59 protein-coding genes (2 of these 59 running past the window's edge) are annotated in these 57,671 nt (G+C 30.2%); 46 read left to right on the top strand and 13 right to left on the bottom strand.

Features of this window, described 5'->3' with window-relative positions; all coding sequences use genetic code 11:
• The 4 genes from WH52_RS01140 to WH52_RS01155 all read right to left on the bottom strand — a co-directional run.
• On the bottom strand, positions 1-470 hold the 5' portion of the coding sequence (locus tag WH52_RS01140; protein ID WP_086029079.1) for a universal stress protein. 337 nt of this gene lie to the left of the window's left edge; the window shows 470 of its 807 coding nt (coding positions 1-470); its start codon is at positions 468-470; its stop codon lies off the left edge, out of view.
• 11 nt (positions 471-481) lie between these two features.
• Complete coding sequence (locus WH52_RS01145; protein ID WP_086029080.1) at positions 482-1,318, bottom strand: universal stress protein; 837 nt, start codon at positions 1,316-1,318, stop codon at positions 482-484.
• Between the two features lie 70 nt (positions 1,319-1,388).
• Positions 1,389-2,438 carry a response regulator gene (locus WH52_RS01150; protein ID WP_086029081.1) on the bottom strand — a complete coding sequence of 350 codons (1,050 nt, stop codon included), beginning with the start codon at positions 2,436-2,438 and terminating at the stop codon, positions 1,389-1,391.
• Positions 2,438-3,676 (bottom strand): PAS domain-containing sensor histidine kinase, encoded by a 1,239-nt coding sequence (locus tag WH52_RS01155; RefSeq protein WP_086029082.1) that lies wholly within the window; start codon positions 3,674-3,676, stop codon positions 2,438-2,440. The genes WH52_RS01150 and WH52_RS01155 overlap by 1 nt, the downstream gene beginning before the upstream one ends.
• 112 nt (positions 3,677-3,788) lie before the next feature.
• On the opposite strand from WH52_RS01155, the gene WH52_RS01160 reads away from it, so the two are divergent.
• The 9 genes from WH52_RS01160 to WH52_RS01200 all read left to right on the top strand — a co-directional run bounded on the left by WH52_RS01160 (position 3,789) and on the right by WH52_RS01200 (position 10,590).
• Positions 3,789-4,205 carry a hypothetical protein gene (locus WH52_RS01160; RefSeq protein ID WP_086029083.1) on the top strand — a complete coding sequence of 139 codons (417 nt, stop codon included), beginning with the start codon at positions 3,789-3,791 and terminating at the stop codon, positions 4,203-4,205.
• Positions 4,206-4,308: 103 nt separating this feature from the next.
• Positions 4,309-4,887, top strand: coding sequence for a Crp/Fnr family transcriptional regulator (locus WH52_RS01165; RefSeq protein WP_086029084.1), 579 nt, complete (start codon positions 4,309-4,311; stop codon positions 4,885-4,887).
• A gap of 56 nt (positions 4,888-4,943) precedes the next feature.
• On the top strand, positions 4,944-6,161 hold the full coding sequence (locus WH52_RS01170) for an alpha/beta hydrolase family protein (protein ID WP_086029085.1): 1,218 nt from the start codon (positions 4,944-4,946) through the stop codon (positions 6,159-6,161).
• Positions 6,162-6,467: 306 nt separating this feature from the next.
• A complete protein-coding gene (locus WH52_RS01175; RefSeq protein ID WP_086029086.1) occupies positions 6,468-6,842 on the top strand; it encodes a hypothetical protein in 375 nt (124 codons plus the stop codon).
• A gap of 44 nt (positions 6,843-6,886) precedes the next feature.
• Positions 6,887-7,894 carry a sensor histidine kinase gene (locus WH52_RS01180; RefSeq protein WP_086029087.1) on the top strand — a complete coding sequence of 336 codons (1,008 nt, stop codon included), beginning with the start codon at positions 6,887-6,889 and terminating at the stop codon, positions 7,892-7,894.
• On the top strand, positions 7,891-8,649 hold the full coding sequence (locus tag WH52_RS01185) for a LytR/AlgR family response regulator transcription factor (RefSeq protein WP_086029088.1): 759 nt from the start codon (positions 7,891-7,893) through the stop codon (positions 8,647-8,649). The genes WH52_RS01180 and WH52_RS01185 overlap by 4 nt, the downstream gene beginning before the upstream one ends.
• Before the next feature lie 12 nt (positions 8,650-8,661).
• On the top strand, positions 8,662-9,090 hold the full coding sequence (locus WH52_RS01190) for a S1C family serine protease (protein ID WP_086029089.1): 429 nt from the start codon (positions 8,662-8,664) through the stop codon (positions 9,088-9,090).
• Positions 9,086-9,676: a S1C family serine protease gene (locus WH52_RS01195; protein WP_262509537.1), complete on the top strand. Its 591-nt coding sequence runs from the start codon at positions 9,086-9,088 to the stop codon at positions 9,674-9,676. The genes WH52_RS01190 and WH52_RS01195 overlap by 5 nt, the downstream gene beginning before the upstream one ends.
• 125 nt (positions 9,677-9,801) lie before the next feature.
• The gene (locus WH52_RS01200; RefSeq protein WP_086029091.1) at positions 9,802-10,590 is read left to right on the top strand and encodes a sterol desaturase family protein; all 789 of its coding nucleotides are present in this window, start codon (positions 9,802-9,804) and stop codon (positions 10,588-10,590) included.
• Between the two features lie 70 nt (positions 10,591-10,660).
• Here the strand turns inward: WH52_RS01200 and WH52_RS01205 are convergent, their stop codons facing one another.
• Both WH52_RS01205 and WH52_RS01210 read right to left on the bottom strand, forming a co-directional pair.
• On the bottom strand, positions 10,661-11,353 hold the full coding sequence (locus WH52_RS01205) for a LytR/AlgR family response regulator transcription factor (protein ID WP_086029092.1): 693 nt from the start codon (positions 11,351-11,353) through the stop codon (positions 10,661-10,663).
• Positions 11,350-12,138 (bottom strand): sensor histidine kinase, encoded by a 789-nt coding sequence (locus WH52_RS01210; protein WP_086029093.1) that lies wholly within the window; start codon positions 12,136-12,138, stop codon positions 11,350-11,352. Before WH52_RS01210 ends, WH52_RS01205 begins: the two co-directional genes overlap by 4 nt.
• Positions 12,139-12,344: 206 nt before the next feature.
• Here WH52_RS01210 and WH52_RS01215 point away from each other — a divergent pair, with 206 nt between their 5' ends.
• The 9 genes from WH52_RS01215 to WH52_RS01255 all read left to right on the top strand — a co-directional run bounded on the left by WH52_RS01215 (position 12,345) and on the right by WH52_RS01255 (position 26,171).
• Entirely contained in the window at positions 12,345-13,211 is an 867-nt protein-coding gene (locus WH52_RS01215) for an ABC transporter ATP-binding protein (protein ID WP_086029094.1), read from the top strand.
• A gap of 5 nt (positions 13,212-13,216) precedes the next feature.
• A complete protein-coding gene (locus WH52_RS01220) occupies positions 13,217-16,501 on the top strand; it encodes an ABC transporter permease/M1 family aminopeptidase (RefSeq protein WP_086029095.1) in 3,285 nt (1,094 codons plus the stop codon).
• Between the two features lie 57 nt (positions 16,502-16,558).
• On the top strand, positions 16,559-17,251 hold the full coding sequence (locus WH52_RS01225; RefSeq protein WP_143592005.1) for a hypothetical protein: 693 nt from the start codon (positions 16,559-16,561) through the stop codon (positions 17,249-17,251).
• Between the two features lie 556 nt (positions 17,252-17,807).
• Positions 17,808-18,227 carry an HYC_CC_PP family protein gene (locus WH52_RS01230; RefSeq protein WP_086029097.1) on the top strand — a complete coding sequence of 140 codons (420 nt, stop codon included), beginning with the start codon at positions 17,808-17,810 and terminating at the stop codon, positions 18,225-18,227.
• Between the two features lie 100 nt (positions 18,228-18,327).
• On the top strand, positions 18,328-22,044 hold the full coding sequence (locus tag WH52_RS01235) for an efflux RND transporter permease subunit (protein WP_086029098.1): 3,717 nt from the start codon (positions 18,328-18,330) through the stop codon (positions 22,042-22,044).
• Between the two features lie 5 nt (positions 22,045-22,049).
• Entirely contained in the window at positions 22,050-23,285 is a 1,236-nt protein-coding gene (locus tag WH52_RS01240; protein WP_086029099.1) for a TolC family protein, read from the top strand.
• A 4-nt stretch (positions 23,286-23,289) separates the two neighbouring features.
• Positions 23,290-24,015 (top strand): heavy-metal-associated domain-containing protein, encoded by a 726-nt coding sequence (locus WH52_RS01245; RefSeq protein WP_086029100.1) that lies wholly within the window; start codon positions 23,290-23,292, stop codon positions 24,013-24,015.
• 3 nt (positions 24,016-24,018) lie between these two features.
• Positions 24,019-25,722: an efflux RND transporter periplasmic adaptor subunit gene (locus WH52_RS01250; protein ID WP_086029101.1), complete on the top strand. Its 1,704-nt coding sequence runs from the start codon at positions 24,019-24,021 to the stop codon at positions 25,720-25,722.
• A gap of 14 nt (positions 25,723-25,736) precedes the next feature.
• A complete protein-coding gene (locus tag WH52_RS01255; protein WP_086029102.1) occupies positions 25,737-26,171 on the top strand; it encodes a heavy-metal-associated domain-containing protein in 435 nt (144 codons plus the stop codon).
• Between the two features lie 550 nt (positions 26,172-26,721).
• On the opposite strand, the gene WH52_RS01260 is transcribed toward WH52_RS01255, so the two are convergent.
• The 5 genes from WH52_RS01260 to WH52_RS01280 are packed head-to-tail and all read right to left on the bottom strand — an operon-like array spanning position 26,722 to position 33,522.
• Entirely contained in the window at positions 26,722-29,808 is a 3,087-nt protein-coding gene (locus tag WH52_RS01260) for an efflux RND transporter permease subunit (protein WP_086029103.1), read from the bottom strand.
• A gap of 12 nt (positions 29,809-29,820) precedes the next feature.
• Positions 29,821-31,308: an efflux RND transporter periplasmic adaptor subunit gene (locus WH52_RS01265; protein ID WP_086029104.1), complete on the bottom strand. Its 1,488-nt coding sequence runs from the start codon at positions 31,306-31,308 to the stop codon at positions 29,821-29,823.
• Between the two features lie 18 nt (positions 31,309-31,326).
• On the bottom strand, positions 31,327-31,806 hold the full coding sequence (locus WH52_RS01270) for a hypothetical protein (RefSeq protein WP_086029105.1): 480 nt from the start codon (positions 31,804-31,806) through the stop codon (positions 31,327-31,329).
• A gap of 20 nt (positions 31,807-31,826) precedes the next feature.
• Entirely contained in the window at positions 31,827-33,014 is a 1,188-nt protein-coding gene (locus WH52_RS01275) for a TolC family protein (protein ID WP_086029106.1), read from the bottom strand.
• A gap of 58 nt (positions 33,015-33,072) precedes the next feature.
• On the bottom strand, positions 33,073-33,522 hold the full coding sequence (locus WH52_RS01280; RefSeq protein WP_086029107.1) for a hypothetical protein: 450 nt from the start codon (positions 33,520-33,522) through the stop codon (positions 33,073-33,075).
• Positions 33,523-33,668: 146 nt separating this feature from the next.
• On the opposite strand from WH52_RS01280, the gene WH52_RS01285 reads away from it, so the two are divergent.
• From WH52_RS01285 to WH52_RS01300, 4 genes are all read left to right on the top strand, one after another.
• Positions 33,669-34,040 carry a BlaI/MecI/CopY family transcriptional regulator gene (locus WH52_RS01285; RefSeq protein ID WP_086029108.1) on the top strand — a complete coding sequence of 124 codons (372 nt, stop codon included), beginning with the start codon at positions 33,669-33,671 and terminating at the stop codon, positions 34,038-34,040.
• 77 nt (positions 34,041-34,117) lie between these two features.
• Positions 34,118-34,933: a M56 family metallopeptidase gene (locus WH52_RS01290; RefSeq protein WP_158091341.1), complete on the top strand. Its 816-nt coding sequence runs from the start codon at positions 34,118-34,120 to the stop codon at positions 34,931-34,933.
• Positions 34,934-35,110: 177 nt separating this feature from the next.
• Positions 35,111-35,653, top strand: coding sequence for a hypothetical protein (locus tag WH52_RS01295; protein WP_143592006.1), 543 nt, complete (start codon positions 35,111-35,113; stop codon positions 35,651-35,653).
• A gap of 62 nt (positions 35,654-35,715) precedes the next feature.
• Positions 35,716-36,195, top strand: coding sequence for a hypothetical protein (locus WH52_RS01300; protein WP_086029111.1), 480 nt, complete (start codon positions 35,716-35,718; stop codon positions 36,193-36,195).
• Positions 36,196-36,535: 340 nt separating this feature from the next.
• Here WH52_RS01300 and WH52_RS01305 read toward each other — a convergent pair whose 3' ends face one another.
• Positions 36,536-36,856, bottom strand: a complete 321-nt coding sequence (locus WH52_RS01305) for a helix-turn-helix domain-containing protein (protein ID WP_158091342.1) — start codon at positions 36,854-36,856, stop codon at positions 36,536-36,538.
• A gap of 249 nt (positions 36,857-37,105) precedes the next feature.
• Between WH52_RS01305 and WH52_RS01310 the strand changes: the two genes are divergently transcribed.
• Positions 37,106-39,115, top strand: a complete 2,010-nt coding sequence (locus WH52_RS01310) for a Mu transposase C-terminal domain-containing protein (RefSeq protein WP_233131491.1) — start codon at positions 37,106-37,108, stop codon at positions 39,113-39,115.
• Between the two features lies 1 nt (position 39,116).
• On the top strand, positions 39,117-39,815 hold the full coding sequence (locus WH52_RS01315; protein WP_086029114.1) for an ATP-binding protein: 699 nt from the start codon (positions 39,117-39,119) through the stop codon (positions 39,813-39,815).
• A gap of 14 nt (positions 39,816-39,829) precedes the next feature.
• Here the strand turns inward: WH52_RS01315 and WH52_RS01320 are convergent, their stop codons facing one another.
• Complete coding sequence (locus WH52_RS01320) at positions 39,830-40,435, bottom strand: tyrosine-type recombinase/integrase (protein WP_086029115.1); 606 nt, start codon at positions 40,433-40,435, stop codon at positions 39,830-39,832.
• A gap of 486 nt (positions 40,436-40,921) precedes the next feature.
• Between WH52_RS01320 and WH52_RS01325 the strand changes: the two genes are divergently transcribed.
• From WH52_RS01325 to WH52_RS01430, 22 genes are all read left to right on the top strand, one after another.
• Complete coding sequence (locus WH52_RS01325) at positions 40,922-41,497, top strand: Cap15 family cyclic dinucleotide receptor domain-containing protein (protein ID WP_086029116.1); 576 nt, start codon at positions 40,922-40,924, stop codon at positions 41,495-41,497.
• 10 nt (positions 41,498-41,507) lie between these two features.
• Positions 41,508-42,587, top strand: a complete 1,080-nt coding sequence (locus WH52_RS01330) for a CBASS cGAMP synthase (RefSeq protein ID WP_086029117.1) — start codon at positions 41,508-41,510, stop codon at positions 42,585-42,587.
• On the top strand, positions 42,584-44,329 hold the full coding sequence (locus tag WH52_RS01335; protein ID WP_086029118.1) for an E2/UBC family protein: 1,746 nt from the start codon (positions 42,584-42,586) through the stop codon (positions 44,327-44,329). Before WH52_RS01330 ends, WH52_RS01335 begins: the two co-directional genes overlap by 4 nt.
• A complete protein-coding gene (locus tag WH52_RS01340) occupies positions 44,326-44,790 on the top strand; it encodes a Mov34/MPN/PAD-1 family protein (protein WP_086029119.1) in 465 nt (154 codons plus the stop codon). Before WH52_RS01335 ends, WH52_RS01340 begins: the two co-directional genes overlap by 4 nt.
• A gap of 543 nt (positions 44,791-45,333) precedes the next feature.
• Entirely contained in the window at positions 45,334-45,909 is a 576-nt protein-coding gene (locus tag WH52_RS01345) for a hypothetical protein (RefSeq protein WP_086029120.1), read from the top strand.
• A 15-nt stretch (positions 45,910-45,924) separates the two neighbouring features.
• Positions 45,925-46,143 (top strand): hypothetical protein, encoded by a 219-nt coding sequence (locus WH52_RS01350; protein WP_086029121.1) that lies wholly within the window; start codon positions 45,925-45,927, stop codon positions 46,141-46,143.
• Positions 46,144-46,461: 318 nt separating this feature from the next.
• The gene (locus WH52_RS01355) at positions 46,462-46,713 is read left to right on the top strand and encodes a hypothetical protein (protein WP_086029122.1); all 252 of its coding nucleotides are present in this window, start codon (positions 46,462-46,464) and stop codon (positions 46,711-46,713) included.
• 176 nt (positions 46,714-46,889) lie between these two features.
• Positions 46,890-48,047: a rolling circle replication-associated protein gene (locus WH52_RS01360; protein WP_143592008.1), complete on the top strand. Its 1,158-nt coding sequence runs from the start codon at positions 46,890-46,892 to the stop codon at positions 48,045-48,047.
• A 98-nt stretch (positions 48,048-48,145) separates the two neighbouring features.
• Complete coding sequence (locus WH52_RS01365) at positions 48,146-48,925, top strand: hypothetical protein (protein ID WP_086029124.1); 780 nt, start codon at positions 48,146-48,148, stop codon at positions 48,923-48,925.
• A gap of 3 nt (positions 48,926-48,928) precedes the next feature.
• The gene (locus WH52_RS01370) at positions 48,929-49,675 is read left to right on the top strand and encodes a hypothetical protein (RefSeq protein WP_158091343.1); all 747 of its coding nucleotides are present in this window, start codon (positions 48,929-48,931) and stop codon (positions 49,673-49,675) included.
• Positions 49,676-49,838: 163 nt separating this feature from the next.
• Entirely contained in the window at positions 49,839-50,273 is a 435-nt protein-coding gene (locus WH52_RS01375) for a hypothetical protein (RefSeq protein WP_086029126.1), read from the top strand.
• Positions 50,274-50,284: 11 nt separating this feature from the next.
• Positions 50,285-50,470, top strand: coding sequence for a hypothetical protein (locus tag WH52_RS01380; protein WP_233131492.1), 186 nt, complete (start codon positions 50,285-50,287; stop codon positions 50,468-50,470).
• Positions 50,467-51,108 carry a D-Ala-D-Ala carboxypeptidase family metallohydrolase gene (locus tag WH52_RS01385; protein ID WP_086029128.1) on the top strand — a complete coding sequence of 214 codons (642 nt, stop codon included), beginning with the start codon at positions 50,467-50,469 and terminating at the stop codon, positions 51,106-51,108. Before WH52_RS01380 ends, WH52_RS01385 begins: the two co-directional genes overlap by 4 nt.
• Before the next feature lie 2 nt (positions 51,109-51,110).
• Complete coding sequence (locus WH52_RS01390; RefSeq protein WP_086029129.1) at positions 51,111-51,554, top strand: hypothetical protein; 444 nt, start codon at positions 51,111-51,113, stop codon at positions 51,552-51,554.
• A gap of 142 nt (positions 51,555-51,696) precedes the next feature.
• Complete coding sequence (locus WH52_RS14845; protein ID WP_158091344.1) at positions 51,697-51,861, top strand: hypothetical protein; 165 nt, start codon at positions 51,697-51,699, stop codon at positions 51,859-51,861.
• A gap of 177 nt (positions 51,862-52,038) precedes the next feature.
• Positions 52,039-52,488, top strand: a complete 450-nt coding sequence (locus WH52_RS01395) for a hypothetical protein (protein ID WP_143592010.1) — start codon at positions 52,039-52,041, stop codon at positions 52,486-52,488.
• A gap of 1,632 nt (positions 52,489-54,120) precedes the next feature.
• Complete coding sequence (locus tag WH52_RS01405) at positions 54,121-54,543, top strand: hypothetical protein (protein ID WP_086029132.1); 423 nt, start codon at positions 54,121-54,123, stop codon at positions 54,541-54,543.
• Position 54,544: 1 nt separating this feature from the next.
• Positions 54,545-54,940, top strand: coding sequence for a hypothetical protein (locus WH52_RS01410; protein ID WP_086029133.1), 396 nt, complete (start codon positions 54,545-54,547; stop codon positions 54,938-54,940).
• A gap of 146 nt (positions 54,941-55,086) precedes the next feature.
• A complete protein-coding gene (locus WH52_RS01415) occupies positions 55,087-55,431 on the top strand; it encodes a phosphotyrosine protein phosphatase (protein ID WP_086029134.1) in 345 nt (114 codons plus the stop codon).
• Positions 55,432-55,559: 128 nt separating this feature from the next.
• Positions 55,560-56,492, top strand: coding sequence for an alpha/beta hydrolase (locus tag WH52_RS01420; protein WP_086029135.1), 933 nt, complete (start codon positions 55,560-55,562; stop codon positions 56,490-56,492).
• A gap of 64 nt (positions 56,493-56,556) precedes the next feature.
• Positions 56,557-56,865 (top strand): hypothetical protein, encoded by a 309-nt coding sequence (locus tag WH52_RS01425; protein ID WP_086029136.1) that lies wholly within the window; start codon positions 56,557-56,559, stop codon positions 56,863-56,865.
• 180 nt (positions 56,866-57,045) lie between these two features.
• A protein-coding gene (locus WH52_RS01430; protein WP_198938348.1) for an alpha/beta hydrolase crosses the window boundary here: on the top strand, positions 57,046-57,671 show its 5' portion. Its footprint extends 445 nt past the window's final position; only the first 626 of its 1,071 coding nucleotides appear in the window; it begins with the start codon at positions 57,046-57,048; its stop codon lies off the right edge, out of view.

The raw sequence follows: 57,671 nt of genomic DNA on the forward strand, positions 1-57,671 counted from the left end.
TCTAATAAGTATAATACTTTTTTAGGGGCTGTATATGATATATGATCTGGAACTATTAATAGGGGAGTTTTAATATTTCTAATTAATTTAAGTGTATTACTACCAAAAATTGTTTCTTCTGTATTGCTTGTACCGTTAAACCCAGTTACTACCAAATTGATATTGTGCAGCTTAGATATTTGCTTAACAGCTTCAATAAAAGTATCATAATCTACTATAGGAGCATAAGTTTTATGATATCGCTCTTCAAATTGTTTGCATAAATAAATTAGTTTTTGCTTATTACCGCCAATCAAGTTTTGATAAACACTACCTTGACTTGTTATAAGGCTAGACATTGTGTAGTTACTCACCTTATTTACAAATAACACAAAATAATTGGTTTCTTCTTCAGCATACATTGTACTAGTATATTCAATAGCATTTTTAGCGCCATCAGAAAAATCAGTAAGAAAGAGTATATTTTTCATTTGTTGTAATTTTAATGTAGCACCAAAAAAGGTACGTTAGTATGGTAACTTATTTTTTCTACTTTGGTATGAAATAATATTTGTTGAAAGTAATTAAGGTTTTTTGCTACCATAGCAATCATATTAATATCCCGACTTTCAACAAAGCACTGTACTGCATCTTCTACTTTTGAATTGGTTAAATAGTGAAAATTCAAATCGCTTTCAGCAAAAAAATCTTCTAATAAACTCTTATTGTCTTTCTGGCTATCATCTAAATCAACTTCTTTTTTACTAATGTGTAAAACACGTAATGAAGCTTTCGTTTTGTAAATAAGATTTAATAATGGGAGTAGGGTTTCAATGCTATAAAACATTGAAAAGTCAGTAGGGAAAGCTACTTCTTTTATTGGCGTAAAACGTGCATTTTCGGGGACAACAAGTGTAGTACAATGTACCTTTTTAATGACATCTCCTGTATTACTTCCAATGATTACTTCTTTTAATCCTGAAGCACCTTTGGTACCCATTACAACTAAATCGATGCTTTTTTCATTGATATGATGATTAATAGAATCTATTAAATGATTATAATCAACAAGTGAAAAAAACTGATGATGCGCTTTTTTAGTAGGTAACTCATTTACTTTTTTTATTAGCTGTTCTAACTGTAACTTTACAGCTTCTGTATAGTTTTGTTCAATGTTTTGTGTTGATAGAAGGTAAGTTGAATCTCCTGAAATATTAATAACAGGTTTTACATGCAATACATAAAAATTACATGCTTCGTTAGTATAAAAATCGATCGCATATTGAAGGGCATTAAATGCGTTTTCAGAAAAATCAGTAGGTACTAAAATGTTTTTCATCTTGATATTAAAATACTTTTATAACAAAAGTATGCTCAAGATGAATGACTAGAAATGATATTTATCAATCTTACTGAATTTCTTGTAACTTTTCTAAGTCTAAAATCTTTACATTTCTACCTTCAATTTCAATAATACCTTCTTTTTTTAGCTTAGACATACTTCTTATAAGTGTTTCGGTAGCAATACCTGCAACACTTGCTAAATCATGGCGAGAAATTTTGATGGGTTCATTGATATTTCGGTTAATCTTTTTAGCAAATTTTAAAATAGTAGAAGCTGTTTTTTTGTGTACAGAACTGTACGCCATTTCTAATAATTGTTCTTTTAAACCTGTAAGATTATCAGTTAAAAGCTCTATTAAATCTAAAGTTACCTTATGGTTTTTATCTAAAATATTAATAAGTTCTTGCTTGGTAATACCAACTAATTCTGTATTTTTTATTGCTATAGCAGTATCTTGATAAGGGATATTTTGAGTAAATGAAGTATAGCCAAATAAGTCATCTTCTTTATACAAAGCAGTGGTGAGTTCTTTACCTTGTTCATCTAATTTATAACACTTTATAGCACCAGAGAGTACTAAAAAAATATAATTAGAATTGCTGCCTTCTCCATAAACCTTATCACTTTTTTTATACTGAAAAAGCTTCCCGTTGTCGTCAAAAAAGTTTTTAAGTTGAGATAGGTTACGTATCTCATTTTCATCATTCTTTTCTTCGAAGTTTGTTTGTCGTTGTTCTTTTAAAATAGCAGCTTTTGCCAATCGACTTTCAATAGCACTTACCAATTCATCTTCAGTAAAAGGTTTGGTTATATAGTCATCGGCACCTAAATCCATTCCTTTTCTGACATCACTTCGTTCTGTTTTAGCTGATAGAAATATAAATGGAATAAATTGTGTGCTAGTATTTTGAGATAATTCTTGTATTACACCATAACCATCCATTTCTGGCATCATGATATCACAAATAATAATATCGGGTAATTCTATTTGTGCTTTTTCTACGCCAATTTTTCCGTTAGAGGCTGTAACAACTTCGTAATCTGAAAGCTCTAATAATTCCGCAGTATTTTCACGTAAGGTAATGTCGTCTTCTATTAAAAGTATTCTTTTCATTAATTCTTATTAGGTATTAATATCGTGAACATAGAACCTGTGCCTTCTTCACTTTTAAAAGTAATGCTGCCACCTAAGTTTTGTAAATGATTTTTTACAATATTCAAACCAATACCAGTTCCTTTATTGAGTAATGCGTTTTGCGCTCTAAAATATCGTTTAAATATGTTCTTTTGATCGTTTTTCGGAATTCCCATTCCGTTGTCTTTCACAGTAATTGATGTATTTGTATCATCTTGATTAATGATAATATCGATAGTTGCATCATCTGGGGAATACTTAATAGCATTATTTACCAAATTAGAAAGAGACAATTCAATAATTTTCTCATCTTGGTGTAAGGAAATCTCATCAATATTTTCTGGATAATTTATTTGTTGTCCTTGCTTTAAGAGTGTATTTGCGTTATAAACTACTTCATTTACGATTTTACTAATTTTAAAAGTAGAAAATTTATAGTTGATTTTTCCTTTTTCTAATTTCTCAACTGATAAAAAGTCGTTTAAAATATTATTTAAATAATGTACTTTATCATTAATAATTTTTAAGTGCTTATCTCGTTTTTCTTGTTGTTCTGTCAACTTATACTTAGCGAGTAATATTGTCGAGGTTAAAATTCCACTCAAAGGCGTTTTGAATTCGTGAGAAACTAAAGATAAAAACTTAGTTTTAAGTTCACCTAACTCTCGTTCTTTTTGCAAAGCTTCTTTAGCAGATTGTTCAGCCTCTAATCGTTTTTGATTTTCATAATCTAATTGTTGATTAAGGCTTCTTAATACATCTACTTTAAGAGCCAAATCTTTAGTACGTTCTTTTACTTTACGTTCTAACTTGGTATTTAATTCTAAGATTTCTAACTCCTGGTGTTTACGTTTAGAAATATCAACCACTAAAGCCATAACAAACTGTGTGTTATTGACTTGAAAAGGGTTTAAACCAACTTCTAAAGGAAAAACGGTATTGTCTTTTCGTGCTCCATATAAGTCACGACCTTTTCCCATTTGACGTTTTTGCTTTGCTTTTAAAAAAGAGTTAACATGTTTGCTATGATTTGGTTTGTACTGTTTAGGAATTAAGATTTCTAAAGGTTTGTTTAATAATTCATCTTGTGAATAACCAAACATTTTTTCGGTAGATGAATTTACTGAAGTAATAATTTGTTGCTCATTAACTACAATAACAGCCTCAGAAACAGCTTCAAATAAAATATCAAAAACGTCTTGTTCTTTTTTATGCATAGATAAGTTCGCTATAAGTTATAAATGTATGGTATTTTACAAAAATGTGAAACTGATTTTTATCATTTTATATCCTTAGCCTTCAATTTATTTTTGCTAAAAACATTAGAGTTTGAATAGCAAACAATTAAATATAAAGTTTTATCAAAACGTAGCTAAGGTATTTTATGCAATGGCATACGTAGATAATGAGATTAGAGAAACTGAAATAAGAGCACTTAAAAATATTGTAAAAGAAGAGTGGGTGTTATTAGATGAAACTGAAGACGATTTTCATACTGATGGAGCATATCAAATAGAGGTAGTTTTCGATTGGCTACAGAGTAAAGATGCAAATGCAAAAATAAGCTATAAAGAATTTACTGAATATTATGAAGATCATCCATATTTTTTTACTAATAGTATAAAAGAATTGATTTTGAAAACTGCTGAAAAAATTGCTAGTGCTTTTGCAGGTAAAAACAAATCAGAATTAATTTTTCTTGGTAACTTAAGTATTCTTTTTAGAAAAGAGATGGGTTTAGTATAATCCATGTAAATAAGTATTTTAAGTTTAGTCAAATAAATTATTTACTATAAATAATTTAATTTATGAGAATTAGATACTAAATTTATACTTAGCTTAAGTAATTATGGATACTACAATACTATCTTTTTTAGAAACATATTTCGAAGTTGATAAAATTCCTTCTTCGGCATTACAACCACTATTAAATCATATATCAGTAATAGAAAAAAACAAAGGAACATTATTGATCAAACAAGGGTATAGACATTCCTATTCGTATTTTATACTACAAGGATTGGCACGAGTATTTTATCAAAAAGGAGATTCAGAAATCAATTTTTGGTTTGGTTTAGAAAACGAACCTTTAGGGTCTATGGATACGCTTAAGGGTAATGCTTCTAAAGTTAGTATTGAGCTTTTAGAACCTTGTCGTTTAATTCAATTTAATATAGCGTCGCTTCAAAAAGAACTCAAAGATGACCCAGTAACCATAACACTTCTACGTACTGTTATGGAAGAGTATGCCATTTTTCTGGAGGAACGGTTGTTTGGTTTACAAGGATTGTCTGCTAATGAGCGATATAAGTATCTGTTGCAAACTGAACCATCAATTTTTCAACGAGTATCTTCTACATATATAGCATCTTATTTAGGAATGAGTAGAGAAACTTTAAGTAGACTTAGGAGCAAGAGTGTTTTGTGATATATGTCACAGCACAGAAGAAAAAATCAGAATACATTTAGGCAAAACTAAAACCAATGAAAAATTCTTTATTTTTTTTAAGTATTGTCTTATTATTCCTAACTTCTTGTAATAATAATGATGATGTACCAGTAACTCTAACTCGTGGAGAACTTATAAGTTCGACTTTTGTTAAAACTATTTCTGCTTCAGAGATTAATAACCTTTTTCCTGAAAAATCAAATTATGAAGGCGATATTACCAATCTTCCTAACTATGATATAAGTTTATATTCGGTAGTATATCGCTCAATACATGCAGGTGAGCCTATTGATTTATCAGGATTAATAATTGTGCCTAGTAAAAAAGGTGAACTATCACAAGTACAGTATCATCATGGTACGATGCTTCCATATCCAGCACCAAATGGCGAAGGTTCATTAGACGCTCCTTCTTTGTATAATGGATTAACACCTACAACAGCAGATGCGCAATTTGAAACACGTTTATTTGGTAACTATTTAGCTTCTCATGGCTACGTGGTGAGTATGCCAGATTATTCAGGATACGCAATTTCAGATAATGTTGAGCATCCATATTCTGTAAATAACATGTTAGCAGAGCAATCGGTAGATTTAATTTTAGCAACTAAAGAGTTTTGTCAACAGCAAAACATTCAGTTAAACAATAAAACCTTTCTTTCTGGGTGGAGTGAAGGAGGTGCAGTAACCTTAGCTACTCAAAAGTTAATTGAAGCGCAATATTCTAATCAAATATCAGTAACTGCTAGTGCTCCTTTGGCAGGATTTTATAATACAACACCATTTGCAAGCAACTTTTTAGATGTTTTTCCTTTTACAACAGATGATTTAGGTGAAGGTTTAGACGTATTTATTTGGACATTATATTCATTAAATGCTTTTTCAGAAAATCCTGTTCCTTTTGATGATATATTTAAATATACTGTTGATGATGCTTTAGATGTTCTAGCTAATAGACCTTCTAGTGTACCCGCTGAACTATTCAAAGAACTTTCACAAACAACTAAAGCAGCTTTATTAGCAAATATAGAAGCCCATAGTTTGATAACTGGATGGACACCAGTAGCCCCAATTTATATGTATCATGGAACTTTTGATGACATTGTATTTTATGAAGGAAATGCAGATGCAACTGCACAAAGTTTAAATACCAATGGAGGTACAGTTGAACTAATTACTTATCAAGGTTATGACCATTATACTCCTGCATTGTTATTCTTATTAGATATGGTGACTAAATTTGACCAATTATAGTGCTTGTGCAGGTAAAAATGAAAACTAACCACAGCTTATTGGGGTAATAGTTCCACTAGATAACAAAGTTTTTCACAGAAGAATCCTATTCTACCATGCATAGTATCATTTTATATTTTACAAAGCAATTATTTTAGGTAATAATACAACAATAAACTATTTCAAAAATTGAAATAACTTTAAAGTCGTTTCACCTTAGATTTAGGTCAGTTCACTTAAAAACAATACTTTAAAAGAAGTGTTCAGTTTACATTTGCAGTAACATTTTAAATAAATTTATTAACTTTAAGTGAAAATTAAAGAGGCATGAAAATTTTTAAGAACATTTTAGTATTAATCGTAACATTATTTGTAACTACCATTTCTTTCGGTCAAAATAAAGAAGTAACTGAAACACAAAAAGAACAAATTAAGGAACAATTAGAGCAGTATTTTGAGAAATTAAATTTAACCGAAGATCAACAAACTAAATTTGCTGATATCACAAAAAAATATGGTACTCAAATGAAAGCTTTAAAGAGTAGTGGTAAATCAAAATTTAAAAAGTATCGTGCTTATAAGTCTATTCAGAAAAATAAAAATAAAGAAATGAAAGACTTACTAAACAAAGAACAGTATAGTACTTATGAAGAAATGCAAGAAAAGATGAAAGAGAAAATGAAAGCAAAAAGAAATAAATAATAAATCCATATTTTAAAGCTTGCATATGCAAGCTTTTTTGAGCTATGTATAAGAATAGATATATTGTATTAATTGCCTTTTGTTTCTCTCTTTTAATAAACATTCCTAGAATTGTGTTCTTATTCGGAACTGTTAATGGTGAATGGAATGGTTTGTTTAACGTATCTGTAGAAGATACTGTTTTCAGGTTTTTATCACTTTGGGGTTTCTGTTTTGTTATTCTAAAATTAAATATTGATTGGGTTCAAAATATTACTACAAAGCGTAGCTTAATTATTGGTACAACAATAAGTATTATAGTTTTACTTTTCTGGATGAGTCTTTTTAAATTTGTAGACCATTTTTTAGGAAATCATATAAGTACTACAATTACTCCAAGGTTAAATTTCTTTATTTATTTTTTCATTCTTATCATGCTTTTAATAATTAGTAGAACAATGGTATTGATGAATAAATCTAAGTTAGATGCTATAGAAAAAGAACAATTAAAGCAACAAAGTATTCAAAATGAATTGTTAGCATTAAAAAAACAATTAAATCCACACTTTTTATTTAACTCATTGAATTCTTTAAGTTTATTGGTGCGAGAAAATCAGAAATCTGCCGGAAAGTTCATTAATAAACTATCATTTCTGTACCGTTATATTTTACAAAGTAAAGACAGTAACTTGGTTAGTATTAAAGAAGAATTAAAATTAATTGAGAGCTATATTTTCTTAATCAAACAACGATATAGGGATAATTTTAAAACTGAAATTACAATTCAAGATAATTTACTTCAGCAAAAAATACCTGCATTAGCATTACAACTTTTAGTAGAGAATTCAGTTAAGCACAATGAAATTTCTAATGAGAATCCTTTATTAGTGAAAATTTATTCTGAAGATGATTATATTGTGGTAAAGAACAAGTTGCAAAAGCGTACTGGTGCTATAGAAAGTACCCATACAGGATTGAGTAATCTTAACAAACGCTTTGAATTATTAGTGAAAAAGAACATTCTTATAGAAAATGATTCGAATTATTTTATAGTAAAATTGCCTGTTATATGAAAGTTGTAATTATTGAAGACGAATACACAGCTCTTGAAAATTTAAAATATCTTTTACAAGAAATCGACAAAAGCATTGAGGTGATTGCTACTTTTGATACAGTATCAAAAAGTATAGCATACTTCAATGGAAAGGTGAAAGCTGAATTGGCTTTTTTTGACATCCATTTAGCAGACGGTATTTCTTTTGAAATTTTTGAAAAAGCAAAAATCAATATTCCTATTATTTTTACTACTGCCTATGATGAGTATGCTCTCAAAGCATTTAAAGTAAATAGCATCGATTATATACTAAAACCTATTGACGAAGAAGAACTTGAACAAGCAGTAAATAAATATAAGTCTACACAACAAGTTTCAGTTGCTAACGCTTTACATTTTCAAGAAATGGTAAACATGCTTACGAAGCAAAAAAAACAATATAAATCGACCTATTTAGTACAGCAGCGAGATACATTGTTTCCACTTAATATTAGTGATATTGCGTATTTTACAATAAATTCAGGTATTATTAGTGCTATAACTTTTGAGCATAAAAGTTATATTATTGATGAAAAGTTAGAAGATATTGAAAATGAATTAAATCCTGATATTTTCTTTAGAGCAAACCGCCAATTTATAGTACAAAGAAAAGCTATTCAAAACTTACAATTGTATTTTAATGGAAAGTTAATTCTAAATATCCTTCCTCAGCCTCAAGAGCAAATAATTGTTAGTAAAGCAAAAGCCCCACAATTAAAAAAATGGATGAATTAAAATTTGAAACCAATGGAAAGAAAACTAATCACTTTAACATTTTTAGTAGCAATTATAGCAACTTCACATGCACAAAATATTGCTTCGCTTTATAAAAAAGTAAATCCAGCTGTGGTGACCATTCTTACTGAGTCTAAAACACTTAAAAAAAATCATCAAGTAGCAACAGATGAAGGTTTAGGTTCTGGTGTTTTAATTTCAGAAAAAGGAGAGATATTAACAGCCTCACATGTAGTTAATGATGCAGAAAAAATAACGGTACGCTTTTTTAACGGAGAAGAGATTTTAGCAAAAACAGTTCGATCTGCTCCTATGGCAGATTTAGCATTGATAAAATTATCTTGGATGCCTAAAGAATATACGATTGCAAAAATTGGAGAAAAAATAATTGTAGTTGGTGCACCTTATGGTTTAGAACATTCTCTTTCTGTGGGACATTAGTGGCAGAAAAGAACAAAAAGCCAGAACTTCAGGTTTTACACTCAATGAATTTTTTCAAACAGATGCTTCCATCAATCAAGGGAATTCTGGTGGACCAATGTTTAATTTACAAGGAGAAATCATAGGTGTTTCTAATTATATTATTACCGAATCTGGAGGGTTTCAAGGAATTGGTTTTGTAGCAACATCTAATCTTGCTAAAAAAATAGTTATTGAAGGAAATCGTCGTTGGACGGGTATAAGTGGTTATTTTTTAGACCCTATGTCTGCATGGATATTAAATGTGCCTCTAAAAGGAGGAATGTTGGTAGAATCTGTAGTTAAGTTTTCTCCAGCCTATTATGCAGGCTTAAAAGGAGGTTTTGAAAAGGTAACGATAGATGGGCAAGACATGGTTTTAGGAGGTGATATTATTTTGTCAGTAAATGGGTTCCCATTGACTAGAAAAGCATTTGAAAGGTTAAATGAAGCTGTCACAAAACAGCGTGAAAACAACGACAAAGGTTTTTTTAATCAAAAAATATTTAAAATTAAGGTTTTAAGAGGTGGTAAAATAGAAGAGCTTACGTTAGAATTTGATAAATAGATTTTTTGAAAATAATTCAACATTTATAACGACCGTTTTACTTTGTAATTCGGTCGTTTCACTTTTTTTCTTCCGATAATCTAACATACTGACTGTACTTTTGAAGTATTATTAAAACAATAATTATGGAAGCAACATATTCAAAAGTATTTTTTGGGATTTTTATCAGCTTAATTTTTGCTGAAATCATTTGGTCATTAATTACTAAAAAAGGAAGCTATAATTTTAAAGACAGTATCTCTAACTTTGTTATCATTATTATAGGTAAACTTTTAAAGCCTATTTCATTAGCTTGGGGATTGTTCTTATTCAACTTAGTAACTCCATTTCAACTTATTACAATACCAACAAATTTATTTACGTTTTTATTCACTTTTATGGTCGTAGAATTAGTGTATTATTGGTATCATAGATGGAGCCATGAAATCCCTTTTTTATGGTCTATACATCATACTCATCATTCAAGTATGTGGTTTAATTTAACAGCAGCAGGTAGGTTAAATTGGGTGGGGAAATTTACAAGTATTTTGTTTTATGTTCCTTTAGTAATTTTAGGTTTTTCACCAGAGTTTATCACTTTAAGTTTAGCAATTAGTTTACTCTATCAATTTTTGCTACATACCGAAGCTATTGGAAAACTAGGATTTTTAGAAGGAAAGTTTTTTAATACGCCGTCAGCACACAGGGTACATCATGCTTCTAATAAAGGCTATTTAGATAAAAATTATGGAGGAATGCTAATTATTTATGACAGGATCTTTAGCTCTTATGTTCCAGAAACTGAAAAAGCAACCTATGGTGTAACTACTGGTTTTATAGGGCACAATCCGTTTACTATTATTTTTAAACCCATAATCGATTGGGTTAAAAGAGCATTAAAAATCAAAAACAATACTGAATTTATTTCTGAATAACCTTATTAATAATTACCTCTCTTTCTGGAGAGGTTTTTCTTTACAAATATTTAAAATAGGAGAGAGGTAACTATTTTAGTAATATTTTTAAATTACTCTTATAGGCTTTTCCAATAGGAATTATATAATCATCAATTAAAATTCTATTTCCTTCAATTTCATTGATATGTTTTTTAGCGACTATAAATGATTTATGAACTTGAAAAAACTCATCTGTTGGGAATAACTTAAGAATATCTGATATTTTTTCTCGTACTTGAATTTCACTTGTTTTAGTTACTACTTTTACATAGTTACCCGTAGCTTCAATAAATAAAACAGTTTCTATTTTTACCTGAATGAGTTTTTTATTAGAACGCAAAAACAAACTATCTTCTTCTTTTTTAGCATCTAAAGTCGGTTGTATAACTTCTTTATCCTTTTCAATTTTATTGACTGCTTTTATAAAGCGTTCAAAACTAAATGGTTTTAGTAAATAATCTACAATATTAAGTTCGTAACCTTCTATGGCGTGTTCTTTATAAGCAGTGGTAACAATTATGTTTGGTGGATGTTGTAGTATTTTTAAAAACTCAAACCCTTTGAGTTTAGGCATGTTTAAGTCTAAAAAAATTAAATCTACTTTATTGTTCCGTAAATATTCCATTGCTTCAATAGCGTCGTAGCAATGCTGCACCAATGATAAATTCGGTAAAGCATCACAATAGCCTTTTATAATGTCGTGTGCAATATGTTCATCGTCAACAATTATATACTTTATCATAGATTTATTGTAAGTTTTGCAGTATAAACATTATTATTAATCAAACTTATGAGTTTGTGTTTTTTAGGATATGCCAATTCTAATCGACGTTTTAAGTTTTCTAATCCAATTCCTTTTTCACTTTTCTCTTCTTGATCAAAATTATTTTCAATTTTTAAAATAATTTTTCGCCTCTTAGAAGCTATTGAAATATGTACAAAAGCATTGTTTCTTAATACTTCAACCCCATGTTTAAAAGCGTTTTCTACTAAAATAATAAAAAGTAGTGGCATCACTTTTAAGTTTTCATCTTCTACATCTACTTCAAAATTAACAACAATATTTTTATGATAGCGCATTTTGTGTAATTCGATATAGTTATTGATAAAGTCAATTTCTTGTTGTAGTGTCACATATTCATTTTGACCTTCGTAAATACTATAACGCATCATATCTGATAATTTTAAGATCAGCTTTTTAGCCTTCTCACTATCCTTATCAACCAATCCGTATAAGTTATTCAACATATTGAAAAAGAAATGCGGATTTACCTGCGATTGTAAATGCATTAATTCTGTTTTAGCCTTCTCGTTTTTTAAATTAATAATGAATTTAATATTTACAAATAGCCAATGAAAAACAGCTATAGAAACCGAAATAAAATATAGTAAAAGAAATTCTACAAAGCCTTCTATTTTTCCAAAAGTATCATTGAATAGCACAATAATAATTCCAATAACGGCAAGGGTTATTCGGAAAGTAAGCATTGAAAATATCTTTTTCTTATCTGGAAACTTAAAATTCATAAGTCAATATTACTCAAATAAAAATGAGTGAACAAATTAGTTGACAAACGCCTTATAACTTAACATAAACAGTTCAAAAAGTGGGATGAACCTATTTAGTATAGCAAAACTAAAATATGTCACACATTAAAGCTAATACATCCCACTTTCTTTTAGTAGAAAAGCATCCTTAATATGTTTGTGGCATAAATTTTAAAGCGGACAGTATGATACTAACCATTGACAATTTAAGTAAAACCTATGATAACGGTGTAAAGGCATTGCAAGATGTTTCTCTTGAAATACCAAAAGGAATGTTTGGGTTACTAGGCCCTAATGGTGCAGGAAAATCAACATTAATGCGAACCATAGCAACACTTCAAGATGCAGATAATGGTCACATTCTACTTGATGATTTAAATATAGCTACCAACAAACATACGATTAGAAAATGTTTGGGGTATTTACCACAGCAATTTGGTGTGTATCCTAAAATGTCTGCTGAAGTATTATTGAATCATTTTGCAGTTTTAAAAGGAATTACTCAAAAAAATGAGCGTAAAGAAATTGTTGAGGCTTTATTATACAAAACAAATTTGTATCAAGCTAGAAAGCAAAACTTAGGAGGTTATTCAGGAGGAATGAAGCAACGTTTTGGAATTGCTCAAGCGCTACTTAACAATCCTAAGTTATTAATTGTTGATGAACCTACAGCTGGATTAGATCCGAAAGAGCGTAATCGTTTCTATAACCTTTTAAGTGAAATTGCTGAGAACACTATTGTTATTTTCTCAACTCATATTGTAGAAGATATTAAAGAGCTATGTAACAACATGGCAATTATTAATAAAGGGGAAGTGGTACTTAGAGGTAAGCCTTTAGAGCTTATAGAAGACTTAAACGGAAAAGTGTACCAAAAAACGATTCAGAGATCAGAATTAGAAGCTTACAAAAAACTTTACACGGTTATAAACGACAAACTTTTTTTAGGTAAACCAATTATTCATATTGTTAGTGATATATCTCCAGGTAATGGTTTTATACCTGTTAAAGCAAGTTTAGAAGACGTTTATTTTTCACAAATTAATAACTAAAAATTATGTGGTACGAAATATTCAAATTTGAACTTAACTATAGAATAAAACGTCCTGAAACCTATATGTTTTTTGTTTTTTTACTTACATTCTCAATTTTTGGTGTCGATTTTATTTTTCAAGGTGCAGAACTAGGCTTAATGAAAAAAAATGCACCTTTAGTAATTGCGAAAACAATGGGAGCTATTACAGGTCTGTTTATGATTATGGTTTCTATGATTATGGGAGTTCCTATTTTACGAGACTATCAATACGATACTGAAGCCTTATTGTTTATCAATCCAATTACAAAACGCGATTATTTATTAGGTCGATTTTTAGGCTCTTTTGTAATATTAATATTTATTTTCTCTGGATTGTTATTTGGTATGATGCTAGGTTCACAAATGCCTTGGCATAAAGCAGAGGAAATGCTTGCATTTAATGCAATTACTTACATACAATCATTTGTAGTTATTGTAATACCAACATTATTTTTTGGAGCAAGCACATTTTTTGTTACAGGAATGTTGAGTAAAAAACTATTGGTTGTATATACACAAGGTGTGGTAATGTTTGTATTATTTCTCCTTACTAAAGCTATAACAAATGAGTATTTACAAGGTGTTATGGATCCTTTCTCATTAACAACCTTAACGCAATTTTCAAAAGATTGGTCTCCAATAGCATTAAATGATTTAAGTATTACGCTTAGCGGAATCATTTTATCAAACAAACTCTTTTGGTCTGGTTTAGGTTGCCTTATAATGGTTTACGGCTACCATAAGTTTTCATTTAGTACTTTGAGTAAAAAGCCTAAAACGAATAAAAATAAATTGCTAAAAATAGAAAGGAATCAGCAGATTAAAGACGTAACTATTCCTGCGGTTTCGATTTATCATAATTTTAAAGCTCAGTGTATTCAACTATACGAGTTAACTAAATTCTATACGCTATCACTTTTAAAGGAAACTTCTTTTTGGGCAATTGCAATATGCGGAATCCTTATCATCTTAATCAATTCAGTTAATTTAGGAACTGTTTATGGTGTAGATAGTTACCCAAAAACCTACTTTATTATTGAAGAGTTACAAGAAATGTCGATGTTCTTCTTCATCATTGTTTTGTTGTTCTATTCAGGAGAACTCATTTGGAAAGAACGTACTATAAAACAACATGTACTTAATGATGCTACCTTAATAAATAATACAACTACCTTGACAAGTAAGTTTATAGCACTTACAGCAATTTATATAGTATTAATGCTTACTCTAATTATTACTGGAATTGGGTTTCAAATTTCAAAAGGGTATTATGAGTTTCAACTTGGCGTTTATTTTTCTGGCTTCTTTATTGAAATTCTTCCGTTCTTAATACTCTATACAATTGTTGCTTTTTTCTTTCAAGTCCTTAGCAAGAATAAATTCATAGGTATATTTCTAACCTTGATATTTTTCATTGCAAATATTGCTACCGAATTCTTAGGCTTTAATCACAACCTTTATAAGTTTGGAGGAAAACCATTAGGAATATATTCTGAAATGAATGATTATGGTCATTTTTTAGCATCTTATTTGTGGACAAAATCCTATTGGTTTGTATTTGGAGCTCTTCTATTAATTTTAAGTGCCTTATTGATGCATAGAGGAACAGAAAATAAATTATGGAAACGTATAAAAACAATAAAACATCAAATCACAAAACCTATAGCATACACAGGAATAGCGTTAATGTCTCTATTTTTGATGCTAGGTAGTTATATATTTTATAACACTAATATTATAAATACCTATTGGACTAACGCACAAGAAATAAGCTTTAGAGCTAATTATGAAAAGACGTTAAAGACTTTTGAATATATTCCACAGCCTAAAATAACTCATACCGATTTAAAGGTTGAATTGTATCCAGAAACAAGAAGCTATGAGATTGAAGGTACTTATGTGTTAAAGAATACAACAGACAAACTTATTGATAAAATTCACGTTCAAAAACGAATAGCATCTCATGTGGTTCTTGAAAATGTGACTTTTGAAGGAGGAGCAACTGCCAATTCGGAATATCAAGAATTTGATTATACAATTTATAAACTATCGAAACCTTTAGTACCCGAAGCTTCCCTAAAAATGGAATTTAAGCAAACTTATTATCCAAAAGGATTTGAAAACGACAATCATGATACTGAGTTTGTTTACAATGGTACTTCATTTAATAATTTGATTTTTCCCTCTCTAGGATATAATAGAAATTACGAATTGAACGATAACGATATTCGTCAAGAAATGAACTTAAAAATTAGACAAAGCAAAGCCAATATTGATAATAAAAATGAGTTGGTTAACGCACGTTCTGGGAGTGATTCTGATGGAACTTACTTAAATATCATTATTGGAACAAACAATCAACAAAAAGCAATTACTTCTGGAAAATTAATCAAGGAATGGACAACTAATAACCGTAATTATTATCATTATAAAACAGAACAACCTGTTATTAACTTTTACTCTATTCTTTCGGCAGCATATGAAGTAAAACGAGATCAATGGACACCCTTAGGAGCAGCTCAAAAACCTGTGAATTTAGAAATCTATCATCATCCAAAGCATAATTATAATTTAAAAAGAATGATGGATGGTATGAAAGCATCTTTAAGTTATTATAGTAAGAATTTTAGTCCGTATCAATATAAGCAATTACGTATTATGGAATTTCCACGTTATGCTGAGTATGCCCAATCGTTACCTGGTATCATTCCGTTTTCAGAAGCTCTAGGATTTGTTTTAGATATAAATGATGAAACTGATGTAGACATGGTATTTTATGTGACTGCCCATGAAGTTGCACACCAATGGTTTGGAATGCAAATAGAAGCAGCAAATGTGCAAGGAAAGAACTTTGTGTTAGAAACCTTAGCGCAATACGGAGCTATTATGGTATTAAAAGAGCATTATCCAAAAGAAAAGGTAGATCAGTTTTTAGAAATGCAACAAGAAGACTATAATACAAAACGAAAAAAAGCAAAATTTGAACCTTCATTGATGTTGGTAGGAAACCAAGATTATATTTACTACAATAAAGGAGTTATTACCATGTACAAGTTACAGCAATTAATAGGAGAGGAGCAGGTGAATTTAGCTATAAAACGATTTATTGAAGATTGGGATACAATCAAAGGGAAATTAAAAATAAAGACAAATAGATATGCAACATCACAAGATTTATTAAGTTATTTCAGAGAAGTTATACCAGAGTCACATCAGTATATTATTCATGATTTATTTGAAAAAGTGAAACCTATGAAACTAGAATAAATAGATATAAATAATAACAAAATGAAAATAATAAATAGTATAGTTAGATTTTATGTTTTGGTATTTATAATATTTTTAAGTGCTTGCAATACTAATAATCAGACCTCAAAAAAAAATAATTTACCAATTACAGAAGAAGAAAATCATTGGGATAAGGCTTATAATAACACAACAAAGGAAAGATTCATACCTGTTGAACTATTTACTGGAGCAAAGTGGGACGGAAAACATGAATTAGTACTAAAAGAGGTTTCAAGTTCTGCTAAAGCTTGTGATCCTATTACCGGAAAACGATGTACGACATATACTATTACAGGTCCTTATAAAACTAAAATTAATGACACCAAAATTGAATGGGTAGGTAATGAAATTCCTTATTACAGAAGAACATTTAGTACCAAGCGAGGAGGAGATGTTGAATCTTTTTTTACTATTAATAATTCAAGGGATGGACTTGTGAGAATCTATGATAAACGAAAAAAGTGGGGCGAAAAAACGTTTAATGGATTAGGCAGTAAATTCCCCCTTGGTTACTGGAAGCAAGGTGAAATACGTGTTTATCCATCACGAAGACCAACAAGAATCGAAATAATAGAATTAGATGGTCCTAACCATTGTCTTACTTTTCGATGGGTCGTTGGACAAGGTAAAGAAAGAAATCAAGATAATATTTACACTTTTTGTCCAGATAGTGGTTTTACAAGTTTTCGTCATAATAACCAAAGTACTGATTCGATAAAACAAGACTAAAAAACAATGGTTCTATTTTACATAATATTAGAAGTGCCGATTAAAAGAATATTCTAATGGAAGTGAAAATAAATCAAGTGTACAGAAATTTTTCAAGTAAGGAATTCAGCTTATAATTATAAAACTAAAAGCATTTGTTTTTTTGGCGTTGGCAAGTGATGGATAATTGTGTGTAAAATAAATTGTGATAACAATTTGGTTTTATAAAACAATTTTACATAATGGCAAATTATAGCTACAAATGACTTTCCTTATAAATCTAAAATCTTATTCCATGAGAATCGCGTATTTGAATTTTTAATGACCCATGTGTTGGTTTCAATTTAAAAAATGAAATAACTTTCACAAGTTTTCTAAAAACACCATATAATTGCTAGAACATAGTAAATAGAAAAAATGAAAATATGGTTAAGGTTTACCAGTTAATCATTTAAAAAATGAAAAAACAATATCAAATTTTAACTTAACGATTATAGATCAAATATCTTATTTTTAAAGCATTTATAATTATTTTAATAATTCGGTTTTTAAATTTTTGTAACTTTGCATAGTTAAAATGAAAAAAGCTTTCAATAAAATAGCAGCTATCTTAATGGCCTTTGTAGTATTATTTTCTACAATGTCATTTACTATTAGTAGTCATTTTTGTGGTGACAATCTAGTAGGAGTGAGCTATTTTAGTAAAGCAAAATCTTGTGGAATGGAAATGGAGAAAATGGCCACTTTAGATGGATGTTCTGTTTCTAAAAAGAATTGTTGTAACGATACCATTGATTTCATTGAAGGACAAGACACTTTAAAGAAATCATCTTTTGATTCACTGTCTTTTGAACAACAATTATTCGTAACTTCATTTTATTACTCATACATTAATCTTTTCAATACCTTACATGACAAGGTAGTACCTTTTAAAGATTACGCACCTCCACTTATCGTTAAAGACATTCAAGTTCTTGACGAAGTATATTTAATATGATTTTTAAACAATAAAAACAGGTAAGGCTTATAAATTCGGTTTATAGGCTTTAATAGCTGGTGTTTATACACCTAAGTTTAATTGTTTAAAATATATTTATATGCTAAATAGAAGCATTAAATTTTTAATAGAAAATAAGTTAGTAGCTATATTATTACTACTGCTTTTTGTTGGTTGGGGAATTGTAACCGCTCCTTTTAACTGGAATACTGGTTTTTTACCGAATAACCCAGTTGCGGTAGATGCTATCCCTGATATAGGAGAAAACCAACAGATCGTCTTTACAAAATGGGATGGTCGCTCTCCACAAGACATAGAAGATCAAATTACCTATCCATTAACAACTTCTTTATTGGGTATTTCTGGAGTAAAAACCATTCGTAGTTCGTCGATGTTCGGATTTTCCAGTATATACATCATTTTTGAAGAAAATGTCGATTTTTATTGGAGTAGGTCGCGTATACTTGAAAAATTAAATTCATTACCCAATAACTTATTGCCTGAAGGAGTGAGTCCATCTTTAGGGCCCGATGCAACAGGTTTAGGACAAATCTTTTGGTACACCTTAGAAGGACGTGATGAAGAAGGAAATGTCACCGGAGGATGGGATTTACATGAATTAAGAAGCATACAAGATTATTATGTGAAATACGCGCTTTCTTCGGCAAGTGGAGTATCGGAAGTAGCTTCTATTGGAGGATATGTTCAAGAATATCAAATTGATGTAAAACCCGAATTACTACGTCAGTATAATATTAGTTTACAGGAGGTTGTTAAAGCGGTTAAGTTAAGCAATCAGGATATAGGAGCGCAAACCATAGAGATTAACCAAGCAGAATATTTGGTGAGAGGTTTGGGATATATCAAAGGAATAGCCGATATAGAAAATGCGGTAATATCCTCTAAAGATTATACTTCTCTTAGAGTGAAGGATATTGCAAATGTTTCGTTAGGAGCAAAAGCACGTAGAGGAATATTAGATAAGGAAGGAGCAGAAGTTGTAGGTGGTGTAGTAGTATCGCGCTATGGAGCAAATCCTTTAGAAGTAATCAACAATGTAAAAGATAAAATCAAAGAGTTAAGTACAGGATTACCAAGTAAAGTACTTAAAGATGGAAGGACATCACAATTAACCATTGTTCCTTTTTATGATAGAACTGAGTTGATTCAAGAAACATTACATACCCTTAATGAAGCATTAACCTTAGAAATTTTAATTACCATTTTGGTAATTATTGTCATGGTATTTAATCTACGAGCTTCCGTGCTTATTTCTGGATTATTACCAGTGGCTGTATTAATGGTATTTGTAGCCATGAAAGCTTTTGGCGTGGATGCCAATATTGTAGCATTATCAGGAATTGCTATTGCTATTGGTACCATGGTGGATGTTGGCGTCATTTTGGCTGAAAACATTATTCGACATCTTGAAGTCAGCAAAGAAAAACTGAATATTAATACCATTGTATACAACGCTACTTCAGAAGTATCTGGTGCCATTATTACCGCCGTATTAACTACAGTAATAAGTTTTATACCTGTATTTACCATGATTGGAGCAGAAGGGAAGTTATTCCGTCCTTTGGCCTTTACCAAAACTTTTGCATTAATCGCAGCAATTATTGTGGCGTTGTTTATAATTCCTCCATTTGCGGCACTTATTTTCAAAAGGAAAAAAAATACAGCAAAACTAAAATATGTGGTAAATGCACTACTTATTTTAGCAGGAATTGTAGGGATAGTATATGGAAATTCCTTAGGCCTTATCCTAGTAGGTTTCGGTATCGTTGGATTTTTAATTCAATTTGATAAAATTACATTTGAAAGAGGAAACCTTATCAATATTGTAATTTCTACACTAGCTATTGTAGGCTTATTAGCAACTCATTGGAGACCTTTGGGAGTAGATAAAAGTATTTTACTAAACATCATGTTTGTAGCGGTTATATGCTTCGGATTATTGGGCTTCTTTGCTGTTTTCCAAAGATATTATAGTCAAATATTACAATGGGCTTTGCAAAACAAACTATTGTTTTTTACCATTCCGGTAACGGTATTAGTATGCGGATTTTTAATATTTAAGAATACGGGTAAAGAGTTTATGCCCTCTTTAAATGAAGGTTCCTTTTTATTAATGCCTACTTCCATGCCACATTCAGGAGTAGATGAAAATAAGCGTGTATTACAGCAATTGGATATGGCTGTGGCCAATATTCCAGAGATAAAAACAGTTGTAGGAAAAGCGGGTAGAGTAGAATCGGCTTTAGATCCTGCTCCGATGTCTATGTATGAAAACGTAATTTTATACAAGCCAGAATACTTGTTAAACGACAATGGAGAACGTCAACGATTTAGAGTAAATGAAGAGGGATTATATCTGTTGAAAAATGGTAAGACGGTAGCAAATCCAAATACTACGGATAAAACCACTAGTACACTATTTTATGAAGTAACTTCTAAAGAATTGATTGAAGATGAAGATGGTGAGTTTTATAGAAATTGGAGGCCCAACGTACAATCTCCAGATGATATTTGGAACGAAATTGTAAGAGTAACCAAATTACCTGGAGTTACTTCGGCTCCTAAGTTACAACCTATTGAAACCCGTTTGGTAATGCTGCAAACAGGAATGAGAGCGCCAATGGGAATTAAGGTAAAAGGACAAAACTTACAACAAATTGAAGCTTTCGGAATTCAATTAGAAAGTATTTTAAAAGAAGTAGAAGGTGTTAAAAAGGAAGCTGTTTTTGCCGATAGAATTGTAGGGAAACCATACTTATTAATTGATATTAATAGAGAAAAGTTAGCACGTTATGGAATCTCAATCCAAACAGTTCAAAATGAATTAAAAGTAGCCGTTGGAGGAATGCAAATAACGCAAACTGTTGAAGGAAGAGAACGTTATGGAATACGTGTGCGTTATCCAAGAGAATTGCGTTCCAATCCTACAGATTTGCAAAATATTTATATTCCAGTTTCAAAAGGTAATTATGTTCCTTTAAGCGAATTGGCTTCTATTCGATATGAGCAAGGAGCGCAAGTAATTAAAAGTGAAGATACGTTCTTAATAGGATATGTATTGTTTGATAAGATATCTGACTTTGCTGAAGTAGCGGTGGTTGAAAAAGCCCAAGAAGCGATTCAACAAAAAATTAGTTCGGGAGATTTGGTGGTTCCAAAGGGAATCTCATATCAGTTTACAGGAACTTATGAAAACCAAATAAGAGCTGAAAAAACCTTATCGGTTGTAGTTCCATTAGCTTTACTAATTATATTCTTAATACTTTATTTTCAGTTCCGATCTATTTCAACCTCATTAATGGTATTTACAGGAATTGCTGTTGCCTTTGCAGGAGGTTTTATTATGATGTGGTTATACGGACAAGATTGGTTCTTAAACTTTAGCGTATTTGGTAAGAACCTAAGAGAACTATTCCAAATGCACCCTATTAATTTAAGTGTAGCGGTATGGGTTGGTTTTATAGCCTTGTTTGGTATTGCTACGGATGATGGGGTAGTAATGGCTACCTATTTAAAGCAAACCTTTGACAAAGAAAAACCTACTACGGTAGAAGCAATTAGAGCTGCTGCGCTACATGGAGGAAATAAACGTATTAGGGCCTGTTTAATGACTACAGCTACCACCATTTTAGCGTTGTTACCAGTGTTAACCTCTTCAGGGAGAGGAAGTGATATTATGATTCCGATGGCAATTCCTGCTTTTGGAGGAATGATTATAGATATTACTTCGTATTTTATAGTACCTGTATTGTATAGTTTACGAGAAGAATTTTTATTAAAACGTAGTAAAAACTAAATCAAATGAATAAATCTTATATAATATATGCGATAGCATTGAGTGTTGCTTTTGTATCCTTTGATTTAAAAGCTCAAGAGTTACAGGTCTATATAAACCAAGCCTTGACACATAATCCTGAAATACAACAATTTGAAATAAAGCATCAACGTATTTCGGAAAAACAACAAGAAGCCAATAGCTTACCAAATACTGAAATAGGAGTAGGAGTATTTGCTAGTTCTCCTGAAACACGAACAGGAGCACAGAAATTTAAAGTTTCAGTAAAACAAATGCTTCCTTTTTTTGGAACCATTACAGCAAGGGAAAATTATGCCGCTTCGTTGGCAGATATCGCATACCAAGATATTGTTGTAAAGAAACGAAAATTGATTGCTGAAGTATCTCAATCGTATTATAAACTCTATAAAATTAAAGCTAAGCAAGCTGTTCTAGAAGAAAATATTGAGTTGCTCTCTACTTACGAAAAATTGGCGTTAACCTCTGTAGAAGTAGGAAAAGCATCTGCTGTAGATGTCTTAAAACTTCAAATTCGACAAAACGAATTGACCCAGAAAAAAGAGGTTTTAAAAGAACAGTTTTTAGGAGAACAAGCATCTTTCAATAAATTATTAAATAGAGAGGTATTAGAACCCGTGATGCTTGTAGACAGTTTACAAATGCCTGATAAGACGGAAAGCTTTAATTCAGAAGATTTAAAACTACATCCAGAATTAATCAAATTTGATCGATTGTACACTTCCGTAGAAAAATCAGAAATAGTGAATCAAAAACAAAGCAAACCAATGCTTGGTTTTGGAATAGACTATGTAAATGTTGAAAAAAGACCCAATATGTCGTTTAGCGATAACGGAAAGGATATTGTAATGCCAATGGTATCTGTATCAATTCCGATATTCAATAAAAAGTACAAGTCTCTTAGCAAACAACATAGTTTACAGCAAGAAGAAGTATTAACACAAAAACAACAACGATTAAATAGCTTAGAAGCAAAGCTTCAAAATGTGGTTTCTTTGCGAAATGCTGCGTTTATCAATTATAAAACGCAGCAAAAAAACTTAATACAAGCGAAGAATGCGCAAAATATTTTGGTGAAAAGTTATGAAACGGGAACCATTGATTTTAATGATGTATTAGACATACAGGAATTACAGTTAAAGTTTCAAATGAATATGATTAGCTCAAAGCTATCTTATTATAACCAAAGCGTAGCATTACACTATTTAACCGCACAAAATTAAAGAGATGAAACATATATATAAAGTTACAGGAATGACCTGTGGAAGCTGTAAAGCCTCTGTAGAAGAAAGCTTAACATCACTTCAAAACGTTCAAAACGCTGTGGTAGATTTAGCAACTAAAGAAGTAACGGTAGAGATGAAACAACACATCCCTTTGGCTGACTTACAAGGGGTATTGGCTGAAAAATATCAAATTTCAGAAATAGCACAAAAAAAGGAAGCTTCTTATGTTGTAAATGAACTGTTTGATGAAGAACAAAGCAAGTTGGTACAATTAAAACCCTTGTTTTTAATTCTAGGCTATATTACAGTTGCAAGTGTTTTAATGCATAGAAATGATTGGAGTTGGGGTGAGTTTATGTTAGACTTTATGGGCTTATTTTATATTGTATTTAGCTTTTTTAAAATGCTCGATTTAAAAGGATTTCCAGATTCTTTTAGAATGTATGATCCTTTGGCTAAAAAAGTTCCAGTGTATGCGAAAATATATCCATTTATAGAAACTGCTTTAGGACTTATGTTTTTAATGCGTTTTGAAGTAAACATAGCCTTACTAATAACATTGGTTGTTTTAGGTATAACCACTATAGGAGTAACCAAGACTTTGTTTGATAAAAAAGCAATTCGTTGTGCTTGTTTAGGTACCGCTTTAAAACTACCAATGACAGAAGCAACTTTTATAGAAAATGCTATTATGATAGTGATGGTAATAACAATGTTAATCTTTTAAGAAATGAAGAAGTATCTAATTTATACAGGAATATTAGTAACCGGTTTACTATTAGGTTGGTTGCTTTTTGGAGGGTCATCTAATGAAAATGCATTACATGATCATAAAGAAATGAGTGCTGCTAATCAAATGTGGACCTGTTCTATGCACCCGCAAATCATGCAACCAGAAGCAGGAGATTGTCCTATTTGTGGAATGGATCTAATTCCTGCAGAGTCTAGTTCAGAAGGATTGGCAGCCGATCAGTTTAAGCTTACAAAAAATGCGATGGCATTGGCAGATGTACAAACGACTATTATCGGTAGTACTGTAGAAGAAGAAAATGGTCTCACAATATCAGGAAAAATAGTAGAAAACGAAGAAACCAATCTTGTACAAGCCAGTTATTTTCAAGGAAGAATAGAACGTTTATATATTAATTCAACAGGAGAAACAATTAAAAAAGGACAATTGTTAGCAACCATTTATTCACCAGAATTAATTAAAGCACAACAAGAATTACTAACAGCGGCTAGTTTGAAAGAAAGTCAACCAGCTTTGTATAAGGCAGTTCGAAACAAATTAAAACTTTGGAAACTATCTGACAAACAAATAGCTCAAATAGAAAGCGCTAAAAAAGTAAGAGAAAACTTTCCTATTTATGCAACGATTTCAGGTATTGTTATTCATAAAATGGTAGCACAGGGAGACTATGTAAAACAAGGAGAAGCCCTGTTAAAAGTGTCTAATTTAAATACCGTATGGGCAAATTTTGACATTTATGAAAATCAGATTCAAAGTTTTCGTAAAGGACAAGAAATAATAATTACTACCAATGCGTATCCAAACGTTGTGTTTACGTCAAAGGTAGCTTTTATTGATCCTGTGTTGAATCCTTCTACAAGAACCATCAAGGTACGTGTAGTATTAGCTAATAAAGAAGGAAAATTTAAAACAGGAATGTTTGTAAAGGGAAAATTAGCTGTTCAAGCAATGGAAAAGGATAGCCCTTTAACTGTTCCTGCATCTGCTGTATTATGGACTGGTAAGCGCTCTATTGTATATATAAAGGTAAAACCGGATGCTCCTATTTTCGAAATGAAAGAAGTCATTTTAGGAAATAGAGTAGGAGATAACTATATCGTAGCAAATGGACTCAAACCTGGAGAGGAAGTTGTTACGCACGGAACATTTACCATAGATGCATCAGCACAATTGGCTGGTAAAAAGTCGATGATGAATCATAGTAAAACCATTAATGAAACATTTGAAGTATCCAATAAGTTTAAATCGCAATTACAAAGCGTATATGATGATTATATCACTTTAAAAGATGCATTGATACAATCAGATGCAAAAACAGCAAAATTAGGAGCAGAGAAGCTAGATAAGAGCCTAGCAAATGTTGATATGAAATTGTTAGACAATCCAAAAGCACACCAACAATGGATGTTACTTGCTAAAACCTTACGTTCTAAGAGTGAGATAATAGGACAATCTGAGGAAATAAAAATCCAACGAAAAGAATTTAAACCCTTATCCAATCATTTAATAATGGCAGTAGAAGCTTTTGGAATCACGGAAACAACTTATAAGCAATACTGTCCAATGGCCGATAGTGATAAAGGAGGTTTTTGGTTAAGTAAAGAAAATAAAGTGTTAAATCCATATTTTGGTGATATGATGTTAAAATGTGGTGCCGTAAAAGAAACAATCAATACTAAATAATTAATATAACAATCATGAAAAAAGTAGTTTTAAGTATCGCTTTGGTAGCAGCTATCGGTTTGGTAAGCTGTAAAAACGAAGCAAAAAAGGAAACACCAACGCAAACAGAACAAACAAGTACTACAGCAGCAGCTGTAACAGAAAGTACTTTTGGAGTTAGAGGAAACTGTGGAATGTGTAAAAACACGATTGAAAAGGCTGCAAATGGAGTAGCAGGAGTAACAAAAGCAGAATGGGATAAGACTAGAAAGCAAATAAATGTTTCTTACGATGAAAACAAAACAAACATAGACGATATTCACAAGGCTATTGCAGCTTCTGGATACGATACTGATAAAGTAATGGGAAGTGAAGCGGCCTATGAAAACTTACCAGGATGTTGCCAATATGACCATGAAATGGAAATGAGTATTAAAGGGGAAGCAAAAGAAGACCCAAATACACATTAAAATAACTATTAATAAATCTCCAAAACTTATCTGTTTTGGAGATTTATTCTATTTAGATATTATAAATTAAACATATTATAATAGTTAAGTTTTTATCGCTGTGGTAATCTTCTCCCTTTTTATATAAATTATAAAAATTTGATAATTTTAAATTATTGATTACATTTGTGAGCTTGCCTTACCGAAGCTAGGAAGGCTTAGTTTCAGAGCTCGATACATCAAGATATGTACCGAGCTTTGCGGTTTTTATAAATAACCTGTTTTCGTTAATAAAATAACGCTGTGGTTATATGGCCTTTTTACTTGGTCATTATTATAAAAAGAATTCATAACTTTTGAAAGAGCAGTCTATCTTCCTCCTTGACAAATGAAGGTAGAAGAGTTTTGAACTTAATTTCTAAATTCTAATTTTTTAAATGATTGTTTTTTATTTTATATGGAGTTAATCATTTTAACAATAACAAGATTCAAAGATTTTTATAGGTTTTCTCTAAGGTTAAAAATTTAAATTAAAGCTTTCAACATATTTACTGAAAGCTTTAATTTAAAATTAGTCAATCTTTTTTATTTTAGTCAAAGCATATACACAAGGAATCACTATTAGGTTTAATAAGGTTGCAGAAAGCAATCCTCCTAAAATAACAATTGCCATTGGGCTTTGAATTTCATTACCCGCTTCATTACCTTTTAAAGCTAACGGAATCAAAGCTAATCCAGTTGTAAAAGCAGTCATTAAAATAGGATTCAATCGGTCTATTGCTCCATTTTTTAATAAAACTACACCTTTTATACCCTCATTTTTTAAGTCTTCATACCTTGAAACTAACAAAATTCCATTTCTTGTTGCAATACCAAAAAGGCTAATGAAGCCTATAGTAGCTGCAATATTTACAATTCCTGAGGTAAAATAAACAATTAATATACCACCTATTAAAGCTAAAGGTAAATTAAGTAAAACGATAAAAGCCAGTTTTAAATTTTTAAACTCGTAATACAATAACCATAGAATTACCAATATAGCCATAAGAGCAGTTATTAAAAGTAGTTGAGAAGCTTTTGCTTCACTTTCAAATTGTCCGCCATATTCTATTCGGTAGCCTTTAGGTAAGCTCACATTACCATTAACCTTGGTTTTAATATCATTTACTACAGAGCGTAAATCACGACCTTGAACATTTGCTGCAATCACAATTTTACGTTGTACATTTTCTCTACTCACACTGCTAGGACTACTAACAGACTGTATTGAAGCAAGCTCACTTAACGTGATTTTTTGACCGTTAGGCAAAGAAATTAAAGCATTTGATAAAGCTCTTTGAGAATTTCTATATGGTTTTTCGTAGCGTACCATTAAATCAAAAAACTTTTGATCTTCATAAATATCACCAGCAGTTTCACCTGCAAAAGCAATATCCATTTGTTCTACTAAATCCTTTACGGTCATTCCATAGGCAGCTAATAATTGACGTTTAGGAACAATTCGTATTTGTGGTACTTCAATTTGTTGGTCAACGGCTACATCTGCAATACCATCAATATCTTTTATATTTTGCTCAATAGCTTTTCCTAAATCGAAAAGTTTAGATAAGTCCTCTCCAAATATCTTAATAGCGATATTGGCACGAGTCCCAGACAACATATGATCTATACGATGTCCAATGGGTTGTCCTAAGGTAATATTTACACCAGGGACTAAACTCAACTTATTTCGAACTTCTTCGTAAAATTGTTCTTTAGATTTTCCATTCAAATTGAAAGGTACATCAAGTTCGGCAGCATTTACACCTTGCGCATGTTCGTCGAGTTCAGCTCTACCTGTTCGTCTGGTAACCACATCTATTTCGGGCATACTCAATAGTAATTGTTCCGCCAGTTTACCATTTTTGTTACTTTCTTCTAAAGACATTCCTGGTATACCTACCATACTAATTACTAAAGAGCCTTCGTTAAATTCTGGCAAGAAGCTTCTCCCTAATTGTGAGAGTACAACTAACGAACCTAAAAAAGCTATAATAGTGGTTGTTAAAACAAGTTTAGGAACTTTTAAAACATAATCTAAAGCTTTTAAATAATGTTTTTGAAGCCATTTTTCTACGCGAGTACCTTCAGCTTGTTTGCTCAACACCTTTTCAGATTTTAATAAGTAAGAGCATAGTACAGGTGTTAAAGTAACAGCAACTATTAACGATGTTAATACAGAAGTTATGAAAGCAATACCTAATGGTTTTAACAAACGTCCTTCCATGCCACTTAAAAAGAATAATGGTACAAAAGAAACAATAATAATAAGTGTTGCAATGATAATAGAACTTCTAATTTCTATGGAAGCTTCTCGTACTACTTCAATTACTGAGAGTCTATCTTCTTTAGATTTCTTTATATTTTCTCTTAATCGCTTAAATACATTTTCTACATCAATAATGGCATCATCTACTAAAGCGCCAATAGCAATTGCCATACCTCCCAAACTCATGGTGTTAATGGTATATCCTAATACTTTTAATATGATTATTGATACCAATAAAGAAATTGGAATTGCTAATAATGAGATAACAGTTGTACGCCAATTCATTAAGAAAATAAACAGCACAATCACTACAAAAAATGCACCTTCTAATAAAGTACTTTGCAAATTACTAATAGAAGCTTGAATAAAATCGGATTGCCTAAATATCTGATTTTCTATAGTAACTCCTTTTGGCAACGTAGTTTTTAAATCTGCTACAGCTTCATCCAATTTCTTTGTTAATTGTAAGGTGTTTACTCCTGGTTGCTTTGAAATGGTCATGATTACCGATGATTTGGCATTTAAAGAGCCATCACCAATTTTATCGGCAGCACCAATAATAACGGTAGCTACATCTTTAACCTTAATAGTTTGACCATTAACTTGTTTTACAACCGCTTCCTTTAAATCATTTAAATTATAAATGCGTCCATTTCCTTTTATAATATATTCGTTTCCGTATTCATTTAAGATACCTCCAGGAGCATTTATATTACTCTCTCTAACTTTCTCTAAAAGTTCTTGAATACTAATGTTGTATTGACTTAATTTATTTGGATTTGCCAGTACTTGATATTGCTTATACTCACCACCAATAACAATAACATTAGCAATACCTCCAATAGATTTTATACGTGGACTAATAGTCCAATCGGCTAAAGTTCTCACTTCCATTGGAGACATTTCTTCAGATCGAATACCCAATAACATAATTTCTCCCATAATAGAAGAAATTGGAGCTAAGGTTGGTGTACCTACTTCTTTAGGAAGTTTTTCACGAACCATGGGTATACGCTCACTTACAATTTGTCTGGCTTTATAAATATCAGTACCCCATTCAAATTCTACCCATACAATGGAAATTCCAGCAGCCGATGAAGAGCGTATACGACGCACATTAGGCGAACCGTTCATTGCTGTTTCTAACTGATAGCTTACTAACTTTTCAACTTCTTCAGATTCCATTCCATGTGCTTCTGTAAGAATGGTAACTGTTGGAGCAGTTAGATCGGGAAACACATCTATATTCATTCTTTTTGCTAAATAGACTCCTGCAATACTTAAAAATGCAGCAGCTAATAGCACCATTAACCTATTTTGAAGTGATAATGATAATATTTTATTTAACATACTACTTCGTTTTTAATGTGCATGACCATGTGCTGGAGCTTCACCAGACATTGATGCTGTTTTTACTTGATATGCTCCTTTAGAAACTACATATTCACCTGCTTTAAGCCCTGACAAAATCTGAACTTCATCACCATTTTGTTTACCAATAGTAACTTGTCTTTTTTCAAAACTTTCTCCAGATAATTGAACAATAACAGTATAGTTTCCATAATCTTCTAATAAAGCCGAGGTAGGTATTACCAATCCTTTTTCTGGTTTTCCTACAGATAAAGTTGCCTGTGTAACACCACCAATTGGCATACTAATAGCATCATTTACTTTTGCATATACTAAAAGCATCGGTTTCTCTGAAGAAACGGTTTTATCTACTGATAAAATTTCTCCCTTTGTACTTTTAATATTAGACCAATTAGTATCATCGGTTTGATACCAAATATTATCTATATGCTGAAGTATATTAGAATATTTCGGGCTTACCTGAATTTTAAGCAAGCTCGATTTAGAATCAGTAATTGTAAAAAGTGAACTTCCTTCAGAAACATAAGTTCCATTACTAACATTTAGCGATTGAATGTATCCATTAAAAGGAGCTTTAATTCCTTTTCCTTTGCTAGAATATCCTCTTGCTAAATTCTGATAATTCTCTTTTGCTATGGTGTAATCACGCTCTACTTGTTCCCATTCCGATTTCGCAATAATTTTAGAATCAAATAATTCTTTTTTACGATTGTAATTAGCCTCAGATTGTTGGTAAACAGCTTTAGCTTTTTCTAATTTAACGGTTAAATTATTAGAGACAAAACCTCGACTAGAAATTGTCATGATAGTTTCTCCTTTTTTTACAAAAGTACCTACAGTAATATTCTTTGTATAAGTGATTTTACCACTAGCATTAGCTACTAAAGTTTCAAAATCACTTGGAGCAGCTTCCCAAATACCAAAAGTATTAATAGCCTCATGAACTTCCTTTTTTACTACAGGAGCTGTTTGAAAATCCATTTTCCAAGCTTGTTCTTTTAAAAACGTAATTCCCCCAGACTCGTTGGAAGTTCCCAAAGCTTCTATAGCAATAGCCTTACTATTGTAAACTATTACATCTTCAATGATTAACTCATCTTTATATGTTGGAGTATTTATTTTAAATACTAACTGAAAATTTCCTTGCGATTTAGGTGTAATAGTAGGTGAAAATATACCTGGAGAACTCGGAGCATTTACAGTATGAGTAGCAACAACTTCCCCTTTTTTAATCAAGTTTACCGTTACACTTCCTTCAGTAATAGGAAGATGTTTTTTTAATCGTGTAAAATGAGCTGCAAACCTACTAGGTTCACTTGCTACCAAAGCTGGAAACTCAACAAAAAGCTCTGTCTTATCAGTCCAAAGAGTTTCACTTTTAGTTGGAAATTCTTTTAGAGTTTCAGTAGCATTTGTAGTTTTTTTTGTGCTGCAAGAAAACACGAATACACAACACAAAATTATAACCATATTTTTCATTTCTGTTTTGTTTTAGTGTTATTGAATTTTTCCAATAATAATGTAGTTTCCTTTAGTTGCTAAAGTCACTTTTACATCATTATCTGAAGTGTTTTTCCAGTACCATCCGTGAGAACCTTTAAAAGCCATAGTTTCTTTACCTTCTTCTCCATTTGATGTTCCTTTAGAATAGCTTTTAAAATACCCCTCTGGATATTTATCCTTTTCTTCTGGGTCTCCATGAAAATCAAAAACTAACGGTGCAGTAGAAGACCATTTATAACTTAACTCTTCTCCTTTGTTAATTTTGAATTTATACTCCAATGCACTACCTGCTTTTACAGTAATTGTAGTTTCATTTTCTTGTACATTGGCACTTTCATCTTTTTTTACCTCGGTGGTAACATGTTTACCGTTAGCATCATGTTCATGACCATGTTCTTTTTTATCATTTTTACAGCCAATAAAAACAAAGGCTGTTAACGTTAATAGCGCTAAAATTGATTTAATTTTTCTCATGTTCTTAAATTTAATTATGGTTATAATGTGTGTTTGTATAATTCAGTTTTTAAAAGCTGTAATTCCAACTCCATATCAAGCATTTCATCCATAGCTTTATGATAAAAGTCCAACTCAAGATGATACTCCATAAATGAAAACTCACCAAGTTCATACGCTTTATAAATAAGTTCATCGCTATTCAATGATTCCATGGTGTTCTTATAGTCTGTGTACTTTTTATGTAGTAACACATAGCTATTATAAAGCTGAAAGTATTTCGCTTCTATATTAGAAACCTTAGACTGTTTATTATCTACCTGAAATTGATGCTTGTATTTAGCAGCTTTTACCTTGTTTTTTGTACTCCATAAGGGAATAGATATACCACCCATAATTCCTGAAATACGATTTCCAGAAACTCCTTGGTTATTGTATCCAAGTGTTAAATTGGGTAAGGTTTTTTGTTGAGCTATTTTTATTTGTTGTAAAGAGGCATTTTCTTGAGCGTTATAATAATTTAATAAAGGATCTTTTGTTAGCTTATTGTTCCAAAGCGTTTCAAAGGTTTCAATAGCGCTTTTTTCTAAATAATCATTTTGATTAAATTCGATGGATTTACCTCCATTTAAGTTTGCTAATTCCTTTAATAAAGACGCTTGTTCAAGTTCAGTTTTTTCAACCTGAAATCGTACTTGCATCCAAGCTATTTTGGCTTTATTAAGTTCTAAAATACCAACTTGTTCCTTTTGGTACAATGCTAAAATTTGTTCGTAAACCTTTTTACTCTTTTGGTGTCTGTTTTCTCTAATCTTCTTTAGTTTGTTTAGAGAAATAACTTTTACCAATAGCTTATTGACTTTTAGTAATACACTTTGTTTAAGTTCATTGTACTTATAATCTAATTCCTCTGCTTTTAAGTTGCTCCATTTTTTTCTTGCAGCATAAACTGTAGGGAATTCGAAAGATTGCGATATTTCAAATTCCGTATAATCAGAAGCATTGCTTTGAGAAGCAAAAGGTAAATAATACCCTATTACTTCCGGATCAGATAAGTTATTAGTGCTTTTTGTCTTTAACTTTTCACTTTCTGTAAAAGACTTAAAAGCTTTTAATTCTTTATTGTTTTGTTCTATCTGTTTAAAAAGACTGTTAAAGTGAGTTTCTTGTGCAGTCATAAACATATAGAATAGGCATCCACATAGTGTGAACGCTATACGTTTATTCATTGTAATATATTATTAGGTTAAACAGTATTGTAGCCATTTAGGCTATTGTAGTGCGTGTTTATCCTAATACAGGAGGACCCCGTAATTCTAACCCAGCCAAGTATGTTTTATAAACAATATCTGGTGGCGTGTATAATGGTAGTTTGTTTTTTTGCTGAACATCTACATATCCAAAACAATCATCAAGAATAGCTATTGAAGCTAGTTCTACATCAAAAGACTTTAGCTTTTTAAGAATAGTGTAGCTAGGCAAGTGATCTTGAACAAGCGTATTACCATGAGAATGGAACTCTAAAAGAGCATTTAAAATACTCTTAGTAACTACAGCTTTATCTTGCTCATCAGAATGATTGTGATGATGTTCGTGTGTAGTGTCAGAATGATGATGATGAGCAATTTCTACATCAGATTGATGCTCATGATGATAATGAGGTATCGACTGATGCACTAATATTAAGCTAAAAATAGCTAATAAAAAAGATGCTTTTATTTGAACTGCTCTTCGCATTATAATACAAAGGTAAAAATAAATAGTAACTAATAAGTTTTTTAAAACCTCATAATCTTAAAACAAATGTTAATTATAAGATTTTAAAATGTTCTATACTATTAGAACAAAAATAACGTTCTATCTTTGTAGAAAGATTTTTTATTATGCAATTAACAAACACTGAAGAAAAATTAATGCACTATTTATGGAAACGTGAAAAAGCATTGTTAAAAGAATTGCTTAACGATTTTCCTGACCCTAAACCTGCTAAAACTACCATAGCGACTTTATTAAAAAGGTTAACCGATAAAGGAATCATTGCATACAATCTTGTTGGTGTAAAGCGAGAATATTATCCGTTAGTAGCAAAAAAAGAATATTCTTCAAGTTCAGTTAGCAAATTAATCAAGAATTTTTTTAATAATTCTGCAGTACAGTTAGCATCATTTTGTACTACAGAAAACAATTTATCTGAAGAAGAATTAAAAGAACTACGTAACATTATAGATCAACAATTAAAAGACAAATCAAAATGATACACTTCTTTATTAAATCCACTATATGCATCAGTCTTTTGTTTACGTTTTACAAGTTATTTTTAGAACGTCAAAAAATGCATCAATTTAACCGAATGTATTTATTGTTAATTTTATTAGTTGCTATTATAGTTCCCAACCTGGTTATTTCTATAGAAAGTCCTATCGTTAATATAAATGGTATTTCTACAATCGAGAATAACACATTTTTAAATTCAATAGTACCTTATCTTTTCTTTGTTTACTTAGGTGTCTCAAGTCTTTTATTAATCCGCTTAATTAAAAGTTTAATAGCAATTTTTAAACAGATACATAACAATCAGCAAATAAAAGAAGCCAATGGTACTACATTAGTTCTAATTGAAGAAAAAATACTTCCGCATACTTTTTTAAAATATATATTCATTAATAAAGAAGACTATTTATCTAATAAAATCACAAATGAATTATACACACATGAGTTCACACATGCTAACCAAAAACACACTATAGATGTGTTGTTCGCAGAACTTTTTCAAATAGTCTTTTGGTTTAATCCATTATCATTTTTTATAACCAAAGCTATTAAGTTAAATCACGAATTTATTGCAGATGAAAGTGTAATTTCTATACATAATAATCAATCTGCATATCAAAATATGTTGTTAGATGTAGCTACTATTTATAATACAAACATTCTTACGAGTAATGTAAACTACTCTCTTACCAAGCTACGTTTTTTAATGATGGGTAAAAAAACTTCCTCCTTACTAAAAAGGATAGTTCAAGTTGCAGTTATTCCATTCTTAATTTTTGTTTTTTTATTAGTTATTGATATTTCTCATAGTGATGAACATCGTGAAAATGGAGAACATAATAATCATATAGAAAACTCTACCAGAGAACACCAATAAACTTCTATACTTCTTGTAGTATTCAATAATTCAATTACTTGTTAAGAGTATATTTCACGCTTTAATTTTCAGTTAAAAGTTAAAAAAAGCTTAAAATCTTTTTGTTCTACAATTTTAGAACACTATATTCGTTCTACAACAACAGAACAAATGAATATTAATTTAAATTTCAAAAAGATGAAACTAAAAAATGTACAACGATTAACAATTTTAATGGCAATAGCTTTAACGATTTCTTGTAAAACTAATGCGCAACATAGCGAAAGAAATCATTCTGAGAAAAAAGGACATGAAACTAAAATGATGAAAAGAGCACATGAGCGTGATTATGAAGGAGGAGAGAATGAAGAAGATGACACACTACTACAAAAAAATGAAACCTTTAATCAAACAAAAAAAGGAGTTCAATTAGTTTTAAAGTTTGATGAGAAGTCAAACACTTTTAAAGGATTTATGCAAAACAAATATAACAAACCTATAAAAAGAGCACGTGTAGAAATTCATCTATCCAATGGTAAAGAATTAGGACCAACAAAACCAATTACTTTACAACCCAATCAAAAACATGAACTTGTCATTAAATCAACTAAAAAAGGATTTACAACTTGGTCTACACATGCCGAAGTAGGCAGCAATGAACATTCTCATGAAGGCAATGGACATGAAGGTCGTGAGCGAGGAGAACACGGAAATAAGAACGAAAGAAATGGTGAACACTAAAACTTATAAGATGAAATAAGATTACCTAACATTAATAATTAATCACTTAAATTTCAACAATTATGAAAAAAGTAGTTTTATTTTTTGCGATAATACTTGCAATAAGTTTGGTAACTGTATCGTGTAGTCAAAATGACAACGAAGCTGGCGAAATGATGCACAATGAAAATGGATCAGGAGAAGCAGGAGAAGGAAATCATGCTGAAGGTGGTAATGAACAAGGTGAAAGCGGTACACGTTGGGCAAAAAATGTAACCGCAGACGAAACCTTAAATGGTATTCGTGCTATTATTACATTCAATGCAGCTACCAATGCTTTCGAAGGAACTTTTCAAAACTTAAATTCTAATGTAGCACAACAAACACGTTTAGAAGTTCATGTTTTTGATGCCAATGGAAATAGTACTGAGTATGGTCCAACCCCAGGAGTTGATATGCAACCCAACGAAACAAGGAATATAACGTTATCAATTCCTGCAGGTACAAATTTTGTCGAGTTTACTATGCATCCAGAAGTTGGTACTGCTGGTTCAGGTGGATAGTAGAGAGTTTAATAACTATGTTTTGATAAACGAGGGAAAAGATCCCTCGTTTTTTGTTTTATATACAAATTCAATTTCTAGTTTTTGCAAAATATTTTATTTGAGATTAAGGTGTGGAAATCTTACCCCATTTTACATAATTTATAAAATTTATGATTATATTTATGTACTTGCCTTACCGAAACTAGTAAGGCTTAGTTTCAGAGCTCGATACATCAAATATGTACCGAGTTTTACAGCTTTTAAATTATTTATATTTCCCTTTTCATAACTTTATATTGAAGTTTGTATAACATCAAGTAAAAAGGAATTATTTTCTTGTCTTGTGGTAAGTTATCATTTATTTCGTTGAAGCAATAAAACTGTCAAAAATTTGATGAATTGCTAATCTATCTTCTTCCTTTCTCAATGAAGATAATAAAATTTTAAACTGATTTTCTAGAGTTTCATCACTAACAATAAACTGTTCTCGTTCAAGAAGAAAATCTGTAGGAACATCTAAAGCAAGAGCTATTTTATTTAAGTTATTCATATTAGGAGAAACTACTTTACCACTCTCATATCGTCCAATTTGAACATGAGATACTCCAGATAATAATCCTAATTTTACTTTAGAGTACCCTTTTAGCTTTCTATATTTTGCTATTCTTTTGCCTATCAAAATTATACTAATAATGTTTATTTTTTTTCTTATATTTATATAAAAACAACCTTTTTCGTATAAAAATTAGTAAATAATTAACGAATTGGTAAATAATACTTAAAAATAGCGAATAAATTTAAAAAAGTAAAAATGTTCTTAATTATTTTTTAATATCAACAGTAATTAAGTTGAGTTAATTTAATATAGAAATGAAAGCCACATGTTTAACTTATAAAATATAACATTATGGAGGAAAAGTTTAAAATAGTGAGTAGTAAAATTTATATATCGAAGTCATTTCTAATTAAACTTGGTTTAAATAAAAGAACTTTAGAAAACTACCTCAGTAGAAATAAAAAAGGAAAATGTGATTATTATTTCTCCTTTAAGATAAACAAAAAAATATGGATATTATTAAATTCTTTACCTCTTAAAGTAATCGAAAATTATAATATTCCAACTTCTAAAAATATTATAAAGAAAATTAATCAAGAAGATTATAAAAATTTTAATGAGCTAAAAACAAATAAAGTAAAATTACAATTGATTATTTGCTCTTTAACTTATTCTTGGAATAACAAAAGCATATGGTTTAAATATAGAGGTTATTATTTTGATTACAATTTTACAGAAAGAGATATTAATTTATTTAGTAAAACACATTCTTTATTTTTAACAATTATAGAATTAAGAAAAAGTTATAAAATGAAAGATATATTTATAGCTTATCAAAATTTTGATGAAGCAAAATTTCAAACTAAAAATATTAACTCTTTCTATAATAAAATAAATAAAGCAGAAAAAGGAAGTATAAATGAAACCTTAATACATTCAACTAGAAAGCATGGAAAATTACCATATAAATTAAAACCATATATTCAAAAGCTAATAAAGAAACACTACAGTAATCCAAAGCAATATTCAATACGATGTATATATTTAAAAGTTAATAACAATCTTATTAACAGAGGGTTAAAACCCATAAGCTATGCAACAATTCATCGATATGTAAATTTACCAGAAGTTAGAAATTTGTGTGATCCTTTTAGAATGGGAATAAAATATACTAATGAATATATTCTTCCTAGCATGGTAAGAAAGAAACCTGAATTTCCATGTGCAGTGATTCAAATTGATAGCACGAGAATAAACATTCCTTATTTCAATAAAGAAACTAATAATATAGAATACTTATACCTATGCGTTGGTTTGGATGTTTATTCTAATAAAATTTTGGGTTATAGCTTTGGAGAAGTTGAAAACACTAATCTTATCCTAGAATGCTATAAAAATATTCTATCTAGTATAAAAGTATTTCCTTATCAGTTTTTAATAGATAATCATACTTCATATAGTTCTAAAATCTTTAAAGAGTTCAAATATAAATTGGAAACATTTGGGGTTTTACATAGAAGTTCAAAGATTAAAAATCCACAAGACAAAGGCAATGTAGAAAGATGGTTTAACACATTTCAATCTAGATATTTAAATAGTTTATTTGGGAGTTTAAGAGAAGGTATTACAACTAAAAAAATAGGAGGAAGAATAAACCATGAGCTAGAACAGTTTTATAGAAAAAAAAATAATTTAAGATTGAAAAATGAATTAGTATCTGACTTAACAAAATTTATTAATAAATACAATTCAGATGACCAATTCAGTAAAGATAATTTATCTCCCGACGTTATTTTTATCAAATCTTTTGTCTCTAAAAATTATAAACCAATCTTAATTGAAAATTTAGCTTTTTTGTTTTCTGAAGAAAAATATTTAAAGGTTAGAAAATCTACAATTCAATTTGAAATACGTAAGACAAAATACCATTACATAATTTATAATACTCATTTAGCAAATAAATTAAATGGAATTAAAGTATTAGTAAGGTTTGATCCTAACGATTTATCAATAATTAGAATTTTTGATATTAAAACGGGAAATTATTTAGGAGAGATTGAACGTTATTTCCCTGTAGAAATGTTACCTAATCAAAAGGAATTGAAAAGGATTGATTTACATCAATCTAAAATCAAGAAAAGAATAAAAAAACATATTGACATAATTAATCAAGATATTCTTGAAGGAGAAGAGGAATTAAATTTTTATCCTGTGCTAACATTTAACAATAATAACGCCAAGAAATTAGAAATAGAAGATAAAGAAATGATAGAGTTTTCTTCCAAGACGTTATTGAAGCATTATAGATTAAGCAAAAAAGAACCTTTTAATTCTATAATCCCTAGGAAAAAATTAAAACGAAGAAAAATTAATCAAGTCTAAAATGAATAAAGGAGAGAAAAAGTTGTTTAACACATACAATTTTGAGGAGATTCAAAAGGTATGTAAGTATGCTCATACAAATTCTTTATTAATAGGAATTAATGGTTATACTGGAGCTGGCAAAACTACAGCGCTAAAATATTATACTAAAAAAGAAAATTATGTTTTATACATACTACGCACAGTAAGTATGAATACTAGATCTTTTTATACAGATATTCTTTTAGAATTAAACCCCAATGCCAATATTTATGTTAAAACTAATATTATTATTAAACAGATTATATTTCTCATTAACAATTCTGAGAATAAATTACTATTAATAATAGATGATTCAGGAAAATTTTCACCTACAGATTTAGAATTTCTTCATGAACTACGAGAATCAACTCAAGAAAACCTAGGTGTTATTTTGGCTGGAGTAGATTATTACTTTATTAAAATGAGAGATTGGAATGATAAAAATATTAAAGGTGTCGCAGAATTAATGAGAAGAATTTTTGGTGTAATAACATTAGAACGTCCTACAAAACAAGAAGTTAAAGAAATAAGTAATGCTTTCAATGTTTTTGATGAAAATATTATTAATAAATGGTATGAAATGATTGATAATTTTGGTACACTTTTTTTCTTAATTAAAAGATATTTAGATCAGGATAGAGGAGATGACATTCCTTCCTTCGATGATCAAATATTATAATTTTTAAGCATATTCTACCATAGGCCTTCAAATCTTACCCCAGCAATTTGAGTGTATAACACAGTATGTTTTGGGTCTCTATGTCCTAAATAATCTTGGATAAGTCTTAAATCGTAACCTTTATTAGCTAAATAATATCCGCAAGAATGTCTTAAAGTATGAGGATGTACTCCTACAAGCCCAGCTTTGTTAGAAGCTACTTTGATAATATAGTTTAATGTTTTCCTAGTTAATTGTTCTTTCCTTTCACTAACAAATAAGTAGGGTAGGGCATCTTTTCTTTTTCTTAAATATCTTTTTATTGCTCTTTGTTCATCTCCTTGTATCGGATGCTCCACTGATAAACCATTTTTAAGCCTTTTAATCCATATTCTATTCCTATTTAAGTTAACATCTTTAATTCTTAAGTTAATTAACTCAGAAACCCTTAAACCATGTCTATACATCATTAATAGCATTAAATGATTTCTTGTTGGATATCTTGATTTTTTGCTTGCTTTTAATAAAGTTTCAATTTCATCATTTGATAAAAACAACCTTCCTTTTTCGTGATGATTAACAGGAAGATTATCTAGATTTATTTGACTTTGGACATTACGCCCTTTGGTATGATTATTCATAAACTATTGATTCTATTGGTTTTATTGATATAAATATAAGCAACATTAGACAAAAAACGCTTTTTGTCTAATGTTGTTTTTATACAAGAATTGTTATAAACTATTTCTTTATGGTTTTCCATAACTTTAATGATATATTTTAATATAGTTTTGTTTTAAACAAATGAAAAGTTGTTAATAATATTATAACAACTTTTTTGGGTTCTAATTGAATTTACAATGCAAAGAATATGTATTTTTAGGGAAGAAAAAGTAAGTGAAAAACGTGTTTAAATGATATTTAAAAATATCAAAAACAAGAATATTCAATTATTTTGAATATTAAGGAAAATGAAAAAATAGCTAAAATACCAGAAAATACTTACTAAATATTTTACAGCATAAGAAAGTGTTGCTTGATGATATTATATAATAAATAAATAAATCCTAGATGTGTTAAACTTTAAGTACTATAAAACAACATGGTTAATTTTAGTAATTATACTATTGGCAATAGGTATTGATTTCCTTTTAGAAGAATGGATTGTGCCTTTTTTAAAATCAAAAGGAATTGAGTTTCTAAGAGCTCCTGGAAATGTTACTATAATAGCTATGATTTTAGCTTTTTATGATTCTGTTTTGTGGAAATTACCTTTTTTTAAATTATTGGTAAATATCCCTAATATCTCTGGAAGATATAAAGGAAATATAAAATTTGAATTTAACGGCGTAAAAGGCCAAAAAGAATGTTACATTGAAGTAAAACAATCTGCCTCAAAAATAAAAATTCATTCTTATTTTAATAATGAGCTAAATGAGAAATCAGATTCAAAATCTTTAGTTGAAGATGTTAGGTTAGAGGAGGATGGTTTTTTTGATATATACATGTTCTATCTTAATAATGGTAATAAAATTAATTCTAGTTTAGATTGTCATGAAGGAGCAAATAAATTAAGATATATTCCTGCCAATAAAGCCCGAAAAGCAAAACTAACAGGTCATTACTTTACAAATAGACAAATCCAAACAAGAGGAGAGATTGAAGCTGAATTTGAAACATCAAACTTAAAAGGAGAATTTTAAAACATAAATAATGGCGAACTGTAATAATTTATTTAGAGAATTTAATAGAACTATTAGATTAGATAACGATAGGAGAATAAAATTAAAGGAAAAAAGAAATGATTTAAGAAAAAGGATTAATGGGGGTTTTGATATAATCAAAACTAATGATAACTTAAATCATCGCTTAGAGTTTCAAAGTCAAGGGTCATATGTTATGGATACAATCATAAATCCATGTAATGAAGAAGACCAATATGATATTGATGATGGAATATATTTTTTGGGAGAATTATCTAGAGAACAACGCCCTGAACCTTCAGTATTTCATGATTGGATAATTAAATCAATAAAATCGGGAAAATCAGATAATGATTTTGAAGAAATAATAGATAAAGACACTTGTGTAAGAGTTGTTTACAAGGGTGATAACGGTGATTTGAATTATCATGTTGATTTGCCTTCATATTATGCAATTATAGTTGATGAACCAGATTTAGCAGACAAGAAAATGTGGTGGCAGATTAGTAGTCCTATTGAATTTATTATTTGGTTTGAGAAAAAAATAAACTCTGGTTTTAAGAAAGAATTTATAGTTGAAAGTAAGTTATATTCTGATCAATATAGTAACTGGTTAAATGATATGAGAAAAAAAGATCATCAATTACGTAGAATAGTTAGATACTTAAAAGCTTGGGGTGATTTTTTAAAAGGGGATATGCCTCCGGGAATTGTTATGACAATACTTGCTGGAGTTAATTATGAAGAAGATGATAGGGATGATATTTCTTTGGAAAAGACTTTGAAAAACATCGCTGATTACTTAGTTAAAAATGATTTCAAATGTATTAGACCGACAACACCGATAGGTGAAGATTTATTTGAGAAATATAAACCGCAGCAAAAAGAATATTTCAAGAATGCTTTAAATTCTTTCATAGAAAGTGCAATGCAAGCAATTGAAATGGAAAATCAAAAAAGTGCTTGTCGTAAATGGCAAAAACATCTTGGGGATAGATTTCCATGTTTTTTGGCTAAAGATGAAATTGAAGACTCCAAGACTTATACAAGCGCTCCCTTAATTAAAAGTGATAATTCTCGAAGTGCATGATTGAGTATAATGAAGCATTAGAAAGAGTAATATCATATATAGAAAAACGAGAACGTGTTAAGTCCATTAACAATTATCGCAAGAAAAAATTAAATTTACCTGAATTTCTAGATATATGGGAAATAACTACAGAGATTATAGATCAAAGGAACAAAATAAAAAGCATTAGACTTCATATCATATTTTTTCCTGATTTTCCTCTTTCATTTCCCAAAATATTACTTTCAAAAGACGATTTTGACAGATATAAGTATATTCCTCATTTGCAAGTAGATAGAATGCTGTGTATTTTTCAGAACAATTCGGAACCAAATATTAATTTACCCGAAAAAGTTGTTGAAGAAGCTATAAGAAGGACTAAAAATATAATTGAAGAAGGTCTTAAAGGAAAAAGCAATGATAAAGACTATGAAGATGAATTCGAAGCTTATTGGGATTCTAATTATTCTAATAAAGAGTCAGTTAATAAATCATTTTTACTTTTACATGATAAACCTCTTAAGCAAAATTTCGATTTAGTTTCCTTGGAAACACCAGTTAATAAATTTAAATATATTATACATCAAAACGAAGATATTGCTTTGAAATTTAAAGCATATTTGAACGACCAAAACATAAATTATACAGAAAGCACTGGGTTTTTAATACAAAATTTTGATCTTTTTACAGAACCTCCGTTTAATAAAACAAATAAAGAGCTTTTCAATGCTATTAAAAAATTAGGTGATAAAACTTATAAAGAATATGTTTCCTTTATTAATCAAAAGGGTGATTCGAAATTATTCCTCTTTACGAAAAACATTAATGGCAATTTAAGATATTTTGGTTGGTACCATTCACCTGCTAAATCAAGTATAAAGGGGTTTCGTGGAAAATCTTTAAATAACTTTAAGACACTTTCTACGATTCAATCTTCCGATCGGATAAATAGAATTTCCCCGCAAGTATATAATAACAAGAGACTTACTAAAAGGAGTGCTGGAGAAGTAAAAGAAAATAGACCTAATAAATTTGCATTGGCAGGTTTAGGTTCAGTTGGCTCAAACCTTATTCACTACTTGAATTCAATAAAAGATGCTGAATTCAAATTAATTGATTATGATTCATTAGAGTTAGAAAACATTGGGCGTCATTATTTGGGTTTTAAATATTTAAATTATAAAAAAACAAAGGCTTTAAAAGATTTTTTGACCCATTTTTCCCCAATTCAAAAAGTAGAGACCAGAGAGAAATCTATTGTTCAAGTTGTTAAGGATGAACCAAAATTCATTAATGAAAGTGATTTTTTATTTATTGCCATAGGGGAATCAAACATAGAATATTGGATTTCTGACGCAATTGATAAAGGTATTATAATTAAACCTACGTTTTTTATTTGGGTAGAGCCTTATTTGTTAGGCGGTCACTGTATTTATATTAATCCTAAGCAGAATAATTTCATCTCATATTTCACTAAAAAAGGTTTTTTTAAGTTTAATGTTATTGGAGATTATAATAATGAAGTTTTATCTTTAAAAGAAGCAGGTTGCCAAAGTAATTATACTCCATATTCCTCTAATAACATTCAATTATTTTTGGGTAATATATATTCTAAGATTTTAGAGATTATTAATTCAGATGATATGGAATCAAAATGTTTTACTTGGGTAGGAGATAAATCCATTGCTAATAGTTTAAATATTAAATTGTCAGAATATTCGTTAAATATTGACTCAAACACTTTAATAAATAATGTTTTATGAGAATAATAACGTTAGGGAGTTATAAAATTCATTTCACGGATGATGTTCTTTTGTTGATGGCTCAATTTAAGCAGATTAATAGTAAGCAGCATGAGGCAGGAGGTATACTTTTAGGGCAAGTAAAAGAAAATAATATTTATATAACTAGAATATCATTTCCATCTGAAAGTGATAAGTCTTCGAGGTACTCTTTTTATAGAAATAAGAAAAATGCTCAGGCTATTATAGATTATGAGTTTCATAATAGTAACAAAAGAACAATCTACCTTGGAGAATGGCACACACACCCGGAAGATCTACCAAATCCTTCAGATACAGATAGAAAAATGATTAACGATCAGTTTTCTAAAAACAAATTGAATGAACCTTTTTTGCTTCAGTATATTCAAGGATTAAAAGGCTTTTATTTAGCCTTAATAGAAAAAGATAGTAACAAAGAGGTTAGAATTTGTGATAATTAGAGGTAAATACCTTATAGTTAAGTAGTTGTAAACTTAAGTCTTATTATGATTATTATCTAAGTATTGGACATTTATAAATTTAATAGTTTTCATTTCAAAATTATTTTTTTTCACGAAACTATTTTTTTTGAAAATTGTTAAATTCTCACACATTTTTCACAAAAAAATCACACAAAATATATTTAAAAAACTAACAATCAGTATTTAAATTTTTAGGATACCATTTTTTTCATTTTTTAAATGATTATTCTGTCATGTTTTAAATTAAAACTAACACATGTACTGAATATTGTAAAGAATAAATAAAGCTTCTGGGATATTTTACGTAATATAGAATTATAGCTTACGAATGGCTAAACCACATATAAACTAAATAATAGATATTTGTACTATAATTAATAAAGAGTAAAATAGTGAACCCCTATTTTACTGTACCTCCGAGGATAATTAAACAAAAAGAATCGTATTTGCACGTTTTTAGAAATCTTTAAATTTGACGCCTTTTGCTTAAAAAAAAGTGTTGAAAAATTTAAAGATTATTATATGAAAAAGTTACTGTTACCAGTCTACAAAAAAGACAATCATCCTAGGGCATCGCATCCGTATTACATTCTATTTAACATTGGTCAAACATTAGAATTTACAAGTAAGCGAAAAGCAGAAGATTATGCACGTTTAATTAGTTCTTATATAGTTGATACAATAAGAATGTTAAACACAATACAAAAAGAATTGTATGGTATTTACTTAGATAATTATTTTAGGTTGTCTGGTTGGTGGAGTGTTCGGATACGTCCTAAATTAGATTGCTATTTAGAAGATATTGAGTATTTCGATAAGGAATACGGTAGAGGTAATGCGTGTATAAAATTTATCAGTTTTTACAGAATTTTAAATTCAGTAGAAGATGCTTGTAAGATTTTAAGACGCGCAATTAAATCAATAAAAGATTATAATACTCTGGGTAAATTAAATTCTTTTCTACAACTCCTTAAAAATGTTTATAAACACGTAGACAAATTGAAAAAGGGTAGAGGTGATGTACAATACAAAGAGAATACTATGAAAGTGGTACACATTAAAACTAAATCTAAAAAAGCTTCTGATTCAATGACGTAGAAATTTTTAATTTTTATGTCACACTTATTAGAAAACAATCAAAAAGAATCACAAAGATTAGACACCTTAAAAGAGGGTCAAAAATTCTTTAAAATAGACCGATTAGGTCTACCAACTACTACAATATACAAGTTCCTTGGAAAACTTGGTGGAATGGCAAAAGCTACGAAAGTAGATTGCAATTCTCCGTACTTATTACAAGGTTATCAATTAGTATTTCCATTATCTAAATAACAACACTATGAAGCGAAAAATATTCAAAGTGTTGTTATTTTTTTTAACACTTCTCGGAACTATCATCTACTTCTTCTTTATCACTTTGATGGTAGATATACACTATTTCATTACTCACTTTTTAAACCATTAATGCTATGGAATTGTATAAAAGAAAACTTAGAAAAGATATAACACGTGATTTAAGAACTATAAGACGTTTATTTCCTATTAGACATTCTTTTGATTTTTATTATCAGAGAGATAGAATCTACACTCATATAAATCTATGTATTAGGGATATACGTAGAAAACGTCGTCTTTTAAAACTTCTTAGAAATGCCTAGAAAGAACACAATAGACCACGAAACTAGGCGCGAACATTTAGAAGAATTAATAGCCGAAAGTTTAAAGCGTAATAAAGGTAATTATAGTTACAATAAAGTTGATGCAATTCGTGAAGCTGCTGCAAAAGTAGGTTTATGTTATAAGCAGGCGAAAAAAGCTTTGTTGCCTTATGAACCAGAGAAAAACCAATCTGTTAAAATACAGTCGCCTTTAAGTCAATTAACCCTTTTTAATAACCTCTAATAAGCCGTAAAGATGAGCAGAAAGACGCCGTCAGCGGCTTTCATTCTTGGCTTGTCTAAACATAACGGTAAAATCGAAAAACGTTCCGCAGGACGTTTTTATAAGTGCCTATGAATGCCCCTTGTGTTATGTCCGTACGACACGACAAAATAGTACAGTATTTTGACGTGTCTGTTTTGGACTTCAAACGAAACCCTAATAAAGACGCTTTAAAGCAGAATAGTAACTCTGTGTATAAAGATGCTTTAAAGAAAATGACAAATATTGAAGAAATACCTGTAAAATTTGATGATGTAAGCGAGTACGTAAAAAGCTGTAAGCATTTTTACGATTTGCACAAAGATAAATCTGCAAAGCAAAACATACAGCTTAAAGAGTTCGGTACAATGTCAAAAGCTCAGATTAAAAATGCACGAAAGTGCATTGAAAATATGGTAGCTACTGTATTAATGAATTACGATAAGAATATAAGTTACAAAGAGCAAAGCTATTTGTCATTTCTTACATTGACACTTCCTGTAAAACAACGACACACTGATAAAGTTTTCCGAAAACTGCTAATACGTCTAATAGAAAACTTAACGAAAACATATGAAGTGAAACATTACGTTTGGCGAGCTGAACCACAAGAAAATGGTAATATTCATTTTCACGTGCTTTTAGATAGGTTTGTTGATAAAGACAAAGTGAATACTTTGTGGTGTAAACAGTTGAATAAGCTCGGTTATGTTGATTTCTATAAGCAACGTAAAAACACCGATAAAGAGCCACCCGCAGCCAATATATTAAGTTTAAAAAAGGTAAAAAATACAGTCAATTACTTGTTAAAGTATATGACGAAGCCCGAAAAAGATAAACGCCCAATTATGGGGCAGATTTGGGGTGCTGCTAACATTACTAAGAAATTAGAGTATCCTAAATTCTACGAAACCGAAGAATCATTTAACGATATAAATCAGATAATCAGAAAGAAACACGTAAAATGTGTACTTTCTGATGATTATTTTAGCGTCTACTCGGGTAATATTTTTGAGATTGTAAAAAAGCTGTACAAAAAAACGTGGTCATGTATTAAAAGACACTACAAGTTCATTCACAGCTTGACAGTAGATAAAATTGAGTACTTCAAAGAAAACCCTATTGTTAGACACGAAAAGGCTAAGGAATACGAGAATGCTACACAATTCACAAAACGTATTTCTGAGGAACAACAGAAAGTAAGAAAACTCAATTTTATTGAAGCTAATAAACAAGCTCTAAAAAAATTCAAAGAGAATTATCTAAAAAAATACGGTGGTTTTGATCAAAATCAGCTACAATTTACCACCCTGTAAAACAAATTTAACACACAGGACATAGTGTCCTGTTTTCGATTTAAGATAGGGGAACATTTGTACTCGAATTAAAACAATAATTAAAATTCAGTACGAAAATGGAGAAAATCTCTTTAAACGGTGAAAGTCAATTAACTCACCAAATTGAAAAGCACCACCAAGCAGGTGCAATCGTTGTGTTAAATGCCTCTGTAGATGCAAAGGTAAAAGTAGAGTTAAATCCTGCTGAGGATTCTACGAGAAAAACAATTCCTAAGATTGGATTGGTTTTAGCTGTCGAAGCGCAAAACAAAATTGATGCTTTGTTATCTATGGCGGGTACTTCTATGCCTAAAAAACAATTCTTTTTAGGTACTGCAAATGATACTTCAGACCCAGCAGTTGCAAAAACTGTAATTAAACAAGCTACTTTAGACATTGCTTGGGGTGGCGAATTAGCATTAGCAGAAAAAGACACTGTAGACGTTACACTTTCTGACTTAGAAAAAATTGCTGATTCAAGTGTTTTAACCTTAGAGTCTCGCAAAACTTCTGTAGCTCCTTACGTTATTCAAGAACACGTTTTTGAAGGTAAACACTCAACGTTAAAAGTAAGTTTGGCTAATAAGGATGTTTTATTCTTCGACAAGGCTAAACTGCCTAACAAAATTACTTTAATTGAAAACGGACAACGTGTAGATTATTCAGCAGAACGTTTGTTATTAGAACAAATTGATACGTTTGGTTGCATTGGTTATGACGAAAACGGAAAACCAATTGAGGGTACTTATAAAGCGGTTGTATTACCTGTTTCAAAAGCTACTGAGGTAACTTTTGAGGATGAAACAGATAACCGTGGGGACTACAGATACTATTCTATCGAACTTCCTAGAGCTTAGTTTATGTTGGATTTTAGCTTAAATATGGGTAACCCTAACCAATTAGGAGGGGGTCCTGCTCCGATAGATATCGGAGGGTTAAACATACCTAACTTAGGTACTGATTTAGGAGATTCACTTTTAAACATTGCAAATACGGTAATACCGGGTGCAGGTTTAATCGGTGGTATTGTTAAACTATTTGAGGGGTCTTCATTCCCTCCAAAAGAAGCTCAGCCTTGGGCAAACGATATGTTTAACAATTTATTAGTGCATAACGGTTTAAATACTGGAAACGCTAAAGATTTAGCAGATTACCAAAGAAAAGTTAATGCTTTCTTGGTAGATGTTGACGGATGGATTTTAGAGCGTACGACCTATACTGATAGAGTTCCCGAAACTCTAAAAGGTTTGAATATGGCGAGCCAATTCTTAAAGCAATTAAGAAACAACTTTGTACAAGGCTTATACGCTAAATTCAATGTTAAAACATCTAAGAAAACATTCTTACAAGAATTGCCATTTACAAGTACAGGAAAACAATTCCGTATTAATGCGATTCAAGTTTCTTTAACTGCTAAAGGTAATAGTGCAAACCATACTTACGTGCCTACGAACACTATTGTACCTACTGACACTAGTTCAGATGATAAGCCGAATAATAACGACGAAGATAAGTTTAACCCTTTACACTTACTGTGGTTAATTCCTGCGGGAATTGTGGTATGGGGTGTAAACGCATTGTATAAAAAGTTTAAAAAGAAAAAATAACCGTGAATAAAATCAAAGAAAATTTAAAGGCTTTTTGGACGAAAACAAAAGCCTTTATGCAAAAGAAGTATTACGGCGTACCTGTATGGGGTTATGCTGCTGGATTTGTTTTAGTAGTGCCTGCTGTAATTTATTTATTAATCCCTAAAAAGAAGTATCACTAATGGCATATTATCCTAAACAACAACAGTATTACCCATATCAAGGGAATAACCCTCAACAATTTAATCAAGCTCCTGCACCATTTTGGAAAGGTGGTAGAAAGCCAAAGAAAAGTGGTTTTAGAGTGATTCAAGCTTATGGAGCTGAAAAAGGTTTATTTCTTGCTGGGTGGAAAATTTATAAAGGGAAAAGATGGAATGTTAAAGTATTTCGTGACAAGTATCAAAAAGAAATAGCTCCGACTGTTTCTGAATCAGGTAAAAAATGGTGTAGTGTTAGAGTCATCTTAAGTTCTTCTCTTGAAAACACTATAAGTATTGGCGCTTATATGAATATTGGTAACCACAAAGTCTATTTAGATGAATGGAATTGGATTATGAATCCAAATGCAAATAACGGTGGGTACATTGGTAAACGTTTCTCTAAAAAGAAATAGCTATGCTAAAAATGTTCAAAACCATAGGTAACGGCTTTAACAAGGTAGTTAAAGCCGCTACTACTTTCGAGAAGATAACCAAAACAGCTAGTATGATTTTAAAGTATTTAAAACTTGCTTATAAAGACTACTGTGGTATTTGGAGTATTGAAATAGAACAAATTGAAGTTGAATCAGAGGAAATTAAAGCATCATGACAGGAGAAAATCATTTAAGCCCCTATAGAGAGAGCTATGGCGCAAATATTCGAAAGAAATATTTTCAACCAAAAGCTCCTTTAACGGGTGATATAGACAGAAGTATAAAACTAGCTAAGAACTTGTATTTATATGAATTGGTTGAAAAGTCATTTATTCGACCAGAGGAAAAGAATTTGTTTACGTACGTACCAATGCACGTAAAGATTCCCGAAATGTTTCAACTGTTAAGGGATGCGTTAGGTAAACCGATTACTGTAACATCTTTTTTTAGAAGTGAACGACACGAATTTCATGAAGGACGTTCGGGTACAAGTCAACATACACACGGTAAAGCAATTGATTTAACAGGTGTAGGTTTAGTTGATTTAATTCAAGAAGCAGTAGACACAAAAAACGATTTGTATCATAAGCTTCGTAATATGGGTGTCCGTGGAATTGGAATTTACAAGACTAAAAACTTTGTTCACTTAGATTTCAGAGAAAACATTTGGAACGATTTTACACTATGGACTGGCGACGACGATAAAGAAAAAAAAAACGAAAGTCTAAGCCTTAAAGTCATTGGATTTGTAGTAGCTACTGTGTTTATCGTAGTAGGTGGAATTAGAGCTTTATTTAAACGTAAAAAAAGGTAGGTATGTGGAAGTTTTTAAAAGGTAATATCTTTCTAATGCTTGGTATATTTATAATTGTTCTTCTCTTATTAGAGTCTTTTAAGAATTGGGTTCTTGTTCTTTTTTCAGAAGGTAAATCTTTTTCCTCTTTAGATTCTTCTGATTCAGTTATTTCTGATGTACAAGCTCGTTCTATAGCTGAGCAATTACATAAGGCAATGGGTACTGTTTGGGGTACAGACGAAGAAACGATATTCAATATATTTTCTACTATATCGGTAGCTGATTTTAAAAAGGTATACAATGCTTTTGGTCATAGACCATATTTTGAACCTTTTGGAGTTCCTACTTTGAAAATAGTAGGTGAGAATATTGATTTATTTGGTTGGTTAAGTTATGAGTTAACCAATGAAGAAATGGTTAAGCTCAAAGGAATAGCTCCTGCTATTTTTTCTTTAAATACTTAGTTTTTGCTTTTAAATAACCTATTGTGAAACCAATTAAAATTCCAAATAGTATCATAAGTAAACTATGTTCTAATATGCCGTAAAAAGCTAAACCAATCATAACTCAATTTTTTAATAATTAAAATCCCTCAAATATAAACAAATGAAAACAAGTTTAATTTTAAAATTTATCCCTTTGCTTTTTGGTTCAACATTAAGCATCAACGAGGGCGACCCGTTGTATATTTTAATCGTCGCAGTATTAACAGCTTTGTTTAATTATTTCGCTGCTAAAAAGAAGCAAAAAGAAGAAAAAGAAGAAAAATAAAATGTTAACCCTAGTACAAACTATAATTGTCGTATTTGCAGCTATGATAACAGTCGCAACCTTGCTAATATTGATTGTTGGAGCGTTCATCACAATCAGAAACAAAAGGCGACAAAATGAATTTAAATACTATATGCGCAGCGACGATTACAGGGAGTACGAAAAACAGATAAAGAAATGAGTAGAATGATGCTAAACGGAATGGAGTTTAAAGCTGTACCTGTACACTTTCATTTTGAAATAGGAGAAGGTATCTTTAATTTTAAAGGTGATTTCTTAAAAGATAACGAGTACTTGTATGGTAACTTATCAATTTATAATGCTTTTCCCGAACAAAATGATGGAGGGGATGTAATAAAACATCCTACGGCAGAATTTGTCTTGTATGATGAAAAGTTACCCGAAAGTTCAGAGTTAGACGCTAGTAGAGAAACCGAAATAGTTTTTCATAGATACCATATGACAAATAAGGTGTTTTTTAAAGCTATAAAATCAGAAGACACTCACTGGCTCACATTCGATGGTTTAAAGCTTTCTTTGATTGGTGAGTATGAAAACAGTGTAAAACAATCTCCTTTAGGTGAAGAAGTCGAGATTACTACAAGGTCAAGCGGTTTTACGAAATAGATAAATAGATACCCTTAAATAAATAAAAAGCATATCCATAGTTGATATGCTTTTTTTTATATATTGCGCTTATCTAAATGTCACATTTAGATTTTTTCTTTTTCATAGCAATTTTCCCACTCATTTTTGAGTGGGTTTTTTAGTTTGATATAAAAGTATATTTTTGAAGAAAAAAAAATACTATGTCATACGTAAACCAAGCTAAAGAGTTACCAATAATACTTCAGGACTTATTATTATCTTTAATATCTACACCTTTTTGGTATGTTTCTTTTTATTTGTTTAATAACGATTTTTTTATTTCTAATAGTCTGATTACGATTATCGTATTTTCTTTTTGCATAAACTTATGTTTCTATCTTATAATAGCTACATACACTTATTATATTTTTAAATATTTTCCGACAGCTTTTGCGAGTTTGATATCAAGTTACAAAAGCTTTTCGTTAATTATTGTAGCCATGACTTTTAAGATACTTTCTTTAAGTATTTTAATAGTAATATTCTATATATTTATTTTTTTACTAGGCTTTAATTTTAACTACTTTACTTTTTTGTTAGTATTCTTTATTATTATCAATGTCCTTTGTTTTTTAGCTATGAAACAAGCTAAGAAAAAGAAGCAGGAGTACATTAATCATAATTAGTATTATTGTCGTCTTGATTATAAATTTTGGGGTAAAAAAACTTTTTTCATTAATCCCTAATAATTGATTGATTTCTTTCTGAGTTAATTTTTCTGTTTCTTTCATAATGTTAAGTTTATCCGTGTTGCTCTTAAAAAAAAATATTTTTTTCGAATTAAAGAAAACAACAAACAACGCTAAATGGAGTAAGGCGGAAGGCACAAATTTATTTGGGAGGTTGCTCCAGCGGATACCCCAATAAATTTTTGGTTTTTGACTTATGGAATTATATTCGTGCGGTGTCTTTATTTGATTTGAAAACAAATAATAAAATAAAATGACTTCCTTATATACATCATAAAAGAAACGCCCGCAAAACGAAAGTTTTGCGTATTAAAACAAAAAGTATTTTATTTGCATAAGTATTAATTACGTTCATTGACACAGATAGCCCCTTAAATTTAGCTTTGAGCAACAGGCTTATCGCAACTACGGAAATCGCAATTATTTTTTATAGCTGCGATTATTTTTTGTACTATAATTAATATTATGTTAAATAAAAAGGAATGTGATTTATGTTCATATTTGATTAACAGGTTGTTAATGATAAAAACAATTTTTAAATTTAAAGATAATTTATAAATTTATGATTGTCATTAAACAAATATCTTCTCACATTTAAATGGTAAATTACCAATAGTTTTTATAAATAAAAGTATTGATTACTATTTTCTAAAATATTTAGTTTTAAGTTTAAAACATAAATCATACAAAACTCAATATAGTTCAGCTGTTTCATATAAGTATCTAATAGAATACTTATTAGATATAAAAAACATAAAATTAGATTTGTTATTATCAAATAAAAACAAATCTATATTATTATCAACACATTACGATAAGAGAAAAAACAGAACTTCATCAACAGTACCTTAGTTTTAATTCTGTAACTGAAAAGATCAAGTTTCTTCATGAAGGAATTAGAAATAAGAATATTTTAGGTGAAATGACTGAAACTTATCACCTTCTTAAAAAAAGTAAAAGCATTGAAGATGCTGAAACGTTTTTAAAAACTCATGGTCTTGCTTTACATCTTACTCCATTTGGAGGGTGCACTCATGATTTTAGTCAATCTCCGTGTCTAAAACACCTACAATGTTGGAATGGTTGCTCACATTTACATAGGACAAATACACCAGGTGAAACTGAACGATTGGTTGAACAATTAGAATTTGCTAAAAAAAATCTTAATAAAATGCGTAAGGTTAATCATGACAATAAAAGTAAATGGGAAAAAGATATTCTAAATAAAATCAATAATATAAAAAAAGCAATCAACCTCTCTCCTACTAAAAATTCAATCCAAATATTTCCAAAAGGAATTGAAATGACAAAACCGAATTATAAAACTAGAAAAGAATCATTATAACATGAAGAAGTTAAGAGGAAAAGAACTAGACTTAAGCCTTAAGAAAGAGTTAGACAAAATGATAGATACAGGCTATAAGCTAGCACCCATAACTAGGTCTAACTTACAAAGGCGATTAGGTCTTAATAGTAGAGGAACATTAGCTGTTAAGCATAGAGCAGAAATGATTGAAAAGGCGAAAGAGGTTCAACTTAATAATGCAGGATTAGATATTAGAGGTAAAAAAAAGAGAAGCACTTTAAAGCAGCAAAATGAATTATTAAAGGAAAAAATAATTGAATTAGAAAGGCAAAGAGATGAATTAGTAGAACAAATAGCTATGATTATTAATGGAGCACAAGCTAGAGGATATAATGTAGATGAAATAATGGTGCCAATAATTAAAATCGATTTATAACAAAACGAAATTGAAAAGTCAGATAAAACTCCATGTAATGATTTTTGGATATAACTTTTATATTTAACTCTATAACAATAATATTACATATATAACAGCGTATCTATACCCTTTAATAAATAAGCTAGCATTAATTACAAAAAATAATGAAAAAAATACTTTTTGTTTGTTCTGCAAATAAGCAAAGGTCAAAAACCGCATCCGACTATTTTTCTGAAAAACTCACAACTTTTGAATTTGACTCAGCAGGGACTAACCATAAAATCTGTAATAAAGAAGGAACTCAACCTTTAACTGTTGAGTTAATGAATTGGGCTGACTTAGTAATTGTAATGGAAGAAAAGCACAAGGAATTAATTATTCTAAATGGCGGTTCTGAATTTAGTCATAAAATTAGAGTTTTATCAATTCCAGATAGATTCAAATATTATCAAAAAGAATTAATCTATTTACTTGAAGAAAAAGCAAAACCTTTAATCTTGAATGATTAAAATAAATTTACAAGAATTGTTATGACGAAAAAGTGTAAGTCTACTACCAAAATGTATAAGTTTTGAACTTTAATGATATCTTAACTTTGTCATCAAATAATTAAAACAAAACTTTAAAACAACATATTATGAATTTACAAGCAGGAAAAAACAGCGTAACATTTAAATCTTTTGGAGTAGACTTAGCAGGAGACCTTTACCTGCCAGAAGGATTTGATGCCAATAAAACATATAAAGCAATCGTTGGTACAAGTCCGTTTCCACAAGTAAAAGGACAAATTCCAGCTATCTATGGTCCAGAAATGGCTAAAAGAGGATTTATCTATTTGGGCTTTGACTTTTTAGGAATGGGAGATTCCCCTGCATTACCTGGAGAATATATGAAATCTAGATATATGTTCAGGTTGATCGAAAATACTTGGGATGCTGTATCTTACTTAGGAACACTTCCATTTGTTGATGAAATTTACGGATTAGGTGTTTGTCAAGGAGGTTCTATCCTTGCATCTGCGGCTGTAACTGACCACAGAATTAAAAAAATTGCTACCGTTTCAGGAATGATGGCAGCAGATGCTTTCCAATGGGGTAACAGAGACATAGCTAATATGATGATTGCTGGAGCAAACGCATCCAAACAAAAAATGTACGAAACAGGCGAAGCAGATTACGTATGGCCAAATGTTATTAATGACACTATGAGCAGAGAAGAATTTGTTGCCACAGGAACACCAATGGCAGATGATACCTACAATTTCTATGGTAAAGATGGTGTTGCAGGACCTGGAAAAGTTGAGCATTTTACAAACGAACATATTGGTGATCAGGCAATGGAATCGCTTATTTCTATTGCAGAACATTATGCTGATAAAATCATTCAACCAACCCTTGTCGTATATGGTCCGAATGCAGCAACAGCAATTTGTTCAACAGCATTTATTGACAAATTAACGAACAATCCAGAAGTATTAGCTTTTGACGAGTTTAGTCACGTAGATTTTTACTGGAAACCAGAAGCTGTAAAAGCATCTACAGACGCTGTAGCAGAGTTTTTTAATAAGTAATAACATACAGGAAGTACAAGAGTTAAATCATAGCTCTTTACTTCCTAATTTTAAACTCACATCTATGAAATGGTATAATTATTTAGCAGCTTTTGGTGCAGGTTTTTTCTTGACTAATGTAATCCCTCATTTGGTTAATGGTGTTTCTGGACAAGAATTTCCTTCACCTTTTGGAGCCCCTCCAGGAGTTGGATTGTCTTCTCCTATTCAAAATGTTATTTGGGCTTTGATGAATATGGTTATTGGTTACCTTTTGTATAGAGTTAGTAAAATTGATTCTAAAAACATTATCGGTACCATCCTTATGTTCGTTGGAATAGCAGTATGTGCTTTAATGTGTGCTAATTCTTTTGGAAGCAATCCTAACTTATAAAATTCATTTTTATAAAGAACTAAAACGCCTTGGTTAACTACTAAGGCGTTTTTCTATTCTAAAATGATAAAACCAAAATGTGTAAGTCTAATACCAAAATGTATAAGTTTCAAGATGAATCTGCACAGTAAATTTGTAATCAAATAATTAGAGCAACTTTCAAATTATAAATTAAACAAGATGCAAAAATTTCTTTCACTTATTTGTGCAGTAGTACTTTTAGTAAGCTGCAATCAAAAACAAAACACTAACGAAAGACAAACAAAAGAATTGGCTGTCAATACTAACAACGTAAAAGAAGAGAATACCATGGAAAATTTAAAAGCAGGAAAAAACAGTGTAACATTTACATCATTTGGAGTAGAATTAGCAGGAGATTTATATTTACCTGAAGGGTTTGATCCAAGCAAAAAGTACAAAGCCATAGTAAGTGCTAGTCCGTTTCCACAAGTCAAAGGGCAGGTTATGGCAACCTATGGACCAGAAATGGCGAAAAGAGGCTTTGTATTCTTAGGCTTTGATTATTTAGGAATGGGCGATTCTCCAGCATTACCAGGAGAGCACAAAAAATCTAGATATATGTTTAGATTGATAGAAAACACTTGGGATGCGGTTTCATATTTAGGAACATTGCCTTTTGTAGAAGAGATTGAAGGATTAGGTGTTTGTCAAGGTGGTTCTATCATTGCATCAGCAGCAGTTACCGACCATAGAATTAAGAAAATTGCAATGGTTTCTGGTATGATGGCAGCAGATGGTTTCCAATGGTTAGGTAGAGAAGTTACAGACCCTATGATTGCAGCCGC

The sequence above is a fragment of the Tenacibaculum holothuriorum genome, assembly GCF_002120225.1.
Lineage (GTDB): Bacteria > Bacteroidota > Bacteroidia > Flavobacteriales > Flavobacteriaceae > Polaribacter > Polaribacter holothuriorum.

Bases quoted from the DNA above. Each gene is read 5' to 3' on its own strand.
- WH52_RS01205 (WP_086029092.1), bottom strand. From the start codon at position 11,353: ATGATAAAGTATATAATTGTTGACGATGAACATATTGCACACGACATT.
- WH52_RS01290 (WP_158091341.1), top strand. From the start codon at position 34,118: ATGCATCAATTTAACCGAATGTATTTATTGTTAATTTTATTAGTTGCT.
- WH52_RS01190 (WP_086029089.1), top strand. From the start codon at position 8,662: ATGGAAAGAAAACTAATCACTTTAACATTTTTAGTAGCAATTATAGCA.
- WH52_RS01255 (WP_086029102.1), top strand. From the start codon at position 25,737: ATGAAAAAAGTAGTTTTAAGTATCGCTTTGGTAGCAGCTATCGGTTTG.
- WH52_RS01240 (WP_086029099.1), top strand. From the start codon at position 22,050: ATGAATAAATCTTATATAATATATGCGATAGCATTGAGTGTTGCTTTT.
- WH52_RS01250 (WP_086029101.1), top strand. From the start codon at position 24,019: ATGAAGAAGTATCTAATTTATACAGGAATATTAGTAACCGGTTTACTA.
- WH52_RS01380 (WP_233131492.1), top strand. From the start codon at position 50,285: ATGTTCAAAACCATAGGTAACGGCTTTAACAAGGTAGTTAAAGCCGCT.
- WH52_RS01415 (WP_086029134.1), top strand. From the start codon at position 55,087: ATGAAAAAAATACTTTTTGTTTGTTCTGCAAATAAGCAAAGGTCAAAA.
- WH52_RS01150 (WP_086029081.1), bottom strand. From the start codon at position 2,438: ATGAAAAGAATACTTTTAATAGAAGACGACATTACCTTACGTGAAAAT.
- WH52_RS01145 (WP_086029080.1), bottom strand. From the start codon at position 1,318: ATGAAAAACATTTTAGTACCTACTGATTTTTCTGAAAACGCATTTAAT.
- WH52_RS01345 (WP_086029120.1), top strand. From the start codon at position 45,334: ATGAAAAAGTTACTGTTACCAGTCTACAAAAAAGACAATCATCCTAGG.
- WH52_RS01180 (WP_086029087.1), top strand. From the start codon at position 6,887: ATGTATAAGAATAGATATATTGTATTAATTGCCTTTTGTTTCTCTCTT.
- WH52_RS01385 (WP_086029128.1), top strand. From the start codon at position 50,467: ATGACAGGAGAAAATCATTTAAGCCCCTATAGAGAGAGCTATGGCGCA.
- WH52_RS01175 (WP_086029086.1), top strand. From the start codon at position 6,468: ATGAAAATTTTTAAGAACATTTTAGTATTAATCGTAACATTATTTGTA.
- WH52_RS01165 (WP_086029084.1), top strand. From the start codon at position 4,309: ATGGATACTACAATACTATCTTTTTTAGAAACATATTTCGAAGTTGAT.
- WH52_RS01405 (WP_086029132.1), top strand. From the start codon at position 54,121: ATGACTGAAACTTATCACCTTCTTAAAAAAAGTAAAAGCATTGAAGAT.
- WH52_RS01355 (WP_086029122.1), top strand. From the start codon at position 46,462: ATGCCTAGAAAGAACACAATAGACCACGAAACTAGGCGCGAACATTTA.
- WH52_RS01220 (WP_086029095.1), top strand. From the start codon at position 13,217: ATGTGGTACGAAATATTCAAATTTGAACTTAACTATAGAATAAAACGT.
- WH52_RS01425 (WP_086029136.1), top strand. From the start codon at position 56,557: ATGAAATGGTATAATTATTTAGCAGCTTTTGGTGCAGGTTTTTTCTTG.
- WH52_RS01300 (WP_086029111.1), top strand. From the start codon at position 35,716: ATGAAAAAAGTAGTTTTATTTTTTGCGATAATACTTGCAATAAGTTTG.
- WH52_RS01315 (WP_086029114.1), top strand. From the start codon at position 39,117: ATGAATAAAGGAGAGAAAAAGTTGTTTAACACATACAATTTTGAGGAG.
- WH52_RS01275 (WP_086029106.1), bottom strand. From the start codon at position 33,014: ATGAATAAACGTATAGCGTTCACACTATGTGGATGCCTATTCTATATG.
- WH52_RS01235 (WP_086029098.1), top strand. From the start codon at position 18,328: ATGCTAAATAGAAGCATTAAATTTTTAATAGAAAATAAGTTAGTAGCT.
- WH52_RS01260 (WP_086029103.1), bottom strand. From the start codon at position 29,808: ATGTTAAATAAAATATTATCATTATCACTTCAAAATAGGTTAATGGTG.
- WH52_RS01280 (WP_086029107.1), bottom strand. From the start codon at position 33,522: ATGCGAAGAGCAGTTCAAATAAAAGCATCTTTTTTATTAGCTATTTTT.
- WH52_RS01295 (WP_143592006.1), top strand. From the start codon at position 35,111: ATGAAACTAAAAAATGTACAACGATTAACAATTTTAATGGCAATAGCT.
- WH52_RS01285 (WP_086029108.1), top strand. From the start codon at position 33,669: ATGCAATTAACAAACACTGAAGAAAAATTAATGCACTATTTATGGAAA.
- WH52_RS01185 (WP_086029088.1), top strand. From the start codon at position 7,891: ATGAAAGTTGTAATTATTGAAGACGAATACACAGCTCTTGAAAATTTA.
- WH52_RS01410 (WP_086029133.1), top strand. From the start codon at position 54,545: ATGAAGAAGTTAAGAGGAAAAGAACTAGACTTAAGCCTTAAGAAAGAG.
- WH52_RS01200 (WP_086029091.1), top strand. From the start codon at position 9,802: ATGGAAGCAACATATTCAAAAGTATTTTTTGGGATTTTTATCAGCTTA.
- WH52_RS01375 (WP_086029126.1), top strand. From the start codon at position 49,839: ATGGCATATTATCCTAAACAACAACAGTATTACCCATATCAAGGGAAT.
- WH52_RS14845 (WP_158091344.1), top strand. From the start codon at position 51,697: ATGAAAACAAGTTTAATTTTAAAATTTATCCCTTTGCTTTTTGGTTCA.
- WH52_RS01265 (WP_086029104.1), bottom strand. From the start codon at position 31,308: ATGAAAAATATGGTTATAATTTTGTGTTGTGTATTCGTGTTTTCTTGC.
- WH52_RS01210 (WP_086029093.1), bottom strand. From the start codon at position 12,138: ATGAATTTTAAGTTTCCAGATAAGAAAAAGATATTTTCAATGCTTACT.
- WH52_RS01420 (WP_086029135.1), top strand. From the start codon at position 55,560: ATGAATTTACAAGCAGGAAAAAACAGCGTAACATTTAAATCTTTTGGA.
- WH52_RS01245 (WP_086029100.1), top strand. From the start codon at position 23,290: ATGAAACATATATATAAAGTTACAGGAATGACCTGTGGAAGCTGTAAA.
- WH52_RS01330 (WP_086029117.1), top strand. From the start codon at position 41,508: ATGGCGAACTGTAATAATTTATTTAGAGAATTTAATAGAACTATTAGA.
- WH52_RS01335 (WP_086029118.1), top strand. From the start codon at position 42,584: ATGATTGAGTATAATGAAGCATTAGAAAGAGTAATATCATATATAGAA.
- WH52_RS01340 (WP_086029119.1), top strand. From the start codon at position 44,326: ATGAGAATAATAACGTTAGGGAGTTATAAAATTCATTTCACGGATGAT.
- WH52_RS01320 (WP_086029115.1), bottom strand. From the start codon at position 40,435: ATGAATAATCATACCAAAGGGCGTAATGTCCAAAGTCAAATAAATCTA.
- WH52_RS01155 (WP_086029082.1), bottom strand. From the start codon at position 3,676: ATGCATAAAAAAGAACAAGACGTTTTTGATATTTTATTTGAAGCTGTT.
- WH52_RS01170 (WP_086029085.1), top strand. From the start codon at position 4,944: ATGAAAAATTCTTTATTTTTTTTAAGTATTGTCTTATTATTCCTAACT.
- WH52_RS01365 (WP_086029124.1), top strand. From the start codon at position 48,146: ATGGAGAAAATCTCTTTAAACGGTGAAAGTCAATTAACTCACCAAATT.
- WH52_RS01370 (WP_158091343.1), top strand. From the start codon at position 48,929: ATGTTGGATTTTAGCTTAAATATGGGTAACCCTAACCAATTAGGAGGG.
- WH52_RS01270 (WP_086029105.1), bottom strand. From the start codon at position 31,806: ATGAGAAAAATTAAATCAATTTTAGCGCTATTAACGTTAACAGCCTTT.
- WH52_RS01230 (WP_086029097.1), top strand. From the start codon at position 17,808: ATGAAAAAAGCTTTCAATAAAATAGCAGCTATCTTAATGGCCTTTGTA.
- WH52_RS01215 (WP_086029094.1), top strand. From the start codon at position 12,345: ATGATACTAACCATTGACAATTTAAGTAAAACCTATGATAACGGTGTA.
- WH52_RS01395 (WP_143592010.1), top strand. From the start codon at position 52,039: ATGAGTAGAATGATGCTAAACGGAATGGAGTTTAAAGCTGTACCTGTA.
- WH52_RS01390 (WP_086029129.1), top strand. From the start codon at position 51,111: ATGTGGAAGTTTTTAAAAGGTAATATCTTTCTAATGCTTGGTATATTT.
- WH52_RS01350 (WP_086029121.1), top strand. From the start codon at position 45,925: ATGTCACACTTATTAGAAAACAATCAAAAAGAATCACAAAGATTAGAC.